General features: G+C 68.9%; 35 protein-coding genes and 1 pseudogene (2 of these 36 only partly in view). 20 read left to right on the top strand and 16 right to left on the bottom strand.

The window, feature by feature from the left end:
- A protein-coding gene (locus tag ACFVT1_RS17205) for a CehA/McbA family metallohydrolase (protein WP_389796208.1) crosses the window boundary here: on the bottom strand, window positions 1-863 show its 5' portion. Its footprint begins 628 nt before the window's first position; the window shows 863 of its 1,491 coding nt (coding positions 1-863); the start codon lies at window positions 861-863; its stop codon lies beyond the left edge, outside the window.
- A 214-nt stretch (window positions 864-1,077) separates the two neighbouring features.
- Between ACFVT1_RS17205 and ACFVT1_RS17200 the strand changes: the two genes are divergently transcribed.
- The 4 genes from ACFVT1_RS17200 (at window position 1,078) to ACFVT1_RS17185 (ending at window position 12,147) form a co-directional block, all read left to right on the top strand.
- On the top strand, window positions 1,078-1,923 hold the full coding sequence (locus ACFVT1_RS17200; RefSeq protein ID WP_389795949.1) for an LLM class F420-dependent oxidoreductase: 846 nt from the start codon (window positions 1,078-1,080) through the stop codon (window positions 1,921-1,923).
- Window positions 1,924-2,097: 174 nt separating this feature from the next.
- Window positions 2,098-4,494, top strand: coding sequence for a LamG domain-containing protein (locus ACFVT1_RS17195; protein ID WP_389795947.1), 2,397 nt, complete (start codon window positions 2,098-2,100; stop codon window positions 4,492-4,494).
- A 143-nt stretch (window positions 4,495-4,637) separates the two neighbouring features.
- A complete protein-coding gene (locus ACFVT1_RS17190; protein WP_389795945.1) occupies window positions 4,638-11,579 on the top strand; it encodes a polymorphic toxin-type HINT domain-containing protein in 6,942 nt (2,313 codons plus the stop codon).
- Window positions 11,580-11,589: 10 nt separating this feature from the next.
- Entirely contained in the window at window positions 11,590-12,147 is a 558-nt protein-coding gene (locus tag ACFVT1_RS17185; protein ID WP_389795943.1) for a hypothetical protein, read from the top strand.
- An 83-nt stretch (window positions 12,148-12,230) separates the two neighbouring features.
- On the opposite strand, the pseudogene ACFVT1_RS17180 reads toward ACFVT1_RS17185, so the two are convergent.
- A pseudogene (locus ACFVT1_RS17180) lies at window positions 12,231-12,608 on the bottom strand (tyrosine-type recombinase/integrase); the annotation flags it as partial.
- A gap of 525 nt (window positions 12,609-13,133) precedes the next feature.
- On the opposite strand from ACFVT1_RS17180, the gene ACFVT1_RS17175 reads away from it, so the two are divergent.
- From ACFVT1_RS17175 to ACFVT1_RS17160, 4 genes are all read left to right on the top strand, one after another.
- Complete coding sequence (locus ACFVT1_RS17175) at window positions 13,134-14,381, top strand: helix-turn-helix domain-containing protein (protein WP_389795941.1); 1,248 nt, start codon at window positions 13,134-13,136, stop codon at window positions 14,379-14,381.
- A gap of 126 nt (window positions 14,382-14,507) precedes the next feature.
- A complete protein-coding gene (locus ACFVT1_RS17170; RefSeq protein WP_389795939.1) occupies window positions 14,508-14,894 on the top strand; it encodes a hypothetical protein in 387 nt (128 codons plus the stop codon).
- Window positions 14,887-15,174 (top strand): hypothetical protein, encoded by a 288-nt coding sequence (locus ACFVT1_RS17165; RefSeq protein WP_389795937.1) that lies wholly within the window; start codon window positions 14,887-14,889, stop codon window positions 15,172-15,174. Before ACFVT1_RS17170 ends, ACFVT1_RS17165 begins: the two co-directional genes overlap by 8 nt.
- 567 nt (window positions 15,175-15,741) lie before the next feature.
- On the top strand, window positions 15,742-16,149 hold the full coding sequence (locus tag ACFVT1_RS17160) for a hypothetical protein (protein WP_389795935.1): 408 nt from the start codon (window positions 15,742-15,744) through the stop codon (window positions 16,147-16,149).
- Between the two features lie 725 nt (window positions 16,150-16,874).
- Here the strand turns inward: ACFVT1_RS17160 and ACFVT1_RS17155 are convergent.
- Window positions 16,875-17,546 carry an HAD family hydrolase gene (locus tag ACFVT1_RS17155; protein WP_389795934.1) on the bottom strand — a complete coding sequence of 224 codons (672 nt, stop codon included), beginning with the start codon at window positions 17,544-17,546 and terminating at the stop codon, window positions 16,875-16,877.
- A gap of 252 nt (window positions 17,547-17,798) precedes the next feature.
- Between ACFVT1_RS17155 and ACFVT1_RS17150 the strand changes: the two genes are divergently transcribed.
- Window positions 17,799-19,280, top strand: coding sequence for a peptidoglycan D,D-transpeptidase FtsI family protein (locus tag ACFVT1_RS17150; RefSeq protein ID WP_389795932.1), 1,482 nt, complete (start codon window positions 17,799-17,801; stop codon window positions 19,278-19,280).
- A 222-nt stretch (window positions 19,281-19,502) separates the two neighbouring features.
- A complete protein-coding gene (locus ACFVT1_RS17145; protein ID WP_389795931.1) occupies window positions 19,503-22,439 on the top strand; it encodes a hypothetical protein in 2,937 nt (978 codons plus the stop codon).
- 104 nt (window positions 22,440-22,543) lie between these two features.
- Here ACFVT1_RS17145 and ACFVT1_RS17140 read toward each other — a convergent pair whose 3' ends face one another.
- The 3 genes from ACFVT1_RS17140 to ACFVT1_RS17130 all read right to left on the bottom strand — a co-directional run bounded on the left by ACFVT1_RS17140 (window position 22,544) and on the right by ACFVT1_RS17130 (window position 24,921).
- Window positions 22,544-23,485, bottom strand: coding sequence for a helix-turn-helix domain-containing protein (locus ACFVT1_RS17140; protein WP_389795929.1), 942 nt, complete (start codon window positions 23,483-23,485; stop codon window positions 22,544-22,546).
- A 336-nt stretch (window positions 23,486-23,821) separates the two neighbouring features.
- Window positions 23,822-24,067, bottom strand: a complete 246-nt coding sequence (locus tag ACFVT1_RS17135) for a DUF397 domain-containing protein (RefSeq protein WP_389795927.1) — start codon at window positions 24,065-24,067, stop codon at window positions 23,822-23,824.
- Window positions 24,064-24,921, bottom strand: a complete 858-nt coding sequence (locus ACFVT1_RS17130; RefSeq protein WP_389795926.1) for a helix-turn-helix transcriptional regulator — start codon at window positions 24,919-24,921, stop codon at window positions 24,064-24,066. The genes ACFVT1_RS17135 and ACFVT1_RS17130 overlap by 4 nt, the downstream gene beginning before the upstream one ends.
- Window positions 24,922-25,055: 134 nt before the next feature.
- On the opposite strand from ACFVT1_RS17130, the gene ACFVT1_RS17125 reads away from it, so the two are divergent.
- Both ACFVT1_RS17125 and ACFVT1_RS17120 read left to right on the top strand, forming a co-directional pair.
- A complete protein-coding gene (locus ACFVT1_RS17125) occupies window positions 25,056-25,478 on the top strand; it encodes an ATP-binding protein (RefSeq protein ID WP_389795924.1) in 423 nt (140 codons plus the stop codon).
- Window positions 25,479-25,584: 106 nt separating this feature from the next.
- Window positions 25,585-26,439, top strand: coding sequence for an NmrA/HSCARG family protein (locus ACFVT1_RS17120; protein WP_389795922.1), 855 nt, complete (start codon window positions 25,585-25,587; stop codon window positions 26,437-26,439).
- A gap of 409 nt (window positions 26,440-26,848) precedes the next feature.
- On the opposite strand, the gene ACFVT1_RS17115 is transcribed toward ACFVT1_RS17120, so the two are convergent.
- From ACFVT1_RS17115 to ACFVT1_RS17105, 3 genes are all read right to left on the bottom strand, one after another.
- On the bottom strand, window positions 26,849-27,265 hold the full coding sequence (locus ACFVT1_RS17115) for an RNHCP domain-containing protein (RefSeq protein WP_389795920.1): 417 nt from the start codon (window positions 27,263-27,265) through the stop codon (window positions 26,849-26,851).
- A 39-nt stretch (window positions 27,266-27,304) separates the two neighbouring features.
- Window positions 27,305-27,706: an RNHCP domain-containing protein gene (locus ACFVT1_RS17110; protein ID WP_389795919.1), complete on the bottom strand. Its 402-nt coding sequence runs from the start codon at window positions 27,704-27,706 to the stop codon at window positions 27,305-27,307.
- Between the two features lie 523 nt (window positions 27,707-28,229).
- Window positions 28,230-28,895: an HAD family hydrolase gene (locus tag ACFVT1_RS17105; protein ID WP_389796206.1), complete on the bottom strand. Its 666-nt coding sequence runs from the start codon at window positions 28,893-28,895 to the stop codon at window positions 28,230-28,232.
- Window positions 28,896-29,179: 284 nt separating this feature from the next.
- Here ACFVT1_RS17105 and ACFVT1_RS17100 point away from each other — a divergent pair, with 284 nt between their 5' ends.
- Window positions 29,180-31,762, top strand: a complete 2,583-nt coding sequence (locus tag ACFVT1_RS17100; RefSeq protein WP_389795917.1) for a bifunctional FO biosynthesis protein CofGH — start codon at window positions 29,180-29,182, stop codon at window positions 31,760-31,762.
- Window positions 31,763-32,011: 249 nt separating this feature from the next.
- Here ACFVT1_RS17100 and ACFVT1_RS17095 read toward each other — a convergent pair whose 3' ends face one another.
- On the bottom strand, window positions 32,012-32,413 hold the full coding sequence (locus ACFVT1_RS17095; protein ID WP_389795916.1) for a winged helix-turn-helix domain-containing protein: 402 nt from the start codon (window positions 32,411-32,413) through the stop codon (window positions 32,012-32,014).
- Complete coding sequence (locus ACFVT1_RS17090) at window positions 32,388-32,930, bottom strand: hypothetical protein (protein WP_389795915.1); 543 nt, start codon at window positions 32,928-32,930, stop codon at window positions 32,388-32,390. Before ACFVT1_RS17090 ends, ACFVT1_RS17095 begins: the two co-directional genes overlap by 26 nt.
- Window positions 32,931-33,630: 700 nt before the next feature.
- Here ACFVT1_RS17090 and ACFVT1_RS17085 point away from each other — a divergent pair.
- From ACFVT1_RS17085 to ACFVT1_RS17065, 5 genes are all read left to right on the top strand, one after another.
- The gene (locus tag ACFVT1_RS17085) at window positions 33,631-35,178 is read left to right on the top strand and encodes an FG-GAP repeat protein (RefSeq protein ID WP_389795913.1); all 1,548 of its coding nucleotides are present in this window, start codon (window positions 33,631-33,633) and stop codon (window positions 35,176-35,178) included.
- 107 nt (window positions 35,179-35,285) lie between these two features.
- Window positions 35,286-38,864 (top strand): LamG-like jellyroll fold domain-containing protein, encoded by a 3,579-nt coding sequence (locus ACFVT1_RS17080; RefSeq protein WP_389795911.1) that lies wholly within the window; start codon window positions 35,286-35,288, stop codon window positions 38,862-38,864.
- 96 nt (window positions 38,865-38,960) lie between these two features.
- A complete protein-coding gene (locus ACFVT1_RS17075; protein WP_389795910.1) occupies window positions 38,961-45,893 on the top strand; it encodes an RHS repeat-associated core domain-containing protein in 6,933 nt (2,310 codons plus the stop codon).
- 11 nt (window positions 45,894-45,904) lie between these two features.
- A complete protein-coding gene (locus tag ACFVT1_RS17070) occupies window positions 45,905-47,161 on the top strand; it encodes a hypothetical protein (RefSeq protein ID WP_389795909.1) in 1,257 nt (418 codons plus the stop codon).
- 496 nt (window positions 47,162-47,657) lie between these two features.
- Complete coding sequence (locus tag ACFVT1_RS17065; RefSeq protein WP_389795908.1) at window positions 47,658-48,773, top strand: ADP-ribosylglycohydrolase family protein; 1,116 nt, start codon at window positions 47,658-47,660, stop codon at window positions 48,771-48,773.
- A 108-nt stretch (window positions 48,774-48,881) separates the two neighbouring features.
- On the opposite strand, the gene ACFVT1_RS17060 is transcribed toward ACFVT1_RS17065, so the two are convergent.
- Both ACFVT1_RS17060 and ACFVT1_RS17055 read right to left on the bottom strand, forming a co-directional pair.
- Entirely contained in the window at window positions 48,882-50,465 is a 1,584-nt protein-coding gene (locus tag ACFVT1_RS17060) for a sodium:solute symporter family protein (protein ID WP_389795907.1), read from the bottom strand.
- A gap of 464 nt (window positions 50,466-50,929) precedes the next feature.
- Window positions 50,930-51,712, bottom strand: coding sequence for an SDR family oxidoreductase (locus ACFVT1_RS17055; RefSeq protein ID WP_389795905.1), 783 nt, complete (start codon window positions 51,710-51,712; stop codon window positions 50,930-50,932).
- 80 nt (window positions 51,713-51,792) lie between these two features.
- Between ACFVT1_RS17055 and ACFVT1_RS17050 the strand changes: the two genes are divergently transcribed.
- The gene (locus ACFVT1_RS17050; RefSeq protein ID WP_389795903.1) at window positions 51,793-52,737 is read left to right on the top strand and encodes a hypothetical protein; all 945 of its coding nucleotides are present in this window, start codon (window positions 51,793-51,795) and stop codon (window positions 52,735-52,737) included.
- Between the two features lie 240 nt (window positions 52,738-52,977).
- Here ACFVT1_RS17050 and ACFVT1_RS17045 read toward each other — a convergent pair whose 3' ends face one another.
- The 3 genes from ACFVT1_RS17045 to ACFVT1_RS17035 form a co-directional block, all read right to left on the bottom strand.
- The gene (locus ACFVT1_RS17045) at window positions 52,978-53,184 is read right to left on the bottom strand and encodes a DUF397 domain-containing protein (protein WP_389795902.1); all 207 of its coding nucleotides are present in this window, start codon (window positions 53,182-53,184) and stop codon (window positions 52,978-52,980) included.
- Window positions 53,185-53,407: 223 nt separating this feature from the next.
- The gene (locus ACFVT1_RS17040) at window positions 53,408-54,277 is read right to left on the bottom strand and encodes a helix-turn-helix domain-containing protein (protein WP_389795900.1); all 870 of its coding nucleotides are present in this window, start codon (window positions 54,275-54,277) and stop codon (window positions 53,408-53,410) included.
- Between the two features lie 266 nt (window positions 54,278-54,543).
- Entirely contained in the window at window positions 54,544-55,266 is a 723-nt protein-coding gene (locus ACFVT1_RS17035; RefSeq protein WP_389795899.1) for a GPP34 family phosphoprotein, read from the bottom strand.
- A gap of 179 nt (window positions 55,267-55,445) precedes the next feature.
- Here ACFVT1_RS17035 and ACFVT1_RS17030 point away from each other — a divergent pair, with 179 nt between their 5' ends.
- Window positions 55,446-57,671 carry the 5' portion of a D-alanyl-D-alanine carboxypeptidase family protein gene (locus ACFVT1_RS17030; RefSeq protein WP_389795897.1) on the top strand. Its footprint extends 501 nt past the window's final position, so 2,226 of the gene's 2,727 nt are visible here — the first part of the coding sequence; it begins with the start codon at window positions 55,446-55,448; the stop codon falls past the right edge of the window.

Genomic DNA, 57,671 nt, shown 5'->3' with positions numbered 1-57,671 from the left:
GCGGGCACGACCAGGCCGCCGGCCCGGCGCACGGCCTTCGCGTAGTGCCCGAACCGGTTGTCGCGGGCCCGGTAGCGCCAGTCGATCCAGGTGCCCGGGTCGGTCGCGAGCGCGATCACATGCCCGTTGCGGGTGGTGATCTCCTCGCCCGTGAGGACCAGCAGGTCGTCACCCCACAGTCCGCCCCACGCGCCGTGCGCGGAGTACGTGTTGTGCTCACTGCTGTTGATGAAGTCGAGCCCGGCCGCGCGTGCGGCGGCGGCGATCTCGGCCGGGGTGCGCCTGCCGTCCGAGTGGACGGAGTGGAGATGGCAGTCCCCGCGGTACCAGGCCCGCCCGCGCCCCTTCGCGCGCTCCGGCGGGTACACGGGCCTCGGCGCGGACCCGGTGGGCCCGAAGCGCAGGGTGACCGTCACCTCGTACGGGAGCCCTTCCGGGGCGACGGTGTACGGCCCGAGGACGATGTTCCAGGTCCCTGCCCGCACCGGCCCCGCGATGTAGCCGGGCGTCGCCTCGTCCGCCCGGACGAAGAAGGCGGTGCGCGCCCCGCCGGACCATCCGCGGAACCCGCGCCCGCCCAGCTGCGTGCCGCGCTCGTCGAAGATGCCGATGTCGAGGGCGTTGCCCTGCGTCCCGGCCGGGACGGGCGTCTTCCCGTACGTATACGAGACGGCGATCTCCCGTACCCCGCGCGGGACTTCGACCGGCAGGTAGACATAGTCGGGCGACCCGGCCGGCAGGGTGCCGCGCACGGTCCTGGTCCGGTCCGGGGCGCCGTCCCCGGTCGCGGCGTCGGCGAAGCTCACAGTTCCCAACGTTAGAGCGGTGGCGGCCGTTCCGACGAGAAGGCCGCGCCTGGCCATCGGACGGCCGTGGGCGGATTGCGGTACGGGCATACGGGGCTCCCCGGGGGTGTCGTGGCGGTCGAGGGGTGACCTACCCGACCCTGGCCGCGAGCCGTGAACTCCGGGGAAACGGCGGGAGGAATGGCCGGGACCGCACTTCCGGACGCTCGGCTTTCCGCACCGCACCGCATACGTTGGGGCCGTCACCGGACCACGACGGAGGTGTCCTCCCATGCGGATCGCCACGACGATCTTCCTCACCGATGAGACGATCACGCCGCTGCGGCTCGCCCGCGAGCTCGAACAGCGCGGGTTCGCCGGGCTCTGGCTGCCCGAGCACACCCACATTCCGGTGAGCCGGGACACGCCCTACCCGGCGGGCGGCGAACTCCCGCCGGAGTACGGCCGCACCCTGGACCCCTTCGTCGCCCTCGCCCAGGCCGCCGCGGTCACCGAACGCCTCGTCCTCGGCACCGGCATCACCCTCGTCGCCCAGCACGACCCGATCGACCTGGCGAAGCAGATCGCCACCCTCGACCATCTCTCCGGCGGCCGGTTCACGCTCGGCCTCGGCTACGGCTGGAACACCGAGGAAGCCGCGGACCACGGGGTGAACTGGTCGACGCGCCGTGAACTCGTCCGCGACCGCATGGCCCTGATGCGCTCCCTGTGGGCGGACGAACCAACGGCGTACGACGGCGAGTTCGGCTCCGTCCGGGCCAGCCACGCGTACCCGAAGCCGCTCCGGAAGCCCCGCGGCCCGGTGAACGGCCCCCGCACCCTGATCGGCGGCGCGGCGGGCCCGAAGCTGTTCACGCACATCGCGCAGTACGCGGACGGCTGGCTCCCGATCGGCGGCCGCGGCCTGACGGAGTCCGTACCGAAGCTGCGCGAGACCTGGGAGTCGGCCGGCCGGGACCCGAAGCAGCTCCAGGTGGTCCCCTACGCGGTACTCCCGAGCCCGGGAAAGCTGACGCACTACGCGGACCTGGGCATCGAGGAGGTCGTCCTGCAACTGCCCCCGGCCGGAGAGGCGGAGGCGCTGAGGGCGCTGGACGCGTACGCGGAGTATCTGTAGCGACCGGGGGGCGGTTCTGAGACCCCCGCTCCTCTCCGGCCAGGATTCCGAGTTCCCAACCATCTGTCATCTACGCCTTGGTTATGGGGATTTCAGGGATTTGTGGACGGGCCAGCTTCCTGCACATGTAAGTTCCTGTGGATTGGCTGTGCCTCTTCGCGTAAAGCCGCCCGGGTGGAACACGTGTACTGGGCCGACGCGCGGGCCGAACCTGTGGATCTCTACCGCATCGGCGGCAAGGACCGCACGATCACCTCGGGAAGCAACTGGTCGAACACGAAGAACGACTGGAGTTCCCTCCTCCTCACCCTGGACAAGAAGATCTCCCCGGCCGGCTGCTCCAGCGGAGCCAACCTGAACTTCAGCGGCGGCAAACTCCTGACCGAGGTGCAGTCAGCCGCTTCCGGTTCCTGGAAGAGCATGTCGCTCGGGCTGCGGGCGAAGGACGAGTCCGGCTACGGAGGCTGGAAGAGGGTCTGCGGCAACAGCTATCTGAAGATCGAATACAACACGCCGCCCAGCCAGGTCGACTACAAGCTCATGTCGTCCAATCCGGGCGGCAAGTGCGCCTGGGGAACCGGACGCCGCTACACGAACGTACTGCCGCTGCTACGGGCCGAAGCGCGGGACCCGGACCACACCACGACGCAGACGGACCAGGTGAAGATGCAGTTCGAGGTGCGCTGGAAGGAAGGCACCGAAGACAAGTTCTTCACCTACGACACCGGCTACAAGTCGCCCAACAAGGGAACGCTGTTCAGCTACCAGGTGACGCAGCGGCCGGCCGGTCAGCCGCAGATTCCACGGGACAAGGTCGTCTACTGGGCCGCCAGGGCCTATGACGGCGATGCCTGGGGCCCCTGGAGCTCGTCCGGCGACCCGGTTCAGCGATGCGAATTCATCTGGGACAGCACCGCGCCGGCTCCGCCCGTGGTCACCTCAGACGACTACCCGGCGGACGAACAGTGGCACCACGGGGTGGACACGCCGGGCAAGTTCACGTTCAAGGCCGCGGACAAGGACGTGAAGGAGTATCGCTACGCCTTCGACGACGACGCCATCAAGGCGGTCGGCACCACGGCGGGCGCCCCGGTCACGCTGGAATGGACACCCACCTGGGCGGGCCAGCACTCGGTGACGGTCGAGGCATTCGACGGGGCCAACAACTCCAACATGGTCCCCGCCATTTACGTATTCCTTGTGACGGACGGCAAACAGGCGACCGGACAATGGAATCTGGCCGATGAGGCCGGAAGCACCCAGGCACATGACGAGACCGGTCGCCATCCGGCTGTGCCCGGTACCGGAGTGACGTTCGAGGCACCGGGGCCGGGCGGAGTGGTGGACAGCGCGGCTCGCTTCGACGGCACCGCGAACGCCTATCTCGACACCGGGGCCACCGTCACCGACACCGGGCAGAACTTCACCGTGAGCGCCTGGGTCAAGCCCGCCGCGCTGGACCGGAACACGGCGGTGCTCAGCCAGGACGGCACCGGCGGATCAGGGTTTGTCCTCGGTTACGACGCGGTCGACCAGGCATGGGTGTTCTCCACGCCGGACAAGGACGGGGCATCCACGACCCAATGGCGTGCCGTGGCCAAGGGCGTAGAAGTGAAGAAGGACGAGTGGGTGCTGCTCACGGGCGTCTTCGACGCCAACGTGTCCACCGGCCCCGAACTGCGCATCTACGTCAACAAGCAGCGGGCCGGAACGGCCCGCCGAAGCACCACCTGGTCGTCCCGGGGCAGTCTCCAGATCGGTCGGGTCCTGGCCGGGAGCGGATACCGCGATCACTTCCAGGGCGACCTCGCCGAGGTCAGGGTCTTCGACCGGGTGCTGCCCGACGACGAGATCGCCAAGATGATGACGGTCAAGCCGCAGCGCAAGGCGTACTGGCCGCTGGAGAGCGCGACGGATGGCAGATCGGCCAACGTGCAGGCGGATGGACAACCGCTCACCCTGTACGGCAACGCGGGCATCTACAACCCTGTGTCCGTCGAGGACGACGCCGCCCTCACCGACAACGGGAACCTGACGCTCGACGGCACGGACGACTGGGCGGCAACGGCCGGCCCCGTGGTGACGGCGGCGGACAGTTACACCGTGGCCGTGCGGGCCAGGCTCACCACGCTCGACGCGCGGAAGACCCAGACGTTGCTGTCCCTCCCTGGGCAGAACGCCGACCGGCTCGCAGTGCGCTACCAAGCCGTCACCGGAAACTGGGAGTTGGCCGTCACCGACGCCGACACCAAGGCCGCGAAGGTGACGATCGTCACCGATGAAGAGGTCCTGCCCAGTACTGAAGCCGGAGGTCAGCATCTGGCCGTGGTCTTCGATGCCTCCACGCACGAGGTGCGCCTCTTCGTGGACGGTCAGATGACATCGACGGCCAAGGGCTTCGACTACACGACGTGGCCGTCCAGCGGCGGGCTCCAAGTCGGCCGCTCGGCACAGGCGGGCGGCAGCGACTACTTCGCGGGAGCGATCGACGAGGTTCGCGTCTACGCCGGGGCGGCGGATCCGATCTCCGTCAGCCGGATGGGTGCGCCGACGGGCGACCCGGCCATGTAGCACCGAGGCCACGGGCGGCCGGGTCCAGGACTGCTGACCCGGCCGCCGGTGCCGCCCCACGTCCCACCTGACCTCTGAACGATTCAAGTCTGCCCTTGCGGAGCTATGTGATGTCTATGCGTGGTCGTCTTCTCGTCCCTCGTATGCCCCGGCATACCGTGGGCGCGCTCATGCTCGGCCTGGCCCTCGCGCTGACCGCGGGCAGCGCCCAGGCCCTGCCTCCCAGGCAGGAGAGCATCGGCCTTCCAGGTCTTCCGAAGGACCCCGATCCGGCCGAGGTCAAGGACGCCAGAGCGGCATTACGGCCCGCCGACCCGGCGAAGAAGGCTGCCGCCACGGGGCTGGACCGGGTCGTCTGGCCGAAGGCCGGAAGCGCGGAGGTCGCTGTCTCCGCGTCCCCCTCACTCCTCACCACCCGCGCGGCAGGGCCTTCTCCGGCCGTCAGGACCCGGCCCGGTGGGATCCCGGTCACCGCGGCCCCGGTGAAGCACAGGACCACAGCCGCAGCGGATGCGGCACCGTCGAAGATCAAGATCTCCTCGCTCGGACACGAGGCCGCGCGGAAATGGGGAAGCGCCGCGCTTCTCACAGTGCAGCGCGCGGACGTCGGCGAGAAGACCGCTGACGTCGAACTCTCCCTGAATTACAAAGAGTTCGCCGACGGTGCCGGTGGCGCGTACGGCTCGCGGCTTCAGCTGATGCAACTACCCGCGTGTGCGGCGACCGCCTCCGGGCCCGACTCCTCGTGCACCGCCGCGCCCAAGCCGATCCGCTTCGAGAACGACTCGGCACGGCAGACCCTGACCGCGCGAGTGGCCGCAGCCCCGTCCGCGGCCGGGAGCGCCGGGGCGGTGTACGCGGTCACCGCAGGTGATTCGTCCGCCAAGGGCGACTACAAGGCGACCAGCCTCGCCCCGTCCGCGAGCTGGTCGGTCGCCGCGTCCTCGGGAGGCTTCTCCTGGGACTATCCGATCCGCACGATTCCCACTCCGGGCGGCCTCACCCCCACAGTGGGGTTCGGCTATTCCTCCCAGTCGGCGGACGGCCGCACCGCGGCCACCAACAACCAGGGGTCGTGGATCGGCGAGGGCTTCAGCTACGAACCCGGCTACATCGAGCGCTCGTACAAACCGTGCTCCGAGGACGGGCAGAAGACTTCGGCGGAACAGTGCTGGGCCTTCGACAACGCCACGATCATGCTCAACGGCATGTCCGGTGAACTGATCCAGGACGACACGTCGAAGAAATGGCACCTCTCCTCGGACAACGGCGCCAAGATCGAAAAGCTCGACGCGACCACCGCCAAGTACCCCGTGGACAACGGTGACAACGACGGAGAGCACTGGAAGCTCACCACCACGGACGGCACCGAGTACTCCTTCGGACGCAACAAACTGCCGGGCTGGGCCGCCGGCAAGGAGGAGACCTCCTCCACATGGACGGCGCCCGTATTCGGCAACGACCCGAAGGATCCCTGCTACAACGCCACGTTCGCCAAGGCGTACTGCAAGCAGGCATGGCGGTGGAACCTCGACTACGTCAAGGACATCCACGGCAACGTCATGTCGTACTACTACGGGGCGGAGAAGAACCGCTACGCCCTGAACGCCAAGACCGACGTCAACGGCACCGAGTACGACCGCGGCGGCTACCTCAAGCGCATCGACTACGGCCAGCGCGACGGTTTGGTCTACACGGCGAAGGCTCCGGCCAGCATCGTCTTCGACGTCAAGGAGCGCTGCATAAAGGACGAGAATTTCGACTGTGCCGAGTCGAAATTCACCACCGCCAACGCCGCCCACTGGCCCGACACCCCCGTCGACCGGTACTGCAAGGCCGACACCAAATGCACCATCGCCCAGTCCAGTCAGACGTTCTTCACGACCAAGCGGCTGGTCGGCGTCACCACCAGGATGAGCACAGGCCCCGGCGCGGCCGACTACGCGGACGTGGACGCCTGGACCTTTACGCACTTCTTCACCGACAACGGCGACCAGACCGAGACGCTCTGGCTGTCCAAGATCGACCACGAAGGCCGGGTCGACCACGCCGGACAGGGCGGCACTCCGGCCAAACTGCCGTCCGTCCTGCTCCAGGGCATCCATTTGAAGAACCGGGTCGACAGCACCACGGACAACACGGACGCCATCCACCGCTACCGCCTCGCCACAGTGATGAGCGAGACGGGCGCGCAACTGGACATCAAGTACGCCGAACCCGACTGCACACCCAGCGCCCTGCCCGCGCCGGGCAAGTCCGTCAAGCGCTGCTATCCGGTCGTGTGGGCGCCGCCCGGAACCATTGAGCCCCGTACGGACTGGTTCCACAAGTACGTGGTCGAGGAGGTCGTGGAGACCGACCGCACCGGCGGCGCCGATGACCGGACCACCCGGTACACCTACCAGGGCGATGCGGGCTGGCGTCACGCCGACCCGGACGGCATGACCGACGCCAAGTTCCTGACCTGGGGCCAGTGGCAGGGATACGGCAAGGTCTCCGTCACCAGCGGCAGCTCCCAGGCCATGAAGTCACGGATCGACTACACCTACCTTCAGGGCCTGGACGGCGACGAGGTCCCCGGCAGCGGTACCCGGTCGGAGAAGGTCAAGGACTCCACCGGTGTCGAGTACACCGGCCACAAGGAGTTCACCGGCTTCGAGATCGAGGCGGCGACCTACGACAAGGGCAAAGTCGTCTCCAAGGTCCTCAACGAACCATGGAAGTACGACACGGCCACCCAGACGCGGACCTGGCTGACCAGTCACGCGACGGCCGTCAAGACGAAGTCCACCAGGGGCTACACGGCCATGCCGGGCGGCACCTGGCGCACCACCAGATCGGTCTCGAACTACGACACGGGCAGCCCCAACGTCCGGCTGGACCGGACCGAGGACCTCGGCGACCTCGCCACCGACGAGGACGACACCTGTACGCGGCTCTGGTACGCGGACAACGCGGGCCTGAACCTGTACGAGCTGCCCTCACGCAGCGAGGCCGTCACCGTCGACTGCTCGGCAACCCCGAACCGGAAGACCGACGTCCTCGCCGACGAACGCACGCTCTACGACGACAAGGCATTCGGCGCGGCACCGGTCCGTGGCCTCCCCACCTCGACGGAGCGCCTCACCTCCCACAACGGCACCACTGCCACGTACCAGGTGACCGGCAGCACGGCCTACGACGCGTTCGGACGCCCCACCTCCCAGCAGGACGCCAAGAAGTCGGGGACGACGACAAAATACGTAGATGTCAACGGTCTGATCTCGAAGACCACGGTCACCAATGCGGAAGAACAGACCACCACCACGGACTTCGCGCCGGCGTGGGGAGCGTCGACCGGTCAGACCGACCCCAACGGCAAGCGGACCGACCTCGCCTATGACGCGCTGGGACGTCTCACTTCCGTATGGCTGGCGGATCGACCGAAGCCGAAGAGCCCGAGCATCAAGTACTCGTACATCGTCCGCCAGGACGACGCGGTCGCGGTCAAGACGGAGAAGATCGACAACAGCGGGGGCTACGGGGCCGAGTACCAGTTCTACGACTCCCTGCTGAGGCCGCGGCAGCTGCAGACCGAGGGGCACGACGGCACCCGGATGATCGGTGACGTCTTCTACGACGGATCCGGCAACGTCAAGAAGACGAACGCCACGTACAACGCGGCCGGCGTGCCCACCGACAAGTTGCAGACCGTCGCCGACGGCGAGGTCGGCGGCCAGACGCTCTACGAGTACGACGGCCTGGGCCGCGCCACGGCCCAGATATTCCAGGTCGCCGGCTACGAGCAGTGGCGTACCACCACCGTGTACGAGGGCGACCGCACCCACGTCGACCCGCCCGTCGGCCAGACCCCGACCACATCGATCACCGATGCGGCGGGCCGGGTGACCGAGCTGCGCAAGTACCACGGGCCGTCGCCGGTGCCGTCCGGGCCGGGTGACCAGTACGACTCGACGAAGTACACGTACACCAAGGGCGGACTCCTGGAGACCGTCACGGACCCGAAGAACAACACCTGGCGGTACGAGTACAACCAGCTCGGACTACGAACGAAGAGCGTCGATCCGGACGCGGGCGTCACGGAGACGGCATACGACGAGCTCGACCGCCCGATCACGAGCACCGTCAACTCCGTCGACAAGACCTCCACGGTCTACGACAAACTCAGCCGCCCCCTCACCACATGGTCCGGAGAACCGGAGTCCGGCACCAAGCTGACCGAGACCAAGTACGACAAGCCCGGCTGGGTGGGGTACGCCTGGGCCTCGTACCGGTACGTCAACGGCAACGAGTCCTACGCCTCGGTCATCCAGGACATGGACTCGCTGTACCGCCCGGAGAAGACGGCCTACACCGTCCCGGCATCCGAAGGCGCGCTCGCCGGCATCTACACCTTCACCACCGCATACAACCCCGACGGCACCGTCAGAGCGCAGGGAATGCCCGGGGCGGGCGCGCTCACGGGTGAGGCCATCGCCTACACGTACGACAAGATGCAGCGCCCGGTCTCGATGACGGGAAAGACCTCCTATGTCACCAACACCCTGTACGGGCCCACCAGCCTGCTCAAGGCCCTCCACCTGTCCACCGGGCAGGGCAAGGCGGTCCAGGAGTCGTTCGAGTACGAGCGCGGCACCGACCGCATGACCAACTCCACGCTGCGCGTGGTCGATTCGGCCGGCCCGGCCCAGTCGTCCAACTACAGCTACGACGAGGCCGGGAACGTCCTCGTCATCACCGACACGGCCGGTGCCGTGCCCGACGTCCAGTGCTTCGCCTATGACGGCGGACAACGGCTCACGGACGCCTGGACCCCGGCGGCGACCGCGGCCGAGGCGGCCGGTTCCGGGACGAAGGACAGCGACCTCACCAACGGCACCCCGACCGCGTGTGCGCCCGCCCCCGGCGTGAAGAGCCTCGGCGGCCCGGCACCGTACCGCACGTCGTACGAGACCGACTCCATCGGCAACCGTACGAAGGACGTCTCCTACGACGTGGGCGGTGACGCGTCGAAGAACGTCACGCGCAACTTCACCTACGGAGAGAACGGCGCGGGCCCGCACGCGGTGACCACGGTCGTGGAGACCACCCCCACCGGTGACAAGAAGTCCACCTACGGCTATGACGACGCGGGCAACACCACCACGCGCACCCTCGGCGGCGACACGCAGAAGCTGGACTGGGACGCGAGCGGCGACCTCACCAGGACGACGGAGGCCAACGGGGACGAGACCAGCTACGTCTACGGTGCCGACGGCGGCCGGGTCCTGAGACGGGACGCCAAGGCGACCACGGTCTATCTCCCCGGTATGGAACTGCGCCTCGCGAAGGGCGCGACGGCGGTCGAGGCCACCCGTTACTACAGCTACGCGGGCCAGACCGTCGCGGTCCGGCAGAACGACAACAAGCTGACGTTCCTCGCCGCGGACCATCACGGAACCGCCGAACTGGCCATCGACGGGACCACGCAAGCGGTGACCCAGCGGCGCTTTGACCCCTACGGGGTAGCCCGTGCCGAGCCGACCGGCCAGTGGCCCGGAGAGAAGGGCTTCGTCGGCGGCACGATCGACGAGCAGAGCGGGCTGACGCATCTGGGGGCGCGCGAATACGACCCCGGGCTGGGGAAGTTCATCTCGGTCGACCCCGTCATCGACTACACCGTCCCGGAGCAGATGAACGCGTACGCCTACGCGCACAACAGCCCCGTCACCCTCTCCGACCCGAGCGGCCTGCTGCCCTGCGCGCCGGGGGTGTCCGAACACGGCAACAGCTGTGGCGGCGGTGGATGCAGCCTCTACTGCTCCGGCGATGTGGCCGATACGGAAGCGCAGGTGACGAAGGCCACGGGTGACAGGAATGCCGCTCAGGCCCAGCAGGGTCAGGCGAAGCAGCGCATCAAGCAGACCGCCAAGGCGCTCGTCAAGATCGTCAGGGACCTCATAGGTGTCGATGCCGCACTGGACTGCTTCTCCAGCGGCGACCTGGGGGCCTGCGGCGAGACGCTGCTGAACGTCGCGGGCAGCTTCGCGGGCGGCCTGGCCGGCAAGGTCTTGGCGAAGTACGGCCTTCCCTGGAAATGGGCCAAGGGCGTCAAGCTCGCCAAGCGAGTGGCCGGCCTGGTCAGTGACCTCATCAGTGGTGTCAAGGGCCTGATGAAGTCATCGAAGGCGCTGAGCAAGGCAGAGGACGCGCTGGCTGTGGCGCGCGCCAAGGCAAAGGCCGCTCTTAGCAAGTTGAAGAAGGACTCAGGGTCCTGCCCGATCCCGAACCACAGCTTCCTGCCAGGTACGAAGGTGCTCCTGGCCGACGGCTCGAAGAAGCTGATCGAAAAGGTCAAGCTCGGCGACAAGGTCGTCGTGACCGATCCGGAGACCGGACGGACGACGACTCGTGAAGTCGTAGCCACCATTGTCACCGAGGACGACAAGCACTTCGTCGACCTGAAGGTCGCACCGAAGAAGGGTGCCCCGGCCCGCCTGGTCTCGACGACGACCCACCCGTTCTGGGTGGCTTCCGAGAACGCCTGGGTCGATGCCGGTGAGCTGCGGCCGGGCATGCAACTCAGGACGGCGACCGGCGAGTCCGTCACTGTCGAAGGCATTCGGTACTTCGATCAGCGTCAGCGCACACATGACCTGACGGTCAGTGATGTGCACACGTACTATGTGCTGGCAGGGGCCACTTCGGTCCTGGTCCATAACTGCAACACCACGGTTTATCGGAAGCAGGATACGTCGATTCCCGAAACTCAGAGACTGTCTGCTGACGCGGACGGAAATGTCTCACACTCGGGATCTGGATCGCTGTACCTCAACATGACTGGCGACATCAGCCATTCGACCGGATTTAAGGGCGATCAGCTAGTTGCCTTCGACGTGCCGACCTCCTTCGTTCGGCAGCTTTCGGCAGCCTCCCTGCCTCAACGCAAGCCGCCCGGCTGGCCGGGAACGAAGCGCGAATGGAATCGTGCCTTTAAAATGGCGCCAGATCAGTCTGATGGGCCTGGACTATTCGGCCTCCGTGATCACCACATCCCTGGGCTAATGGAGGCCATCATCCCGGGATCAGGTCGGATCATTGGATAGGATGGATTTGATGAGTCGTTACGATTCTGCAAGTGAAGGGCGCCGCTTGAGGAAGCGCCCCTCAGAGGACCCGATCAGTCTCCTGGGGCTGTTTGTGGTCACGCCTGTGGCGGATAGTGTGAAGTATGCCCAGCGCCTCAGGGACTTGATTGCCGGAGCCGTAGAGATCTCCAGGTCGGCCGACTTTGAGAGCGATGACGTTTCGGAGGACACGCTGCCGTCCTGGTTCCTGGAGCTTTCTAGCGGTGAAGCCGGGGATGTTCCGGGAGACCCAATTGGAAGTGAAGGTAAGCGTGGATATCAGGACGCGAGGGATGATCGCCCCTGGAATTCAGGGGATTGGATCTATTGCTTCGACCCGGATCTTCGGGCGTGGTCCTGGTGGGATGTAACCGTCGATGAAAATGGGAGAGTTTGCGTTTGGGTAGACACGAAGGGGGAGGCCCATATTCCCTGCGAAGAGCTCCGGTGGGCGATTTTCGTGTCAGGAGCAGTGGACGCTGATCCGTTGACGCTGGAATTTTCTTCCGCGTGGAGTGGTCAGCGGAGCATTGGTCTCGCAAAGTAGACTCGCCGTAGTTCGAGGAGCCCCGCCGGAATTGTTTCCGACGGGGCTCCTTGGGTGTCTGACGGCAGTAGTTGACGGCAACGTCAGCGGACAGGTGACGCGCAGAGTGGCGGGTCATCGCCATCGTCTGGCTGGCCAGCGGTGTCGGCGGGGTCGCGGAGGGCGTTGCCGAGGAGGTCGATGGCGTCGCGCTGAAGGCGGAGTCGGACGTGGGCGTAGACAGTAGGGGGCACGCCGATGTGGGCGTGACCGAGGAGTTCTTTGATCACCACGAGTTCAACGCCCTGCTCCAGGAGCAGAGTGGCGGTGGAGTGCCGTAGGTCGTGGAAGCGAATGCGGCGGATCCCTGCCCGATGGAGGAGGGTGCGGAAGCTGCGATTGAGGTTCGCAGGATCGATCGGTCCTCCCGCCGGCGTGCTGAAGACGAGGCCGTTGTCCTTCCAGCCCTCCGCTGCCGCCTCGGCAGCAGCGCCCTTGACCGTCAGCCCGGCAGCTTGACCAGTGGGTGAGCTGTTCAGAGTTTCTTTACTTGATCAAGGCGGCCCGCTGGCGCGGCCCGCGCGCGCTCCGGCCCTGCGGGGCCGCCGCCCGCTCCTGTCTCCGCCCCGCTCGCCGACGACCCCGCCGGTCCGGGCGCGCAACAACCAGCACAGCCAACCCTTTCCGGGGCTCCGCCCCAGACCCCGGCCCTCCCTCCGAGGGGCAGGGGGCCGTGTGCGAGTGCGGCTGCGTCGTGGTGTGGGGTTCGCGGTCGCGGTAGGCGATCCCTCGTCGCCCGGGCACCGGAGGCGTACCAGGAACCCCCGGGGGCCGCCAAGGCCGAGCGCACGCGTCACGAAGTGAGCCTTGGCGGCCCCCGGAGAACCCTGGCACGGCGAAGCTGCCCGACCGACGAGGGACCCCCTCCCACTCAGGCGGTGATCGTGCCGGAGACTGACCCACCGCCTGTCGGCCCGGCGTACCGTGGGGTGGGAGGTGGTGAGTTGATGACTACGGAGCTGGCCGACAACGTCCGCAAGTATCGGCGCCGAGCAGGAATGAGCCAGGAAGAACTGGCCCACACCGCAGGCGTCTCGCCGGGCACCGTACGCAAAGTCGAGCAGGGCGGCACCGTCCGCATGGAGACCCTGCACACCCTGGCCCGCGCATTGGGCGTGACCACGGCGACCCTGCTGGCCCCGGACGCCCCCCAACCCGTCGGGCGAGGAGAAGACCCGAACCGGGTCAACCTGATCCAGCTCCGCGCCGCCCTCACCCCACCCGTCGGCCTTGCCGACCCGGACGGCGAGCGGGCCGAGGAAGAGCCGAACCTGCGGCGCTTCCGTCGCACTGTCCACGACGGAGCGGTGCTTTACCACTCCGACAGCTACAAGAGCGTCGCCTCCCAGCTGCCCGCCCTCCTGCGTGACGCCGACGCGGCGGTGGCCCACTTCGACCACGGTGAAGAACACCAACAGGCGCTCCTGGCCCGCGCCGAGGCGATGCAGTTGGCCGGCCGCTACCTGACCCAGGTGCGGCAGTACGACCTCGCCTACACCGCCCTGTCCCAGGCGATCACCGACGCCCGCCGCGCCGGGGACACTCTCACCGCGGCCTCCGGCGTCATTGGCATGTGCTGGCTGCTGCTGCGCCAGGGCCGCCTGGACGAGGCCGAACAACTCGCCGCCCAGACCGCCGACGTCATCGAACCCCGACTCTCGCGCGCCACTCCGGACGAGTGCGCGGCGTGGGGATGGCTCGCCCTGCGCGCCGCCGCAGCCGCAGGCCGCAACAACCGTCCCCAGGAAGCCCGTCATTATCACCGGGTGGCCACCACCGCAGCAGCCGCCGTGGGCCGGGAGCACACCGGATCGTTCTTCCGCCACTGGACCACCTTCGGGCCGCTCACCGTCGGCATGAAGGGCGTCGAGGACGCCATGGTCGTGGGCGACGCTCGCACCGTTGTCCGTAAGTCCAGCGAGGATGCCATGTCCCCCAAGGCGTGGAAGCACACCGGCAGGCCCAGTGACGACAACTGGAACCGTCACCGCCTCGATGTGGCCCGCGCCCACGCCCGCACCGGAGACCTGACCACGGCCATGGACGAACTGGCAGGCGTCCGCCATGCCTCCCCTGAATGGCTGCGGCACCAGCGGATGGCCGCCGAGACTATGCAGGAGATCCTCAAGAAGCGCAAGCGCACCCTCACCGCCGACATGCGTGAGATGGCCGACCACTTGGGCGTCGTCGGCTAACTGCCACGCAACGCACCACTTTCCGCACCATGCGTCACCAACTGACGTGATGCATACGTGGAGTGACGGCTCATCAGTACCTACGGTCTTCGTGTCCCAACCAGCGACCAGGCCCGGGGGTACACGGTGAACCAGCCCAGGAGCGACGCGGACCGCATGCGCCGCAGGGATCTCCACGACGTGGCAGCAGGACTGACAGGACCGCGCCTGCTGCCGTGGACCACCCCCGAGGGAAAGCCCTGCTACCTCAGCACCGACGGGCGCGGCTACCTCGCCAACCTCGCCGACGGCATCGAGTCGGTGCAGATCGGTATGGGCAAGGAGCTGTTGGAGTACGCCCGAGACGCCACGGCCCCCGGTGCGAAGATCCTGACGGCCACCGAATACCGCTGGCTGGCCTGCCGGTTGACCGAAGCCCTGACCGACGCGATCCGGGTCGCCGACTCGCGGGGGCAGCGCCTCCCGCACCCGGAGGATGAAGCAGAGGAGGAAGGCGGGGACGGTGATGCCTGACGCCACGAACGCGGACGCACCGGCACGCGGCATCACCCGCGGCCGCTACCGATATCGCGAGTACCACGTGACCACCGTCCCCGACCCTCTGGCTCTGCCGGCCTACACGGCGCTCTGCGTCACCGGCGAGGAACGCAACTGCGGCGCCGAATCCGGCACCCTGCACACCCCGGACGAGCTCACCCGCTGGATCGCCGAACACTGCGCCGCCACCGGCCACCAGGACTACGAGCAGACCGTCCGCGCCATGCTCCGTGCCGAGACCGGAGCATGGCAGTAAAGTCTCTCTGCGCCGACATTCCGCCAGCGGCAGCACCACCGTACGCGCCGCGCCCCTGACGGCAGTAGCGACGGCAACACCCACGGATTCCCCCGCACAACCACGGACACCAGCGGAACCCGAAACCTCCGCTGATCTGCGAATACGCAGATAGAGAGGGGCCGCGTAGCACACGTACTATGTGCTGGCGGGCGCCACGCCGGTCCTGGTTCACAACATTGGTGGATCGAAGGGGGGATACGGTGATGCTTGTTCTCTCTTTGCTCCCGGCCCGCACGCGAATGAATCCATCCCTGCTCGAGGCCCTGAGCGAGATTGGAAAAATCAGGAGATTCGTGATGTGAACACGATCGGAGATAAGTACGGATGTCATAGCTGTGGAGCCACGACGTCGGGCTATAAGAGCGGAACGTGGGTCAAGGATCACCAGCCTGTCTCCACCTTCATCAACAAAGGTGACCCTCAGATTCTGCTGCCGCATTGTCGATCGTGTAGTTCACGCCAGGGCACGGCAGCGGCACAAATGATTCGAGACGGAATCAATCCGTACAGAGATGGGGTCGGATAGTGACACATGTCAACAAGCTGGCCAAGGACGACCGTTTCTCCGCAGGTGTGCCGTGGGGGGTTATGCGGATCGAGTCGCCTGGATCTGACTGGGGAATCCCCGAGATCGACCCGTTGGTTTCGCCGGCCGAAAGCAACCCGGGATGCATCGTCGTGGCGGTCGTTCATGACGATATCGGGCCTGTTGAAGTAACGGTCGGAGTCGGCGACCGTGACGCTCCTGGCGAACTCATTTTCGACGGAAGTCTCGAGGTCCGGAACGGGGTTGTGGAAATCGCCGACCTTGTCGGCACCACCTTCTGTCATCAGTACCAGGTCGGCCCCGATAGATTCCAACGGATCAGGGTCTTCGCGGACGATCCAGAGGAAGCTCAAAAGCTATCGGTAAGGTTCGTCGAAGAATCCTGACCCAGCTTTTCCGCTTCGGCCGTCGGCGCTGTCGGGTCCGTCGGCCGAAGAAAAGTACGATGCCCCGCCAGGCAGGTTCTGGCGGGGCATCTGTCGCTCTCGGCGGCAGCAGTTGGCGGCAACGTCAGCGGATGTGTGTCGCACAGTGCTTCGGTGGTGCGTCGCCGCCGCGGGCCAGCCAGCGGCCAGGTCGCCGCAAGGAACAGCGCTGCGTAATGGACAGCTTGGGGGTGGATTACTAAGGGCTGTCCCGCTAATCCCTGGTGGAACAGCGTGCGGCGTCGGATGCGGTGCGCAAGGCGGAGGGGAGCCCGAATACTGGATCTATTCGGGCGTTCCCCAAACGCGGCGAGGCGCCGTAGCTGTCGTCGCACGCCCGCCAGGGAATACGGGACAGCCCTTAGCTAAGAGATCGCACGGAACGAAATGGGGCTCGCGTGTCGTCAGGCTGGAAAGTGGAGATTTCGGAGTGTGGCGATCCGGACGTTCGGGTCTCAGTTCGTGAACTTGTGGAGTTCCATGAATCCGAAGAGTGGCTCTCTGAAGGTGGCGCTCAGAACGCTCTTCTGATGCCACGGGCATAGCCTGGAAGCGTGGGTTTGAAAGCCCCACCGGCAGTGGTGCCGGTGGGGCTTTCGGGTGCCTTGATGGCAACGGTGACGGCAACGTCAGCGGGCGACTGCTGTGGCGGGCGGGCGTAGCGACCTTCCGTTCGGCGGAGTCGCTCAGTGGGAGAGGGAGAGTTCGGACAGCAGCACCGGCAGCTTGCGCATGTCGTCGAAGACCACGGTGTCAGGGCCCTCCAGCCAGTGCGCCGGGGTCAGCCCGCCCGCGTAGCCCAGGGACCGCATGCCGGCCGAACGGGCGGCCTGCACGCCGTACTTGCTGTCCTCGACGACCACGCAGGCGGCCGGGTCGACGCCCATCCGCCGGGCCGCGTGGAGGAAGAGGTCGGGGGCGGGCTTGCCGTGGGCGACCTCGTCGGCGCTGAAGATGCGTCCCTCGAAGTGGGCGTGGAGCCCGGTGTGGCCGAGGGTGTGGCGCATCTTCTCGTGGCTGCCGCTCGATGCCACACAGGTGGGGAGCGTGAGGGCGGCCAGTGCTTCGTGGATGCCGTCCACCGCGACGAGTTCGGCGTCGACGGCATCGCGGTGGAGTTGCTCGAAGCGCTGCTGCCAGGCTGCGGACCGGCCCGGCAGGCGGGCGTCGATCAGCTCGCCGACGGATGCGTTCGACCGGCCCACGAACTTCTCGACGACCTCGTCCGCCGTCAGCGGCCACCCCAGCTCGGCGCCCACCTGGACCTGGACACGCACGGCGATTCGTTCGCTGTCGACGAGTACGCCGTCGCAGTCGAATATGACGAGTTCAAGGGGAGACGCAGCTGTCGTGGTCATGCGGACAGGATAAGGACGGCGGACCGGGGGCGGCGGGCGGTCGGCGCAGGCGCGAGGAAGGCAGGATGGACCTCTGAACGGTCACGACCAGGCCCACGCCCACGGCCTGCGCACCCGGCCGCGTCCAGGACGGCCCGCGCCTCCCGGCCGGGAGGGCCCCACAGGGATGGTTGCCGGTGCAACCATCCGAGCGTAACCGTCATCCTTATTCATTAAGGATCAAATGGGTTATGAGAACGGGAGTGGATCGCGATGAACAGGCCGTTGCGGCGCATAGCCATATTCTGCGGGCTGCTGGTGATGGCGCTGCTGCTGCGGGCGAACTGGCTCCAGTACTTCCAGAGCGAGCCCCTGGCCACTCACGAGAAGAACCGCCGGGTGAAGATCGCCCAGTTCGCCACCCCGCGCGGCGACATCATCGTGGGCAGCGAGGCGATCACCGGTTCCAAGGCGGTCGACGGAACGGACTTCAAGTACCAGCGGACCTTCAAGCAGGGCCCGATGTACGCCCCCGTCACCGGATACGCCTCCCAGGCGCAGGGCATGTCCCTCCTGGAGAAGACGTACGACAGCATCCTCAGCGGCCAGGACGACCGCTTCGCGTTCCGGCACGCCAAGGACATCATCACCGGCGAGCAGCGGCGCGGCGGTGATGTGATCACCACGATCGACCCGAAGGCGCAGAAGGCCGGTTACAAGGGACTGACCGACCTCGGCGCGCGGGGCGCGGTCGTCGCGCTGGAACCGAACACGGGGAAGGTCCTGGCGCTCGTCTCCACTCCCTCGTACGACCCGTCCGTCTTCGCCGGGAACTCGTTCAAGGAGGGGGACAAGTTCCAGGCGCTCGTCAAGGACAAGAGCAAGCCGCTGGCCAACCGCCCGCTGCGTGAGACCTTCCCGCCCGGCTCGACGTTCAAGATCCTCACGGCGGCCGCGGCCCTGGAGAACGGGGTCGTCACCGATGTCGACGCGCGGTCCGACGCCGTCTCCCCGTACCCCCTGCCGCTCTCCACGAACAAGATCGGCAGCGAGGCCGGCGACGCGGTGTGCAACAAGGCGTCCATGAAGACCGCGATGCAGTACTCCTGCAACAACGTCTTCCTCGACGCGGCCTCCAAGGTCGGCGCCGAGAAGATGCGGGAGACCGCCGAGAAGTTCGGCTTCAACGCCGACGTCTACTCCGACGAGTTCGGCGACATGCTCGCCAGCAAGAGCCTCTACCCGAACAAACTGGACAAGCCCGGAACCGCGCTGACGGGCATGGGGCAGGGCAGCCTCACCAGCACACCGATGCAGATGGCGATGGTGACGGCCGCCCTCGCCAACGACGGCAAGCTGATGCAGCCGTACATCGTCGACGAGCTGCGCGGCCCCGACGTGTCGGTCCTGGAGAAGAACGAGCCGAAGCTCAAGAGCCAGGCCGTCTCCGAGGAGACGGCGAAGAAGGTGCGGGAAATGATGGAGTTCACGGCCAAGGAGGGCAGCGCCAAGCGTGCCCTGATCGACGGCGTCACGGTCGGCGGCAAGACCGGCACGGCGCAGCGCGGCGTCAACGTGAACGACGAGGTGCCGTACGGCTGGTTCGTCTCGTACGGCAAGACCGGCGGCAAGTCGGTGGCGGTCGCGGTGTTCATCGACCCGACGGACATGGACATCTCCCGATCGGACATCTCCGGTGGCCGGCTGGGTGCGCCGATCGCGAAGAGCGTGATGAAGGCGGTCCTGGGCAAGTAGCCTCCTGGGACGCGTGTGCGATCATCGTGTGCACTCTTCTTTACGAGTCGCGCACATCTCGCTTGTGTCCCGGGCCGTCCCGCGTTCGCGCGTCGTTCGTGAAGCCCCCCGGCAGAAGCGCACACTTCACCGGTCCGGGGGAACGGAATGCCCAGCTACCCACGCACGGCGGCGAGATCCGAGAGATCGGCGGGGTCGGCGGCGTACGCCACGCTGTTGCTCGTGCTGTCGGTCCTGTTCGCGCTGCTGATACCCGCGGGCGCCGCGCAGGCGTACGCCCCCACGGCGGCGGCCGACACCACGGCCGACGAGGACTGTGCCGCCCTGCCGCTCTCCGGCCTCAGCGAGGGCGGCAGCGAGGGCTGCGTACTGCCCGGCGACGGCCCCTACCGGGCCCTCTCGCAGATCGGCGAGGCCGAGCACGGCTTCCCCGCCGAGCACACCCTCGCAGCCGGCCGCATCTCCGACCCGGCCGACTGCGCCCACCCGGCGCTGAACGGATACAACTCCGGCCCCACGGCCGCCGACCCGGCCCACGGATGCCGGACCTTCACCGCCCCCGCCGCCGGACGCTACGACGCGTACGCAGTCCACGACGGCGTACGCTCCCTGCTCGCCGTGTACGACCGAGGCGGCAGGACCGTCTGCGAGACCTGGGACGTCTGCTCCCTCCCCGCCGCCGGTGACTACACCGTCTTCACCGACGCCCCCACCCTTGTCATCGACCACTCCGCCACCACCGGCTGCGAGCCGGTCGAGCTGGGTGTGCACCGCTCCGAGTTCACCGTCGGCGGCGAGATCGACTGCCTGTCCCTGCCGCTCCCCGAGGGCGCCCGGCTGGCGGCGCTGGAGGCCGTCTACGGGCCCGCGCCGCACCCGGACGTGACCCTCGTCGACGCCGACGGCATCCAGCGCTGCGACCCGTCCCGCCTCGCCGACGGGACCTGCGGACTCACCGGCAAGGCCCCGTTCCGGGCCCTGGTCTCCACCGCCGGCGAGTCGAAGCCGACCGGCCCGTACACCCTCGCCCTGCACCGCACCGACGCGGCGGGCGACTGCCCGGCCGTCCCGGCGGGCGACTTCACCGCGACCGGCCCCACCGCCCGCGTCGCCACCGGCGGCGGCGTCTTCTCGCGCTGCCTGAGCATTCCGGCGAACGACCACAGCACCCAGGAGAACATCCAGCTCCAGGCGGCACCCGGCACCGCGGCCCTCGCCCAGTTCACCGTCCTGGACGTCCAGGGCAAGCAGATCTGCTCGGTCCGCCCCTCCGTCTCCAGCTGGACGACCTGCGCGCTGACCCCGGGCGTCGCCCACACCGTGCTGGTCACCGGCCGCGACACCCCCGCCGAGTACATCCTGACCCGCCGCGACATCACCGCGACCGCCAAGGGCTGCACCGCGAACCCGGCGACGAAGCCCGGCGGCCCGTCCACCGGGGGCACCCTCGGGGCCCCCGGCGAGCTGCACTGCCGCCAGGTCACCACCGCCGACGCCAAGGACACCCTGCACATCGATGTCCGCGACCCGCTCGGCACCGCCAACGTGGTGGTGCACGGCGACGACGGCACCCCCCTCTGCAACAAGAACCAGGCGTGCGCCGTCACCGGCTCCACCCACTACCAGGTCCTGGTCACCGTCCCCGCGACGCTGAAGGCCCCCGGCTCGTACCGTTTCGACGCCCTGCGCATCGCGGGCCCGGACGGACCGGCCGCCGAGTGCGACAAGTCGCAGAGCATCGCGTACGGCTACGGCCCGGTCACCGGCACCCTCGACGAGGAGCACACCGCGTTCTGCGCCGCGCTGCCCACCGTGTACAGCGACCGGTTCAAGATGGAGATCAGCGACACGACGGGCGCCACCGATACGGCGGTACCCGCGCTGTACGACCCGAGCCTCGACAACGGCTGCACGTACTCCACCTCCAGCGGCTACTCGTGCAGGGTGATCGAGAGCTACTCCAGGGAGCTCACCCCGAGCATCCTGGTCCTCTCCCTGCCGGAGAGGGCCTCGCAGACCTCCTACAGGGCCGAGGCGGTCTGCCCGGGGCTCTGCGGCATGGAGCGGGTGACCGTCACGAAGCTCACCCCGGCCACCGGCGTCTCCAGTACGAGGACGGCGGTCGCGGTCACTGGCACCGCCCTGCACAAGGACCACCGCCTCGTGCTGCGGAACTCCGGCCGGGAGATCACCGGGACCACCGTCTCCGTCTCGCCCGACCGCCGCACCCTGACCGCCGAGCTGGACCTGACCGGCGCGGCCGAGGGCGCCTGGAGCGCGAGCGTCATCACCCACAACGGCGCGGAGTACCCGCGGGGCAACTTCACCGTCACCTCGGCCCCGCTCCGCAACAGCGCCCTCCCGACGATCGGCACCACCGCCCGCGTCGGCGACCGCCTCACCGTGTCCCCCGGCACCTGGACCCCCGCCCCGGCCTCGTACGCCTACCAGTGGCACGCCGACGGCCTGCCGATCACCGGCGCGACCGCCGCCACGTACACCGTCCCGGTCTCGCTGCTCGGCAAGAAGATCGGCGTCACCGTCACGGCCCGCCGCGCCGGCACTCCGGACGTCCCGGCCACCTCGGCGGCGCTCACGGTCGCCAAGGGCGCGGCGCTCAGGGTGACGACCACCCCGAATGTCACCGGCACCCTGAAGGTCGGCGCCAAGCTGACCACCACGGGCGGCAGTTGGTTGCCGTCCGCCACCTCCTACGGCTACCAGTGGATGGCCGACGGCAAGGCCATCAAGGGCGCGACGGCGTCGACGTACACCATCCCGGCGTCGCTGCTCGGCAAGTACGTGACCGTCACCGTCACGGCCCACCGCACCGGTCACGCCGACGGCTTTGCGATGCCCGCCTCGGCGAACGTCGCCAAGGGCAGCGCGCCCAAGGCCACCAAGCAGCCCACGATTTCCGGCACCGCGAAGGTGGGCCGCACCCTCAAGGCCGCCCACGGCACCTGGACGCCCGCCCCGACCTCGTACGGCTACCAGTGGTACGCGAACGGCAAGGCGATCTCCGGCGCGACCAAGTCCTCGCTGACGCTCAAGTCCACCCAGCGCGGCAAGAAGATCACCGTGAAGGTGACCGCCCGCCGCACCGGCCACGCCAGTGGTTCCGCCACCAGCAAGGCGACCAAGGCGGTCGCCCGCTGACGGTTGGTGAGGTGAACGCAAGGGCCGGGCGATCCGCACCAGATGGTGCGACGCCCGGCCCTTGCGCGTACGGGCGCCCGGCGTTCCCGGCCTGTTGCCGAACGTCAGGGGGGCGTCAGCGGAGCATCAGCAGGACTGATCATCAAGGCGAACGTCTCGACGACCTCCTCCTCTCGGCAGTCGCGGCAGTTGCCCGGGGTGGGGGAGCGGAAGGCCCGGTCGCAGCGGTCGCAGTTCTGGAGCAGGACCGTGGGTTGCTCCGGTGTCGGTGGGGGCGGCAGAAGAGCGGTGAGGCGGTGCCGGAGGAGTTTGGCGGGGTGCTTGAGGGGCTGGGGCAGATCGTGGGTGAGGGCGTGCCGGAGGGCGGTGGGCGTGGTGCCGCGCTCGAACCAGGTGGCGGCGGCGGGGGCGAGCAGGACGACGTCCTTCTCGGTGAGGGTGATCAGGGCCGAGTGGCGGGGGAGATCGGTGAGCAGCGCGGTGGCGGCGTGGAGGTACTGGGGGAGCGGGTTGCGCGGCTGGGGGAGCGGCGGGGGTGGGGGCGGAGGCGTGGGAGCGGGTGGAGGCGTCGCCGGGGGCGTTGCGGCCACGGGGACGGGTGCGACCACGGGTGCGGGTGCCTGGCGGCGTGGCTTGGGTGCCGGGGCCGCGACCGGGACCGGGTGCCGTTGTGCGATGCCGGACGGCTGGTTGTAGGAACAAGTCCGCGTGACGACACGGCCGTTGGACAGTCGCTCGCGGGTACGGCTCAGGTAGCCGTGAGCCTCCAGTTCGCGCAGCGCGGCGGCGATGCGGGCTTCGCTGTCGGGGAAGCGTTCGGCGAGCGTCTTGATGCCGATTCGCGCCCCGGCGGGAAGCGACTGGATGTACGTCGAGAGCCCGATCGCAAGCAGGGAGAGCTCGCGGTGCTGGGCGAGGTGGTTGCCGATGACGGTGAAGCGGCTGGTGTGCCGGGTGTTGATGTGCATGACACCGGACGTCGGCGTGGCGCCCCCGCGAACGGGAGACGGGGTGCGCGAGGGCGCGCTAATCTGCTGGGTATCCATCGGGAAGCTCCGAACTTCCTCGGTGGTCAGGCCCTCGGTATGGGATTGCACTCCCGGCCGGGGGCCGACGCATGTCTGGGGGTTGTCGCGGTGAGCATATGCCAGCGAACCCCTGCGAAATCCAGCTCAGTTGGCGAACCTCACTCGTGTGAGTGACGGGCCTCTGTGCGTTGCTGGGGGAGGGGTTGGGTTGGGGAAGTTTCTTCTTCCCAAAGCCTTTAAAAGCCTTTTTACGTCGGGGCCCGCCGCGTCGCGGTCCCCCAGGTCGCGGCGCACCGGGTCGCGGCTGTCGCGATCCGGTGCGGGACCGGGCGAACGTGGGCTGACCTGGTGCGATCAGCCCTGACGCGCGTACGTGACGAACGCGGACCAGGCGCCGGGGGCGACGTCGAGATGAGGACCCTGGGTGTTCTTGGAGTCGCGGATGTGGATGGTGGTGGGGCAGGTCGCGACCTCGACGCAGGTGCCGCCCTCGCCGCCGCTGTAGCTGCTCTTGCGCCAGTCGTAGGCGACCTCGATGCAGTTGCCACCCTCGCCACTGCTGTAGCTGCTCTTGAACCAGTTCAGTTGCCCGATGCTCATTGCTCTCCCAGCATCTTCTCGATCGCGGCCAAGGACTCCCCCGGAGCGAGAGCCACCGACTGCATAATTCCATAGCGGATGGCCAGCACCCGGACTTCTTCCGGCTCGGTGATGAGCCTCGGATATCCATGAATCTCCAGGTAGGCGAGCTGCTGTTTCCCCTTCGGTGTGATCATGGTGAACGGGCCGTCGAGGCTGGGCTGTTCGGTGCGGTCGAGCGGCACCATCTGAAGCTGCACCGTCCTGAGACGGCCGATGCGTAGGAGTGTCTGCAACTGCTCCCGATGCACATCCCGGCCCCCGATGGGGCGCATCAACACGCTCTCATCCAGGATGAAGTGGAACGTCGGAGGTGGCCAGCGCTCGAAGACCTGCTGCCGGTCCATCCGGTCGGCCACGCGCTTCTCGATGGTCTCCTCGCTGAGCAGTGGGCGTCGCTGGGTGAAGATCGCCCGGGCGTACGCCTCGGTCTGGAGCAGCCCGGGCACGGCCTGGTTGTTGTAGTCGTAGAGCTGCGAAGCGGCGGCCTCCAGATTCGCGTAGCCGCGATACCACTCCGGATGCCGTGTTCGTGCCTTCGTCAGCGCCTCCCGCACTTCCCCGATCGTCGCCCGGAGCAGGCCACCCGCACTGAGCGCGTCGTCTGCGAGTTCGAGGAACTCCGGCTGAGGAGTCCGCACCCCTCGCTCCATCGCGGAAATCAGGTCCTCCCCGCAGTGCGTCGCGAGGCCCAGTTCCTTCTGGCTCACGCTCGCGCGCTCGCGCAGAACCTTGATCATTTTGCCGAGCGCCCTGAAGAGGTGCGCCGTTCCGTCCGATTCGACCGGCCGCTCGGGCCGCACTTCCTTCTCCATGTATCCCGCACCGCTCTCTGTCCACCCGGTCACGGCCGACGCCCCGTACGGCCGACAGGGCGTGCCCGTACAGCTACTCGGCGTCGAGGTGTCACTGCTGGTCAGCGTACGAGCAACCGGACACGCTGAGTCACATGAACGCCGAAATCACCCTTGTGGGCGCCGAGTTCGTCCAACGCTTCAGCGCCACCCGTCGGGGCGCCCGGCTCGCCCGTCGGCTCGCTGTGCATCAACTCGACGGGTGGGGTGCGCCGTACGGGAGCGAGCTCTCCGAGGACGCCGCAGTGATCGTGTCCGAACTGGCGGCCAACGCGGTACTGCACGGGCACGTACAGGGACGGGACTTCGAACTGAGGCTCGTCTGCCTCGCGGACACGCTCCGTATCGAGGTGTCGGACGCGCGGGGTGAGCGAGGACCGGAGCAACGTGGCCTCCGGCCCGGCGCGGAGTCCGGGTTCGGCCTGCACCTGGTCGAGGCGCTGGCCACGTCCTGGGGGGTCGCCGACCGGGTCGTGGGCAAGACGGTCTGGGCGGAGTTGCCTGTCGGGCATCATTGACGCAGAGACGAAGCGGGGCCGAGGCCCACCGTCCGGGGCCCTCCCGGTGGCAGGTCCGGCCGCTGCTGGTCAGCATGGACCCATGCCCCTCGATCAGGGAGAACCCATGTCCATCGCGGTACTCGGAGCAACCGGCGGCCAGGGCGGCGCGGTGGTCGCCGCCCTGCTGGAGGCGGGGCACGGTGTGCGCGCCGTGGTGCGCGATCCCGGCAGCAGGCGGGCCAAGGCGCTGGCGGCGGCCGGGGCGGAGGTGGTCGCGGGGGATCTGTTCGACGCGGCCTCGCTCGCCGAGGCGTTCCGGGGCACGACGGCCGCGTTCGCCGTCACCACACCGTTCCAGGACGGTCTGGACGCGGAGGTCGCGCAGGGCGCGGCGATCGTACGGGCCGCGGAGGAGGCCGTGCTGCCGCATCTGGTGCTGGCCTCGGTCGCCAGTGCGGACCGCGGCACGGGGGTCCCGCACTTCGAGACCAAGGCCAGGACCGAAGAACTGCTCGCCGGCTCCGGGCTTCCGGCGACGGTGGTGGCGCCGACCTACTTCTACGACAACGCGCTGGGCGCCCTGGACGAGGTCGCCGCCGGTGTCCTGACCATGCCGATTCCCGGGGACACGCCTCTCCAGCAGGTGGCGCGGCAGGATCTCGGCCGGGTCGTGGCCGCCATTGTGGCCGATCCGGGCCGCTGGACCGGGCAGCGGATCGAGGTGGCGGGCGACGACCCCACGCCGTTCCGGATGGCCGAGGAGATCGGTCGGGCCGCGGGCGGCAAGGTGGCGTTCCGGCAGACGCCACTGGAGGACCTGCGCACGGCCAACCCCGACATGTACGCCATGTACAGGTTCCTCGCAGGCACCGGTTACCAGGTGGATCTGGGGGCGTTGCGGAGCCGGTTTCCCACGGTCCCGTGGACCTCGTACGCCGCCTGGGCCGACACCCAGGAATGGCCGACGCCACGCGGGTGATCCCTGCCTCTACCCGGGCGAGGAGGTCGGAGGCGTGGTTCTGGCAGGAACCGGACCCCGCCGGTGGTGGTGTGGGGGTGGCGCGTGTCCGCCTGTCGCGGTCGTTCCCTGGTGGGTTGGCGCCGGCTGTGTGCCCCGTCGGAGGAACGTGACACATGGGGTCGTGGGTGTCACGTTATTTGTCTGCCTCTACCCGGGCGAGGAGGCTGGAGGCGTGGTTCTGGCGGGAACCGGACCCCGCCGGTGGTGGTGTGGGGGTGGTGTGTGTCCGCCTGTCGCGGTCGTTCCCTGGTGGGTTGGCGCCGGCTGTGTGCCCCCGTCGGAGGAACGTGACACATGGGGTCGTGGGTGTCACGTTGGTTCGTCGACCCCTGCCCGAGCCGGGCGGCTCGGGCAGAGGTCGCGCGCGTCACAGCATGAGCAGCGCCCGTACCGGGACGAGGGTGTCCGACAGGGGGCGTACGGCCATGCGCATCAGCGCCAGGGTGTTGTCGTCTCCCGCGATGCGGTTGGCACTGAGCTCACCGCAGGTCAGGCACTCGTGGATGAGCGTCCATTCTCCGTCCTGCCGGACGGACAGGCTGAGCGCCGTCATCCGCCCGCGGCAGTCGGCGGCCCGGTCGCCCGGTATCCGCAGATCGACGTGCAGGCTGGTCAGGCAGTGCGGGCAGTGGTTGCGATGGGCGGTGCCCGGTGCGGTCAGCGGTACGTCGAGCCGACAGCCGACGCAGCGGAACGCGTCGCCGTGAGCGCCGCCCGGTCCGTGCAGGACGTCCTTCCGTCTCTGCGGGCGGTGCGACGGCCGCCGGGGTCCACGTCGTGGCATGGGGGTCCTCCGTCCGTTTCCTCGGTCGCTTCCGGTGGCTCACAGATCGCCGAACGCTTCGAGCGGGAAGGGCGGTTGGGCCAGCGGGCGGACGGCCATCCGCATCAGGATCAGTTGGTTGTCGTCCCCGCAGACCGGGTTCGAGGTCAGCTCGTCGCAGCGGGTGCAGCGGTGGATGACCATCCAGTCACCGGTGCGGAGCACCGCGATGGAGATCGGGGTCATACGCGCCCCGCAGTCGGACGGGCCGCCCTCGACGTGGTCGAGGCAGTGCTTCGAGTGCAGGCAGCTGGGGCAGTGGTTGCGACGGCTGCCGCCGGGCGCGAGCGTGGCGATGGTCAGCCCGCACCACAGGCAGGTGAAGGTATCGGTCCTCAGGTAGGCGCTGGCGCCGTGGTGGGAGGAATTGGTCGTACGGGGCTGGGGGTTGTCGGTGGACACCCGGGTTTCTCCTTGCCGAAGAGGATGAGCAATGCAGCAGGGGAGTACCGAGCAGCCCTCAAGGCGGAGGCCGGAGAGGCATGAGACGTCGGCCGGGGATCACGTACTGACGGGAAGGACGCGCGTATGGGTCAGGGCGCGTGGGTCAGCGCGATGCCGCGGGCGTGCACATGCACGCAGCTCCGATCGCCCCGGCGCGGATGAAGACGCGAAGAGGGAGGCTCGGAACTACTGGCCGGGGCATACATCAACTACTTTCCAGGGCGAATGCCCCCAGGGTGCGTTTTGAAAGTCCCGCCTGTGCCGCCCGTCGGGCGAACGGCGCTCATTTCAAAACGCGCCCTGGGGCACCGACGGTCGACACCGTGGTCGAGGTGCGAGCACCGTAGCAACGCACCCCCACCGGATCCAGCGATTATCGGGCGCGCACGTGTGCGACGCCCCGGTCTGGCCTCATGTGCCGCGCGGGCAGGATGCCCCGGTCTCGCCTACGCGCCGACGGGTCAGGTCTTCCGGTCTGGTTCTATGCGCCGGAAGGGCCGGATTCCCTGGCCTCGCTGATCAGTGCCGGCAGGTCCGTCAGTGCGTCGATGCGCCAGTCCGCCGTCTCCACCACGTCCGGATGGTCCGCCCACCAGTGCCCGTACGCGCCACGGCGGACATGCGCCGCGCGCAGGCCGAAGGACTTGGCCGGGAACAGGTCGTTGGCCGGGTGGTCGCCCACGTACAGGGTGCGCTCCGGGGCCGCCCCCGACGCCCCCAGGACCCGTGCGAAGAACTCCGGATCCGGCTTGGCCACGCCCCACTCGTCCGAGGTGACGACCAGGTCCGCGGGCAGATCCAGCGCCCGCAGCAGTTCCCCGGCCCGCACCGTCTGGTTGCCCGCGACCACTACCCGTACTCCCAGCGCGCGCAGCTCCGCGAGGGCGGGGCGGACATCGGGGTAGAGGTCCGTCTCGTCGAGGTGCTCACCGCGCCCGGCCGCCGCGCGCGCCAGGTACGCCTCCTTGACGTTCATGCCGGGGCGCAGGAGGCGCAGTGCGTCCGCACTGTCGCGGCCCTGGGTGACCGCCGCGCCGACCAACGCGCTGAGCGTGTGCGGGGGGACTCCGAGCCAGTTCGCCCAGGACGCCCAGTAGCGGTCGTCGCGCACGAGTGTTTCGCCGATGTCGAAGACGATCGTTTCCATCACCGTCCCGACCCTACGGCCCGGAAGGGCACCGACGGCCCAGGCGCCAGGGCCGGACCCGCGTGCGTCGGCCGTGCCTCCGCCGCCCCGCGGCAGTCCGCGTCCGTGCTTGCGCCGCTCCCCGGCCGATCCTCTGCCGCACTCCACGCCGCCGCGCCCCACGCCGCCGTGTCCGCTTCCGCGTCCGCCTCCGCACCGTGTCCGCCTCCGCGCCGCGTCCCTGGCCGGAGTCCCTGGTCGGAGTCCCTGGTCCGGGGCGTGTGCCCCGCTCGTATGCTCGCTTCATGACCGATCCTCAGCGCGGACGCCCGACCACCAATTCCATGCGGCGCGCCCTCAAGCGGGCCCGCGACGGTGTCGCCCTCGATGTGACCGAGGCCGCCGTTCTGCTCCAGGCGCGGGGCGACGACCTGACGGATCTCGCCGCCTCGGCCGCCCGGGTCCGCGACGCCGGCCTCGAAGCCGCGGGCCGGCCGGGTGTCATCACGTACTCCCGCAAGGTCTTCATCCCGCTGACCCGGCTCTGCCGCGACAAGTGCCACTACTGCACCTTCGTCACCGTCCCCGGCAAGCTCCGGCGTGCGGGACACGGGATGTTCCTGTCACCGGACGAGGTGCTGGCCATCGCGCGCGACGGCGCGGCCATGGGCTGCAAGGAAGCGCTGTTCACGCTGGGCGACCGGCCCGAGGACCGCTGGCCCGAGGCGCGCGAATGGCTGGAGGCCGAGGGGTACGACGACACCCTCGCGTACGTACGCGCCATGGCGATCCGCGTCCTGGAGGAGACCGGCCTGCTCCCGCACCTCAACCCCGGCGTCCTGACCTGGACCGACCTCCAGCGGCTCAAGCCCGTCGCACCCTCCATGGGCATGATGCTGGAGACGACGGCCACCCGCCTGTGGTCCGAGCCGGGCGGCCCGCACCACGGCTCCCCGGACAAGGAACCGGCCGTACGCCTCCGCGTCCTCGAAGACGCGGGCCGCTCCAACGTCCCGTTCACCACCGGCATTCTGATCGGGATCGGCGAGTCGTACGAGGAGCGCGCCGACTCCCTGTTCGAGCTGCGGAAGACCGCCCGCGCCTACCACGGCATCCAGGAAGTCATCGTCCAGAACTTCCGCGCCAAGCCGGACACCGCGATGCGCGGCATGCCGGACGCCGAACTGGAGGAGCTGGCCGCGGCCATCGCCGTCGCCCGGCACATCCTCGGCCCGTCCGCCCGCATCCAGGCGCCGCCGAACCTCGCCGACGCCGAGTACGCGCTGCTCATCGGCGCGGGCATCGACGACTGGGGCGGCGTCTCCCCGCTCACCCCCGACCACGTGAACCCCGAACGCCCCTGGCCCCACATCGACGAACTGGCCGCCAGGACCGCCGAGTCCGGCTTCACACTCCGGGAACGCCTCACCATCTACCCCGAGTTCGTCCGGCGCGGCGAGCCCTGGCTCGACCCCCGCCTCCTCCCGCACGTCCGCGCCCTCGCCGACCCGGAAACAGGGCTGGCCCGCGAAGGAGCGACCCCCTCCGGCCTGCCCTGGCAGGAACCCGACGAGGAGTTCGGCGCCACCGGCCGCACCGACCTGCACCGCACCATCGACACGGAAGGCCGTACCGGCGACCGCCGCGAGGACTTCGACGAGGTGTACGGCGACTGGGAGGCGCTGCGCGAGGCCGCCGCCCCCGGCATGGTCCCGTCCCGCATCGACACCGACGTGCGCCAGGCGCTGAGCCGGGCCGCCGACGACCCGACGAAGCTCACCGACAACCAGGCCCTCGCCCTGCTCCACGCGGACGGCCCGGCCCTCGACGAACTGTGCCGGATCGCGGACACCCTGCGGCGCGACGTGGTCGGTGACGACGTCACGTACGTCGTCACCAGGAACATCAACTTCACCAACGTCTGCTACACGGGCTGCCGCTTCTGCGCCTTCGCCCAGCGGCGTACCGACGCCGACGCGTACACCCTGTCCCTGGACCAGGTCGCGGACCGGGCCGAGCAGGCGTGGGACGTCGGCGCGGTCGAGGTCTGCATGCAGGGCGGCATCCACCCCGACCTGCCCGGCACCGCGTACTTCGACATCGCGCGGGCGGTGCGGGAACGCGTCCCCGGCATGCACGTCCACGCCTTCTCGCCGATGGAGGTCGTCAACGGAGCGACCCGCACCGGCATGTCGATCCGCGACTGGCTGATCGCCGCGAAGGAGGCCGGGCTCGGCTCGGTCCCCGGCACGGCGGCCGAGATCCTGGACGACGAGGTCCGCTGGGTCCTCACCAAGGGCAAGCTGCCGACGGCGACCTGGCTGGAGGTCATCAGGACCGCCCACGAGGTGGGCCTGCGCTCCTCCTCCACGATGATGTACGGCCACGTGGACCAGCCCCGCCACTGGCTGGGCCACCTGCGGACCCTGGCCGGCCTCCAGCAGGAGACCGGCGGCTTCACGGAGTTCGTCACCCTTCCCTTCATCCACACCAACGCCCCGGTCTACCTGGCGGGCATCGCCCGCCCCGGCCCGACCGACCGCGACAACCGGGCCGTCACCGCCATGGCCCGGCTGCTGCTCCACCCGCACATCACCAACATCCAGACCAGCTGGGTGAAGCTCGGCACCGAGGGGGCGGCGGAGATGCTGCGCTCGGGCGCCAACGACCTGGGCGGCACGCTGATGGAGGAGACCATCTCCCGTATGGCCGGGTCGAGTTACGGCTCGTACCGGTCGATCCAGGACCTCGTCGCGATCGCGGAACTCGCGGGCCGCCCGGCGAAGCCGCGCACGACGCTCTACGGAGAGGTGTCGCAGGAGCGGGTGGCGGCGGCCGCCGCGTCCGACGGACAGCTTCCGGAGCTGCTTCCCGTCCTGCCGAACTGAGCCGCATGGCCCCAGCCAGGCCGCGACGCCGCTCGATGCAGCAGATCGACGAGGCCGCAGACGGGCCTCGTCCATCGGCCGGACGGCGGAAGTGGCCGGACTACCGCTGGGCCCTGGTCCGCCGGGCCCACGTCCGGCGCTTCCTCTGCGACAGCGCTGAGGCACTGGCGGACCTGGACCGGGCGCTGGAGACCGACCCGGCTCAGGCGTGGGTGCGGGCGCGGCGGAACCGGCTGGACGGGCCGGACCTCACCCGACGCTGCCCTGCCGGCCGATCGCGTCGTCGCCGCGCGGCGAGTCCGTCCCGTGCGCCGGGCCGGCCTGGGCTCTGGAGCCCGCCGTTCGGGCTGTGGCGGCGATGTCCTGGAGCGCCGCGATGTGCCGGGCCAGCGCGAGCCGGCCGGCAGGGGTGAGCGACAGCCAGGTGCGGGGACGCTTGCCGACGTAGCCTTTGCGGACGGTGAGGTATCCGATCTCCTCCAGGGCGGAGGCGATCTTGCTGAGCACCGAATCGGACACCTCGCAACTACCGCGCACGGTAGCGAAATCCGCCTCGTCGCACGCGGAGAGAAAGGCGACGACCGTCAGCCGGGTGGGATGGTGGATCGCCGCGTCGATCAGTGGCCTACCCGACTCGGACGCGCTGGTCATCCGACCTCCAGGAGTCTTGCCGGAGCTTCTTCCGGATCGACCTGTTCCGGTTGGCGAACACGGCCCAGGCGCCGAGTCCCAGCACGGCGAACACAACGATCCCGGTGAGCGCGGGATCGGCGCCGAACTGCCGGCACAGTCCGTACGCCGCGACCGCGGCGGCCGGCAGGAGCAGGAGAGGAGCCGCCGCCCGGCGCAGATGCGCGGACAGTGCCACCCTGACTCCCGCCCTTCGCCTGGCGGCCTGGACGAGCAGGAGCACCACGGCCAGACCCACGAGCGAGATCAGAAGAGAGAGCAGCTCCGCCCAGCCGCCTCGTCCCTCCGTCCAGGCTTTTCCGAGGGCCGGAACGATCAGCGCCGCAGCCACCGCGGGGCCGTACCAGGCGGGAGTCAGCCCGGCCTTGAGGCGGGCCAGCTCCCGGGCCGCGTCGATGTCCCGCAGGGCATCGGCCGCGAGATCGCCCGACAGGGGGACTTCGCCCGCGTGTGCGGGGGTGGATTCGGGTGAGGGCATCGCGTATCTCGGGCCTTCTCGTTGCTGTGTGACCTGCCTACCTGCCTTCGCATACTGGCATGTACTTTCCTCAAAGGAAAGTGCCTGATCGCGGCTCTCCTGCCCGCCCTCGTCTTCTCCTGGGCCCCGTCCGGGTCCCGCCCGGACGGGGCGGAAAGTCGGAGGCGTGCGGGGTGGCGCCGTGCGGGGCGTCGACCCGGCCGCGGAGGCAGCCGCCGGTCATCGGGCGGCCGAGGGCGTTGTGCGCCGGGCGGCGAACCCCGCGAACGCGGCGCACCGATGCCCCGGTGCGGGCGCCGGCGTTCCGCCCCCCTTCGCGCGGACGGCTCAACTCGGCGTGCGACGGGTCGACTTCGGCGTACCCCGGCAGCAATCGGGCTGCCAGGGGAGTGGCTCTCCGCTCCGTATCAGGCAGGTGGGCGCATGGAGTCTCCCCTTTCCTCTTGTGCAGATTTGGTAATGCTTCAAGGGATTGGTCATGTCTATCTGGCGTACCTCCCATAAGGCTTCGATGTCGTCTTTTTCGAAACTTGTCACTGTTCGGCATCCACTTAACAGCATGTAACGGACATGTTCTTGACAGGTTCAGGAGGCCGTTATTGCATTCGCTTTGCTGTGCGCTGCCAAATGTCTGCGAATCGGGGGGATGGGCGGTGTGCAGTTTTCTCTCAAGGGGTGGGATGTGAATAGAAAATCCGGCATGTCCGGAATCATGGCCGCAATCGGCCTGTTCGTCGCGACCGCGGGTGCGACGGCCGTGGGGGCCGTACCCGCTGCCGCGGCGGCCTCCTGCGCGGGCGCGAGCACGGACTTCAACGGTGACGGCGTTGTCGACAACGTGGTCACGGACCCGCAGGCGACCGTCAACGGAGTCCCGCAGGCCGGTCTGGTCCGGGTGCTCTACGGCGGAGGCAAGGGCGTCAGCGAGATTTCGCAGGCGACCCCCGGGATGGGCGCCGCCCCGGAGCGGGGCGACCAGTTCGGGACGGCGGTCGCCTGGACGGACTTCAACGGCGACGGGTGTACCGACCTCGTCGTCGGGACCCCGTACGAGGACACCGGCGGCTCCGGGGCGGACGTCAAGGACACCGGCTGCCTGCACATCATCTACGGCTCGCCCACCGGGATCGGCGCGGGCTCGGCCATCGAGGGCTACACCCAGTCGGCGTTCACCCCGGGGGCCAACAACGAGGCGGGCGACCGCTTCGGCTACGCACTCCAGGCGGGTACGACCGACACGGGCCAGCCGTATCTCGTCGTCGGCGTTCCGGGCGAGGGGGTGATCGTGAACGGCGTGAATCAGGCCGATGCCGGTGTCATCGTCTACCAGCAGGGCACCAAGCGGACCACGGTCACCCAGGACAGCCCGGGTGTGCCCGGCGTGGTCGAGGCCGGCGATCAGTTCGGGGCCTCGCTCACCGGCACCAATCGCTACTTCGCCGTCGGGGCGCCGGGCGAGACCATCGGCGCCGACGCGGTGGGAGCGGGAGGCGTGGCCGTCTTCAACCACACACTCACCGACGGGATACCGACCGCGATCGCCGGTATGGACCAGGCGGGCGAAGGCGAGGCCCTCACGGGCATCGCCGAGACCGGTGACAGGTTCGGCGCCGCGCTGTCGATGACCGGCTACCGTCCGGCAGGCCAGACCTACAACTCCGATGCCCTCCTCGCCATCGGCACGCCGGGCGAGGACATAGGCAACGTGCCCGACGCGGGCGGCGTCGCCGTGGTGCGGATCGAACCCTCCGGCCGGGTCACCGAGATCAAGGCATTCGATGCCGGGACCGCGAACGTCGAAGGCGATCCCGGAGCAGGCGACTTCTTCGGGCAGCGCGTGGCCATCACGAACACGGACACCGGCGTCGTCACCGGCACCGCCACCGTCCGGCTGGCCGTGGGCATCCCCGGCCGGGACGTCGACGGGGTGAAGGACGCCGGGGCGATCCAGGTGTTCAAGCCGCTGGACAGCGACATCGGAGCCGCCGACAGGATCACCAAGCGCGGCTCGGACGTCCTGCCGGGCAAGCCGAACACCCGTGACTTCACCGGGATCTCACTGCGCTCCGGCGCCGTGACCCTCTACGTCGGTATCCCGTACAGCAAGGACCCCGCCACTTCCCAGGGCGTCCTCCACACGATGCCGTGGACCGACATCGACGGCACCACGACCGGGGGGACCAAGACCTTCCGGCCCGGTAGCGGCGGGCTCTCGGACATCGGTACCTCTTTCGCGGCAGTCGGGTGACCGGCGTGGAACCTCAGGAGCCGACCAGCGATGAGAACGGCAGAGAGCAGACCGCGATCGTGAACAGACGTGCTGCACACGGGCGTCGGCGCAGCCGAGGCCCCCTCGTGGCGGTGACACTGACGGCCCTGCTGGCCACGGGGCTGGGATTCCCGGCCCTGTCCGGCGAGCTTCCGGAGGCTGCCGCGGCACCCGCCGGGGGCGCCACGGCAGCCGGGACCGAGGCAGCTCAGGAGGCTGCCGCGCAGACCGATGCCCCGGTCGAGGTACTGAGCCTGCGCGACGAGCGCAGCACCACGGTGGCCAACCCGGACGGCACCTTCACCACCACCACGGCCGTCCAGCCCGTACGGACCCGCAAGGACGGACGGTGGGTGGACATCGACACCACTCTCGTCCGGCAGCCGGACGGTTCGTACGCGCCGAAGGCGGCCGTATCGGCGATGTCCTTCTCCGGGGGCGGTGCCACGACGTTCGCCACGATCGAGAAGGACGGGCGCGCCCTCTCCCTGGACTGGCCCGACACGCTGCCCGCGCCCGCGGTCGACGGACCGACCGCGACCTACCCGGACGTCCTGCCCGGGGTCGACCTGAAGGTGACCGCGAACGCGGAGGGCTTCTCGCACCTGATCGTCGTCAAGGACGCCGAGGCGGCCGGCAATCCGAAGCTGGCCGAACTGCACCTGCCGGTGGACACGACGGCGGTCGATCTCAAGAAGTCCGACGACGGCGGTCTCACCGCGACCGACGCGGCCGGCGGCACCGTCTTCGAGGCTCCCGCACCGCTGATGTGGGACAGCAGGCAGGGCGTGGGGGAGGCCGGGACGGGGCCCGCACCCACACCGTCCGAGCCGGCCGGTGAGGAGGTCGCCGTGACACCCCCGGACGGCACCCGCGTCGCCGACGTCGACGTGCGGGTCGGCCGCGACACGATGACGCTGACTCCGGACAGCTCACTGCTCACGGGCGGCGACACGGTGTATCCGGTCTACATCGACCCGGTGGTCAAGACCGCCAGCCGCACCGGCTGGACGATGGTGTCGTCGTACTACTCGTCGGCCGAGTTCTGGAAGTTCGACGATCACGAGGGCGTCGGGAAGTGCCCTGCCGACGTGTCGTACCAGTGCGCCAGCTCCAACGACAAGAAGCGCCAGTTCTTCGCCATCCCGACCGCGTCCTTCGAGGGCAAGGACATCATCAAGGCCGAGTTCGCCGTGACGATGGTCCACACGTACAGCACCACCGCCAAGGCCGTGCAGCTGGGACGGGTCAACTCCACCGGCGCGAGCGCGATCAACTCCGCCACCAACTGGGGCAATCAGCCCTCGCTGAAGGAGACCATCACCAGTAAGTCCCCCACCAACCCGGCCGGGTCGTGCACGTCGACCAACCAGAACGTCCGGTTCGACGTGAAGGGCACCGTCCAGAAGGCCGCCGACAGCGGCTGGGACACCACGACGTTCCGGCTGCGTGCGGACAACGAGGACGACTACTCGTACTGGAAGCGGTTCTGCGGAAACGCCCACCTCGAAGTGACGTACAACCGCCCGCCGCTGGCGCCCGCCATGAGCGACCTCAGCATGTCGCCCGGCGGCTCGTGCCAGTACGGGCATGCGGATGAGCACTATGTCTCCGAGGCTCCGGTCCTCAGCGCCGTCATCAAGGACTACGACCACAACGACGTGGCCGGGAAGTCCGAGAGCCTGAAGGCCCGGTTCCACGTCTTCTGGACCAAGAACGGCGTGCAGGTCGACCATTACGCCACCACCGGAGCCCGTACGACGACCGGTACGGGCCAGACGGGCTCGGCATCGTTCAAGTACACGGCCGGCTCGGACCTCAGCACGGATTCGGACGCCGGGTTCACCATCCCTTCCAACGTCACGATCGGCTGGGAGGTGCAGGGGACGGACGGGACCGCCTGGGGCCCGTGGAGCAGCGCGGGCGACGCCACCCGCTGCGAGTTCATCTACGACGCCACCACGCCCGCCGCGCCCGTGATCAGCTCTGTCCAGTACCCGGACGACGGCGCCTGGCACGCGGGCGTCGGTGACTACGGAACCTTTACCTTCGACTCGCCGTCCACCGATGTGGCCCACTACCAGTACCGGTTCAAGGGCAGCAGCGGCTGGTCCACGGTCGCCACGGCGACACCGGGCGGACCCGCGACGGTGAAGTTCATGCCGACCTCCGAAGGCGACTGGTCCGTGGAGGCCAAGGCCGTCGACGGGGCCGGAAACGCCCAGAAGACACCGATGGGGTACGTGTTCCTCGTCTCCGACGGGCGGGCCCCCGTCGGCGGCTGGACCCTCGGCGACGTCAAGGGGTCCGGTTCCGCGGCCGGTACGGGCACCTCGCCCAGCGCCGCACCGGGTACGGGAGTCGCCTTCGGCGCCAAGCCCGGACCGCTCGGCGCGGCCGACACGTACGCGGCCCTGGACGGCACCGAGAACGCCTATCTGGACGCGGGGCGGCACATGGTGGACACCGACACCGGGTTCTCGGTCAGTGCCTGGGTCAATCTCCCCGAGGAGCCGAAGCAGGACCAGACCGTGGTCAGCCAGGACGGCACGGGCCTGCCCGGCTTCGACCTGGGTTACGACGCCGACAGCCGCAGCTGGGTGTTCCGCGCCCCGTACAACGACCTGGAGTCCATCGGCGACTGGCAGGTCACCGGCGGCAAGGTGGTTCCCGGTGCCTGGACGCACCTCATCGGCTCCTACGACGGCGTCACCGGAGTGATGAGGCTGTACGTGGACGGCACGGCGGTCACCGCCACCGCGAAGCGGCAGGCCGCGTGGAACGCGGCCGGAACCCTGCAGATCGGCCGCAGACTCGCTCTGGAGGGATACACCGCCCACCTCAAGGGCGGGGTCGCCGATGTCCAGGTCTACGACCGGGTCGTGACCGGCCCCGAGAGCGCCGACCTGGGCGGCATCGTGGCCCAGCAGCTCGCGTACTGGGACGTCGACACCGCACCCGACGGAGTGGCGCCGGAGGCGGGCGGCGGAACCGGGCTCACCCTCGGCGGCGGCGCGTCCATCTACGTACCGGCACCGGGCTGCGACCCGGAGGCAGACCCGGAGTGCGTCGAGACGGCGCCCGAGGAGCCCATGTGGGGCGATGGCCATCTGCTGCTGAACGGCACCGACGCCTACGCCGCACGGGCGGCCGGACTGCTCTCGAAGCGGGACAGCTTCACCCTGACCGGACGGGCCCGGCTCTCCTCGGTGTCTCCCACCAAGGACCAGACGGTCATGGCGCTGTCCGGCGCCCAGGGCAGCGCGGTCACCGTGGGCTACTCGGCCGCCGACAGCCGCTGGACCCTCACGGTCACCGACGCGGACTCGGCCACGGCCGTGACCACGACCGCGAAGGCGACGGGCTTCCTGCCCAGCACGGGTGTCAAGGGAGACCACCTCGCCCTCGTCTACTCGGCGGTCTTCGGCGACGTGGTGCTCTACGTCAACGGCGTCGAGAGCGCCCGGGTGCCCTGGGACAACACCTGGGACTTCACCACCACCGCGTTCCAGGTCGGCCGCAAGCTCACCGGCAGCACCTCCGGAACCTTCCTCTCCGGTGCCGTCGACGAACTGCGCCTGTTCCAGGGCGCACTGGACGCGAGCCTCGTGAACATCGTCAGCGGTCTCGCGGACGACACGAGTGTCGAGGCGACCGTGTCCTGATCCGACCACCGCGGCCGGGGGTGGGACATCCGTGTCCCGCCCCCGGCCGCCTGCTCTGCCGCACAGTCCTGACCGACATCCCCTGACGGAGCTTTCATGCGCTCATCACCCTATGGAAGATCACGCTTCCCCATACCGGCACGCACGGTGCGCAACTGCGTACTCGCCGTAGCCGTCGCCCTTTCCGTCGGCATGCTGCCGCAGTACGCGCCGCAGGCCGCCGCGCGTGACGGAGTGACCCGGCCCGACACCCAGACCAACCTCGACGACCCGGTCTCCGGCAAGAACGGCACGGCCCGCAAGTACACCGGGACCGACGAGGCCGCCCGTGCCGAGGTCACCGAAGCCGCCGTCGCGCACTGGCCCGAGGCGGCCTCCGACGAGGTCGAGGTCGGCGCCAAGGGTTCCAAGGGGGTGCAGGCCGACGGCCTCCCCCTGAAGGTCGCGGCGACCGGTACCACCAGCCCGGACACCGTCCGGCTCGCGGTCCTGGACCGGAAGAAGGCCGAGGCGGCGGGTGTCGACGGGCCGCTGATGACGGTGTCGCGTGCCGATGGCGCGGCGAAGAGCGGGCCGGTCCAGGTCTCGCTCGACTACCGGGACTTCGCGGGCGCGTACGGCGGCGGCTACGGCTCACGACTGCACCTGGTGACCTATCCGGAGTGTGTGCTCACCACGCCGGAACGCCCGGAGTGCTCTGTGGCAACCCCGTTGCCCACCACCAATGACACGGCCCGCGCCACGCTGACCGCGAAGGTCCCGGCCGCACCGGCCGCGACGACGGACGCGGCAGCCTCGACGGACGCAACGGCCTCGAAGGGCGCGGCAGCCTCGACGGGCACAGCCGCCCCGAAGGCCGCGGTGGGCACGGCCTCCCCGGCCACCGTACTGGCCGCCACCGCCGGATCCGGCGGCGACCAGGGCAACTTCGGCGCCACCTCGCTCAAGCCCTCGTCGCAGTGGAGCGTCTCCAACTCCTCCGGTGTCTTCAACTGGTCCTATCCGATCAGCGCCCCACCGGTGCCCGGCGGCCAGTCCCCGGGGGTCTCCCTCACCTACAGTTCCCAGGCGGTGGACGGACAGACCGCCGCCACGAACAACCAGGGCTCCTGGGTCGGTGAGGGCTTCGGCTACGAACCCGGCTTCATCGAGCGCCGCTACAAGCCGTGTGCCGACGACGGCCACGCCGACACCAACGGCGACCAGTGCTGGGGCCACGACAACGCCACCATCTCCCTGGCCGGCGGCACCTCGGGCGAGCTGATCAAGGACGACACCACCGGCGAGTGGCACGTCAGCTCCGACGACTTCTCCAAGGTCGAGAAGCTCACCGGCACCACCAACGGCGACAACGACGGTGAGCACTGGAAGGTCACCTCGGCGGACGGGACCCAGTACTTCTTCGGTCTCAATCAACTGCCCGGCTTCACGTCCGGCAAGGAGACCACCGACTCCACCTGGACCGTTCCCGTCTACGGCGACGACAGCGGCGAGCCCTGCTACAAGTCCACCCTCGCGGACGCCTACTGCGACCAGGCGTGGCGCTGGAACCTCGACTACGTCGTGGACCCGCACGGCAACACCATGTCGTACTTCTACGGCACGGAGGTGAACTACTACACGCAGGGGCTGAAGACCGGGGAGAACGGCAAGCCGTACATCCGCGGCGGCTACCTGAAGCGCATCGACTACGGACAGCGCGAGGGCAAGACCTATTCCACCAAGGCCGCCGCACGCGTGGTGTTCACCACCGTGGAGCGCTGCGTGGGCGACCTCACCGACTGCTCGGTCGCGGCGCTGAAGGACACCACGGCCGCCGACTGGCCGGACGTGCCGTGGGACCGCAACTGCAAGGTCGACACGAAATGCCCGGGGCAGAACTCGCCCACCTTCTGGACCCGCAAGAAGCTCACCCAGATCACCACGCAGATCCGCAACGGTGACACCACGTACGAGGACGTCGACACCTGGAAGCTGGGGCACAAGTTCACCGACAACGGTGACGGCTCCAGGTCGCTCTGGCTCGACACCATCGACCACACGGGCCTGGTCGGGACCGACAAGTCCGTTCCCACGGTGCGTCTGCACGGCATCCAGCTCGCCAACCGCATCGACATTCCCAACGACAACATCCAGCCGTTCTACCGCTTCCGCCTGAGCGGGGTGGAGAGCGAGTCGGGCAGCGCCCTGACGGCCAACTACTCCAAGCCCGAGTGCACCCCCACCACCCTGCCCGCGCCGGGCAAGTCGACGGTGCGCTGCTACCCGGTCAAGTGGAACCCGCCGGGCGTCAAGGACCCCGTCACCGACTGGTTCAACAAGTACGTCGTCACCTCGGTGGCCGACCAGGACCTGGTCGGCGGCGCCCCCGACCAGGTGACCACGTACACGTACCGGGGGGACGCGGGCTGGCGCAAGGCCAAGCCCGACGGCCTGTCCAAGACCGAGTACCTGACGTGGAGCGACTGGCGCGGCTACGGCAAGGTCCAGGTCGAGACCTCGGACGGCAGCGTCAAACCCTCCAACACCAAGACCGAGCACGTCTTCTTCCAGGGGCTGGACGGGGACACCGACCCCGACGGCGGCACCCGCTCGGTCAAGGTGACCGACTCCAACGGGACCGCGTACGACGACTCCGACTGGAAGTCCGGCACCGAACTGGAGACCACCACCTACAACGGCGGCAAGGTCGTCTCCAAGTCGGTCAACACCCCCTGGACCCAGGTCACCGGAACCCGCGTCAAGGACTGGGGCACCTCCACCTCCCGCTTCGTCAGGGCCGGCCGCTCCGACACCTACGAGTCACTGGAGGCGGGAGGCTGGCGGCAGACCTCCTCCACCACGTCGTACGACGACAAGGGCCGCGCCGTCCAGGTCGCTGACGTCGGAGAGGTGAACGTCGCCGACAACCAGTGCACCCGCACCGAGTACGCGGACAACCCCGGCAAGCACCTGTACAGCTACGTCTCGCGGGTCGAGACCGTAGCGGTGGACTGCGGCGCCACACCGGACCGCTCCAAGCAGGTCATCTCCGACGACCTGACCTTCTACGACAGCACGACCACGCTCGGTGCCGCCCCGACCAAGGGCGAACCGACCCTGGTGAAGCGGCTGGCCTCGCACAACGGCAAGACCGCCACGTACCAGGAGGTCTCCACCTCCACCTACGACACCTACGGCCGCCCGCTCGTCGTGACCGACGCGGCGAAGACGGCCACGACGGCCACCTACAAGGACAACGCCTACGGGCTGGCCCTGTCCAAGACCGAGACGAACGTCTTCGGCTGGGCCTCGACCACCGAGTACGCCCCCCAGTGGGGCACGCTCTCGGCGCAGACCGACATGAACGGCAAGCGCACGGACCTGGCGTACGACGGGCTCGGCCGCCTCGTCTCGGTGTGGATGCCCGACCGGGCGAAAGCGGACTTCACTCCGTCGATCACCTACGAATACGGCATCCGGACCACGGGCGCGAACTACCTGCACACCCAGAAGATCAAGAAGGACGGCGCGTCCTACAGCCACGAGTACACCCTGTACGACGGGCTGCTGAGACCGCGTCAGATCCAGTCCGAGGCCCAGGGCGGCGGACGCCTCCTCGCGGACACGTACTACGACGGCTCCGGCCGCACGGTGAAGACCAACGACACCTACTACACCAAGGGCGCCCCGTCGGCCACGCTGTTCGTCCCGCGCAACGAGGACATCGACGCGCAGACGGTGACCGACTTCGACGGCGCCGGCCGCACCTCGGCCACGATCCTGAACGTCGCGGGCGTGGAGAAGAACCGCACCAGCTACACCTACGGTGGTGACCGGGTCCACGTGGACCCGCCGAACGGCCAGACCCCGACCACGACGATCACGGACGCCCAGGACCGCACGGTCGAACTGCGCCAGTACAAGGGCGACAAGCCGCTCCCGGCGGGAACCCCGGCCGACTACGTCGCCACCCGGTACGGCTACGACCCGGCCGGTCACCTCGCCAAGGTCACCGACGACAAGGGCAACATCTGGTCGTACACATACGACCAGCGCGGCCGCAAGCACCTCGCGACCGACCCCGACACCGGCACCACCACGTACGAGTACGACGACCTGGACCGCCTGCTGTCGACCACGGACTCGCGGCTGAACACCGTCACGTCGGTCTACGACAAGATCGGCCGCGTCACCGAGACCTGGCAGGGCGCGGCGGCCACCGGCACCAAGCTGTCCGTCTCGAAGTACGACACGGTGGCCAAGGGAGAGCTGTACGGCACGTACACCTACAAGAACGGTGCGGTGCTGTCGTCGGTGACCTATACGGCACTGTCCGACGACCTCGAACCGACCACGACCAAGTACTACCTGTCGAAGACGGCCGAGCCGGAACTGGGCGGTACGTACCAGGTCGACACCGAGTACAACCAGGACGGCACGGTCCGGACGCAGGCGCTCCCGGCCGGGGGCGGTCTGACCGCGGAGACCGTCTCGTACGAGTACGACGGCCTGCAGCGCCCGGTCGCGCTGGGGACCTCGCTGGGCGGGATGAGTTACGTATCCAACGTCTCGTACTCGCCGACGAACAAGCTGGAGCAGCTGGAGCTGACCACGGGCGGCGCGGCGGCCAAGAAGACGTGGCTGTCCTACGCCTACGAGCAGGGCACCTCGCGGCTCATCAACGCCAGGGTCTCCGTGGAGGGCGCCGCCTCGGTGTCCTACGACGCCCGGTACACCTACGACGCGGGCGGCAACGTCCAGTCCATCGCGGACACCCCGGGCAGCGGCACCTCCGACGTCCAGTGCTTCCGGTACGACGGTCTGCGGCAGATGACCGACGCGTGGACGTCGAACGTGGCGCCGAACAAGGCGGTGGGCACCGGTCCGACCGACGCCGCCTGTGCTCCGGCGGCGTCCGCCGCGACGGTCGGCGGGACGGCTCCGTACTGGTCCTCCTACGAGTTCGACACCCTGGGCAACCGGAAGTCGGAGACCACCCACGGCATCAACGGCTCCGCCACCTCCACCAAGTCGTACGCCTACGGGGAGAACGGCGAGGGCCCGCACCAGCTCACCACCGAAGTGGTGGACACCACCGCCACCTCGTCCACGCCCGCCGTCAAACTGACCAACACCTACACCTACGACGACACGGGCAACACCGACCATCGCGTACTCAACGGCGACACCCAGACGCTCGACTGGGACAAGCAGGGTGACCTGACCAAGGTCACCAACGCCGACGGCACCACCACGGACTACGTCTACGACGCGGCCGGCAGCCGCCTGCTGAGCAAGACCGCGTCGGAGTCGACGTTCTACCTGCCGGGCATGGAACTGCACCTCAAGAAGGCCACCGGTGCGGTGACGGGAACCCGTTACTACAGCCTGGCCGGCCAGACCGTCGCGGTCCGGGACAACAACGGCGTGACCTTCCTGGCCTCCGACCACCACGGCACCGCGCAGTTCGCCGTGGACGCGGCCACCGGTGCCACCCAGCGGCGCCGGATGGATCCGTTCGGAGCGGAGCGCGAGCGCTCGTCGTCGGACTGGGCGGACGACAAGGGCTTCGTCGGCGGCACCGTGCAGGAGTCCACGGGGCTCACCACGCTCGGGGCACGTGAGTACGACACCGGGACGGGACGGTTCATATCCGCCGACCCGATCATCGACTACGCCGACCCGCAGCAGATCAACGGCTACGCGTACGGCCTGAACAACCCGGTCACCTTCTCCGACCCGGACGGCCTGAAGCCCGACGACTGCATCATGGTCGGGATCAGCTGCAACCTGACCGACAAGGGCTGGAACGTCCAGGCCACACAGCAGTACTACACGTACTACGGCGTCCAGGCTCCCAAGGAGACCAAGACGCAGTACAAGGCCCGCAAGGCCCAGGGCGACGCCGACGTGGCCAAGCAGCGCGCGATCGCCGTAGCCAAGGAACTCGCGAAGATCGCCGCGGACGAACTCGGCATCACCGACGCCCTCGACTGCTTCACCACCGGCGCCCTGGGTGCCTGCGGTGCCACTGTCGTCAATATCGTCTCCAGCGCGGTCGGCGGCATCATCGGCAAAATGGCCAAGAAATATGGCCTGCCGTGGCAGTGGAAGAAGGGCGGCGAACTCCTCAACCGCCTGTGGAATCTGGGCGACGAGCTGGTCAGCGGAATCAAGACCTGGTACAGCCAGTCGAAGCTGGCCCGGAAGCTGGGTAAATGCAACAGCTTTGCACCGGGCACCCGCGTCCTGATGGCCGACGGAACATCAAAACCGATCGAGAAAGTCAGAATCGGTGACGAAGTCGTCGCCACCGACCCCGAGACAGGCGAGACCAAGCCCCGCAAGGTCACAGCCGAGATCAAGGGCCACGGCCTGAAGAACCTCGTCGAGGTCACCATCGACATCGACGGCCCCAAGGGCGACAAGACCGCCTCGGTCACCGCGACGGACGGCCACCCGTTCTGGGTTCCGGAACTGGGCGCCTGGGTCGGTGCCACCGACCTGGAGCCGGGCGAGCAGCTCCGTACGAGCACGGGTACGCAGGTAGAGATCGAAGCGGTGAAGCGCTGGACGGCTGCTTCGGCCACGGTCTTCAACCTGACCGTCGGAGTCGTGCATACGTACTATGTGCTGGCTGGGGCTACGCCCGTCCTCGTTCACAACTGTGGGACCGAACTCCAGGCCCATGCCGAGAGTGTGCAGAAGACCCTTGGCGACGACGAAACGCGAGTGGCGACCATCATGCGACTCCGCGATGGCACGGTGTACAAGGACCGTAGCGGTCCCCGCGATGTGTGGGACCTGGAACCGGACCTGAGCGAGGCGATGCTGGACCACCGTGGTGCTGATGGGATGCATCACGGCGGCTGCGGAGAGATCGGCTGCATCAACCAGGCATTGGAGGACGGTCGCAGTATGGAGGATCTCAGCGGAGCCCGATTCGAGTCGGCGACGATTCGCGGTCGACGAGGAGCCATTACACCTGTGGCACCGTGTGACGCCTACTGTCGGCCGCTCCTGGACGGACTAGGGATGAGCGGTTAGGCGAGGGAAGAATGAACCACGGCGGATTCCAGGCTGTCGACCCGCTGCTTCAGGGGCTGCTGGCGAACCGGGCGCTGCCGCCGAGTCTGCTCCGCGTGGTCATCACGCGGGGCGGACGCGGAGTGTGGACCACAGCGCTGCGCCGTAACACCCTGGACAGTCTGTCGCAGCGTCTGCTCCGCGACCGGCTTGGGGCGGAGACGGTGGATCCCGTCTCCGCCGCAAGCGGCATGCTTCCCGGGTGGCGGGTCGCGGTGCTGGCTCGGAGTCCCCGCCCCGAGGTAAGGGCTGCGGTGGCACGACGACCCGAGATCGACTCCGATGTGCTGCGGATGCTCTGTGAAGACACCGACGACGAGGTGCGCCGGGCAGGCGCGGGTAACACCGCGCTGTCGTTCGGCATGCTCGACAGGGCTCTTGTGGCCGGCGATACGGCCGTGCTGCTCGGGATGAGCGTCAACGGAGCGCTTCCGGAGACCGTTGCAGAGCGCTTGGCGGAGAGCACTTCGGCGGAGATCCGCGCCCGCCTTGCCCGGAATGCGGCTCTGCCAGCGGTTCTGGCCAGGCGTTTGGCCGGGGACACGTCCCGCGAGGTCAGGCTCGCTCTACTCGCCAATGCTTCCGCGCCCAGCGACGTCATCGACCGCGTGTACGAGGAAGGGCTTCCGGCAGCGGATATCGCGGCAACTGCGGTCCACCCGCAGGTACTCGACCATCTGGCCGATGCTCGGTGGAGTGACGCAGCCGTGCTCCTGCCGATGGCGAGGAACCCGGCGTGCGACACGGGAACCCTCGACCGTATGGCCTTCCACAACGACTTGGAAGTCCGCCGGGCAGCACTGAGTACCTTGCGCGTGGGCGCTGCAACCCTGCAGGCGTACGCGGCCTCCTCGGATCCGTGGGTGCGGTCGCAGGTGGCACGCTCCCCGCGCTGCCCTCCCCATCTCCTGGAAAGGTTCCGAGACGACTCAGCCGGACATGTCCGGGCGGCCATGGCCCGGAACCACCACTGTCCACCTTCGTTGCTCGCCGCCTTGTGCCGGGACGACAACAGGAATGTCCGCTACCGATGCGCGCGCAACCCCGGCACTGCGGTGCAGTACGTCGTCGCGCTTGTGCACGACTCCGATCCGTTGGTGGCAGCCGCCGCGGCCACCAACCCTGCCTTGCCTGTGAGAGAGATGCACCTGATCGTCGGTGCCTGGAAATCCAGGGCAGAGAGCGCCTCCAGGTCAATCGATTCGGCTTCGCCCAACACGAAGACCTGATCGAACTGCTCCGCGGAGTAGACGCCTCGCGGCGACCTCGCTGAGTGAGGGCGACAGCAAACCAGAGGCCCGCCAGGTGCGTCCTGGCGGGCCTCTGAGGTGGGTGACGGAAATGTATGGCGCATGGTGGCACCGCAGAGCGGTGGGTCGTTGCCGCCGTTGCGGGCCGGCTCGCGGCCGGCCGGACCGTCGAGGACTGTGCCGAGTGTGCCGATGACGTCTCGTTGGAGTCGGACGCGGTCGTAGACGCCGACGGTGACGCCGATGTGGGTGTGTTGCCCCAGGGGCACCATGGAGCGCCTAGGAAATGCGGAGTGTCGTCAGATGTCTCCGGCTTGTCCCCGACCGGTCAAAAACGACCTGCGGGACGTCCGTCCACATACCCACGCGTACTCGATTCCGCACCCTCAACCGACGGTCCCTGTTCGATTACAGTGCTGCGCAGTCGCAGTCGCAGGCGGGCAGGCGGGCGGGCGGTCGACGGGGGAGGGGCACGGTGGGTACAGGGACCACAGCTGTCTGGGGCCGTGCCGAGCAGCAGGACTTCCGTAGCCGGGTGCGTGGCGCTCTGCTGGGCGGGGCCATCGGTGACGCGCTCGGGGCGGGGGTCGACGGACTCACGCTCGAAGAGATCCGGGCGGCCCACGGCGCCGACGCCGTCACCGACTTCGTGCCCGCGCACGGCGGGCGCGGCACCGTCACCGCCGTCACCCAGCTCGGGATGTTCACCGTCGACGGGCTGATCCGCGCACAGGTCCGGCGCGACACCGGCGCCTGGCATCCGCCCACCGATGTGCACCGGGCCCACCTGCGCTGGGCGGCCACCCAGCACGACTGGGGGCCCGACGAGCGACGCAAGGACAACGGCTGGCTCGCTCAGCAGGAGTGGCTCTACGCCCGCCGTGCCCCCACCCGCGAATGCCTCACCGGGCTCGGGGACGCCACCATGGGCACCCTCGACCAGCCGAAGAACCCCACCGCACGGGACTCGGCGGCCCTCACCCGGTCCGCGCCGTTCGGGCTGCTCGTCGGCTGGGAGCCGCAGCTCGTCCTCCAACTCGCCGTCGAATGCGCCGCCCAGACCCACGGCCACCCCGCCGCGCTGCTCTCCGCGGGCGCCCTGGCCGTCATCGTGCACGGGCTGGCCCGCAGCGAGACCCTGGACGGTTCCGTCCAGCACGCCCTGGACCTGCTCGCCGAGCGCCCGGGGCACGAACCGGTCACCGAGGCGCTGAAGCAGGCCCTCGGCACCGTGCGCCAGGGCATCCCGGGACCGGCTCTGATCGAGTCGCTGGGCGCCACGGACGCGGCCGAGGAGGTCCTGGCCGTCGCCGTGTACTGCGCCCTCGTCGGCGAGGACATACGGCACGGGCTGCGGCTGGCCGTGAATCACGGCGGGCCCTCCGCGGCCACCGGGGCCCTGTGCGGGGCGCTGCTCGGCGCGCTGCACGGCGAGACCGCGCTGCCACCGGCCTGGCTCGCGGAGTTGGAGGGCCGGGCCACTCTCCTCGAACTCGCCGACGACTTCGCGATGGAGATGACCCAGGGCCCCGCTCTGCACAGCCCGTCGGCCGTCGCGCCGGGCTGGCTGGCCCGCTATCCGCGCGGCTGAGACCGCGCACAGGAGACAGCAGGGGACAGCAGGGGGAGCGGGGGTTTGGACGCCGCCGTGTCCGTACCCCCGCCCCCCACCCCACCCCACCCTGTACGACCGGGACCGTCAGTCCTTCACGCCCCCCGCGACCGGGGTGTCCCCGGGGCCGGCCTGGGCCGGAAGCGTCGCCCCGGCATCCGAGCCGTCGCCATCGCCGTCGCCGTCCGTATTGATCATCTCGATGATCGCGTCGCGCTCCGGGGTGTCCTCGGGCTTGACGAAGCCGATCACGATGTAGAGGACCAGCGAGATCGCCAGCGGCAGCGCCACCTGGTACTGGAGCGCGACGTCCGTCTTCACCGAACCGTCGAGGTTGTAGTTGGTGAAGTAGAACGCCAGCAGCCCCGCCGCCCAGCTGGTGAGCGCCGCCGTCGGTCCCGAGCGGTGGAATCTGCGCAGCAGACCCAGCATGAACGGGATCGCGATCGGGCCCATCAGCCCGGCGACCCACTTGATGACGACGGAGATGATGTCCTTGAACGTCGGCGAGTTGATCTGGGTGGCCAGTGCCATCGACAGACCGAGGAAGCCGAGCGTGGACAACCGCGCCGCCAGCAGCCCGGCCCGGCTGCTCCAGTCGCGCGCCGCCTTGGAGAAGACCGGGGCGATGTCCCGGGTGAAGACCGCGGAGATGGCGTTGGCGTCCGAGGAGCACATGGCCATCGTGTGCGAGAAGAAGCCGACGACGACCAGGCCCAGCAGGCCGTGCGGCAGCAGCTGTTCGGTCATCAGGGCGTAGCTGTCCGAGGCGTCCGGCTTCTGCGCGTGGACCAGCAGCGGGGCGCACCACATCGGGAAGAACAAGACGGTGGGCCAGACCAGCCACAGAACGGCGGAGAGCCGGGCCGAACGCTTCGCCGCGGCGGCGGACTCCGTGGCCATGTAGCGCTGGGCCTGGTTCCACATGCCGCCGTTGTACTCGAAGGTCTTGATGAAGAGGTACGCCAGCAGGAAGGTCACGGTGTACGGGCCGGCCGTCGGATCGGTGTGGCCCTCGGGCAGCTTGTCCCAGACCGTCCACAGGGTGCTGAAACCGTCGAGCTTCGCCATCGCGGTGACGAGCATCGCCACCCCGGCGAAGAGCTGGATGACGAACTGCCCCAGCTCTGTGAGCGCGTCCGCCCAGAGTCCGCCGACCGTGCAGTAGACGGCCGTGATGCAGCCGGTGATGAAGATGCCCTGGGTGATCGAGATACCGGTGAAGACGGAGAGGAGGGTGGCGATGGCCGCCCACTTGGCACCGACGTCAACGATCTTCAGCAGCAGACCGGACCAGGCGAGCGCCTGCTGGGTCTGGATGTTGTAGCGGTTCTTCAGGTATTCGAGCGGGGACGCGACGTGCAGCCGTGAACGCAGCCGGTTGAGCCGGGGTGCGAAGAGCTGGGCACCGATGCCGATGCCGATGGCGATCGGCAGCGACCAGGTGACGAAGGAGGTGACGCCGTACTGGTACGCGATACCGGCGTAACCGGTGAACATCACCGCGCTGTAGCCGGACATGTGGTGCGAGATGCCGGACAGCCACCACGGCATCTTGCCGCCGGCCGTGAAGAAGTCGCTGACGTTGTCCACACGCTTGTGGGACCAGAGCCCGATCGCGATCATCACGCCGAAGTAGCCGATGAGCACGACCCAGTCGAGACTGTTCATGTGCCCCCTCCTGGGGTCCGCCTTGTGAACGGGTACGCACTTCGTCGGTACGGCCGCTCAGCGGTTCCCCGTGCGGGAGCGGGGACTTCGGGGATTGAACCGCCTGTCCAGCTCCTCGGTCAAGGTTTTTCGCGATCAGGGATGTGAACATCGATCAGTAAGTAGAACGAATTTACTTGTTCTTGACTCACGTGAGCGTTGTCGCGAACATGACGGCAGCCACACGATGGGCGGGCACTTCGTCAGGCCGTGCAGGGCACCGGAAGGACCCGAGGGGCGCGAAAGCACCCGAGGAGCACGAAAGCACCCGAGGAGCACGAAAGCACCCGAGGGGCGCGGAAGGGCCCGAGGGGCACGGAAGGACCGCACGGGATGCGGGTCCCGCGCGGCCGTTGAGGAGAGGGCGAGGAGGGGGAGGCGAGGCGGGGACGGGGCGGGAGGAGGAGTGGTGCCGCGAGGCGGTCCTACCGCATCAGCTCGCCGGCGTTCACCAGGAGGGACTGTCCGGTGATCGCCCGCGCCCGGTCCGAGGCCAGGAACACGACGGCCTCGGCCACATCGCCGTCCGTGGCGAGGTCCGGAAGCGCCATGCGCTCGGTGAGCCTGCCGAGCACCTCGGCCTCGGGCACGCTCTCGGAGCCCGCCGTGAACTGCACGTACGCCTGCACCGGAGGCCCCCACATCCAGCCGGGCAGCACCGTGTTCACCCGGATCCGGTACGGGCCGAACTCCCGCGCCATGGAGTACATCGCCGAGGTGAGCGCTCCCTTCGACGCCGCGTACGCCGCCTGCCGCACCTGGGACGGCGCGGCCACCGCGGACTGCGTACCGATGACGACCACCGAGCCGCCCCGCTCCTTGAGGCCGGGCAGGCAGGCGCGGGTCATCCGCAGGGTGCCGAGCAGATTGACATCGACGACCGACTGCCAGGTGGTGAAGTCGGCTTCCTCGATCCCGCCGAAGTAGCTGTCCCAGGCGGCGACATGGACCACCGCGTCGATCCGTCCGAACCGCTCCAGCGCCAGCGCGGCGAGCGCCTCGCACTGAACCTCGTCCGTGATGTCGGTGGCCAGATGGGCGGTGTGCCGGCCCTCCGGGTCGATCTCCGCGGCCGACTTGGCGAGATTCGCCGCGGTACGCGCCCCGAGCACCGCGTTGCCGCCGTCCCGTACGACCGTCGCCGCGACCTGATGCCCGAGCCCGGCCCCCACCCCGGACACGATGACGGTCTTCCCCGCGAGCAACATCGGCGGCCTCCCGGCTCTGGCAGTTCTCCTGACGGGGCGTCAGAGTAGGACGCCGCTGCGGAGTACGGAAGGGGAACGGCATGAGCGACGAGGCACGGGGCGACGAGACGCGGGGCGACGGGGCGCGGGGCGACGGGGCAAGGAGTGGCGGGACCCGGAACGACGGGACCGGGAACGGCGGGGCGCGGGGTGGCGGGACGCGGAGCGACACCTACGCCGAACTGGCCGCGCTGGGACCGTACGGGGTCCACCCCGGCCACGCGCTGATCACCATGGTCGAACCGCACCCGGGTCATGAGTACGCGTACAACCGCTGGTACGAGGACGACCACTACTACGCGGGCGCGATGGCGATGCCCTGGATGTTCGCGGGACGCCGCTGGGTCGCGACCCGGGAGTTGCGGGAACTGCGCTACCCGGAGAAGTCCGCGGTGGCGCAGCCGGTCGGCGCCGGCTGCTACCTGTCGACGTACTGGGTGACGGAGGGGCGCTACGACGACCACATGAAGTGGACCGTCGGGATCAACAAGCGGCTGAACCGGGACGGCCGGGTCTACCAGGACCGCACCCATGTGTTCACGTCGTTCCAGGACCATGAGGCGACGGTCTACCGGGACGGTGCCGCGGGGCCCCGGGACTTCCACGCGCTCGACCATCCGTACCGCGGGCTGGTCCTTCAGGTGATCGACACCGAAGGGGCGGCGCAGCGAGCCGAGTTGCTGGAGTGGCTGCGCTCGCGGCACCTGCCGAAGCGGCTGGGCGGCTCACCGGCGGCGATGGTGACCGTCTTCCGTCCCACGCCGCTGCCGGGCGACCGGATGAGCTATGTGAAGCAGGTCGAGGGTGTCGACACCCGGCTGACCCTGCTGTGGTTCCTCCAGGAGGACCCGAGGGACTGCTGGGCCGGGCACTTCACCGGGCTCGACGCGGAGGTCGCGGAATCTGGGCTGGGACGGGTGGAGTTGGTCGCGCCGTTCATCCCGACCGTGCCCGGCACCGACCTCCACGTCGACCGGTTGCGCTGAGCGCTCGGTTGCGCGTCGGGCCCCCCGGGGTGCGCTTCGGGCCCCCGGGTCGCGCGTCGGCCCCCGGACGAGCATCGGGTTCCCGGACAGGCGCCGGGCCCCGACGGGCATCGAGCCCCGGACAGGCGCCGGGCCCCGGACGGGCATCGAGCCCCCTCGGCCAGGACGGCGGACCAGTCGAGAGGGCTACCGGCAGCACGGGAACATCGGTGCTGCGATGCGAGCGGTGGAGAGCGCCGATCAGGCGCCGACGGCGCCCGTGCCGACGTCACGCACGAAAGCGTTCCACGCGGCGGGGACGAACGTGATCGAAGGGCCCTCGGGGGCCTTCGAGTCGCGTACGGCGATTGCCCGTGCGAGAGGGGACTTGACTTCGACGCAGGCGCCGTTGCCCCCGGAATACGAGGACTTCGTCCACTTGTCCGTAGCACCCTGACGAATGGCCATGTTCACTCCGGTTCAGAGAGTCGTGTAAGGACACCAACAGCTTTCTGGTTGGCGTGATCGACGCTACTCGCCAAGTCCCGTGAGCGAAGGGGGCGTTCACTCGACCGGATGGTATATACCACCAGGTCCTTCCCCTGTGTGTGAAGAACGGTGTATCTTACCGCCGCCTCTCCCGTAACACTGCCTGATCTCCCACGTACCGGACTTTGCGGGCCGTCCGGATTTACGCGCCCGAGTGCGCGGCATAGTCCTTCGCGATCTCGCCGATGAAGTGCCGGGTCTGCTCCACATTCAACGCCTGTGCCCGCAGATGTTCGTACATGACGCTGTACCGCTGCACGTCAATCGCCTTCTCCAGATAGAGGTCGCTGGTGACGCCCTCGATATAGACGACGCTGGAGTCCGCGGCGTCCGGGAATTCCAGAATGGCGTACTGCCCATTGATGCCGGGGTGGGCACCCATGTCGAACGGCAGCACCTGCACCGTCACATGAGGCAGGTGCGACAGCTCGACCAGTTGCTCCAACTGCTCGATCATCACCTGCTTGCCGCCGACCGCCCGACGCAGCGCCGACTCGTCGATCACCGCCCACAGCCGCAGCGGATTCTCCTGGGCGGTGATGCGGTCCTGGCGGCGGGCCCGGACGCTGACGCGCTTGTCGATGTCGCTCGGCGGGGCCTCCGGGAGCGCGCCGTTGATCAGCGCCTCGGCGTAACCGCGGGTCTGCAGCAGGCCCGGGACCACCTGGGGTTCGTACACCCGCAGCGACTCGGCATCGGTCTCCAGACCGATGTAGACGCTGTACGGGATGTCGCCGAAGGCATGCCACCAGCCCTGCTGGCGCGAGTCCTTGGCCATCTGCATGAGTGAGTCGACGATCCGGTGGTCCTCGACCTCGTACACTCCGCAGAGGTCGCGTACATCGCGCTGGCTGATGGAGCGGCGGCCGTTTTCGAGGCGGCTGATCTTCGACTGCGAGACCAGCAGTCGCTCCGCGACCTCCTCGGCCGTCATGCCCTTGAGCTCGCGCAGTCGGCGCAATTCCTGGCCCAACCGGCGTCGCCTGACGGTGGGATTGACGTTGGACGGCACGGAAACGGCACCTCCGGCTATGTAGCTGTGCGTATCTACTGCTGAGCAGATTGCCACCCCTGACCCCGGCTGCGCTGGGAAATGGCCACACGCAGGCGCGCGGGGCAGCCGTGATTCCGGCTGCCCCGCGCTTGGTGCGGCTCCCGAACCGGGTCTTGGGGACGACGGTGCGGTGGTATTCGGTTGGTGCTGCGGTGCTGCGGTGCTGCGGTGCTGCGGTGCTGCGGTGCTGCGGTGCTGCGGTGCGTGTGGCGGCGGGTGCGGTCCTAGTGGGCCGCGCTCTGCGCCATGCTGCCGCGGCGCGACTGCGACTGCACTTGCGGTTGCAACGGCACTCCGGCCGCCTGATTGCGGCGCGGCTGTGCGACCGCGCCGTTCTGGACGTCCATCACGGCGTGCGCCACGAGTCCGCCCATCGGGTCGTGTCTGATCAGGTCCCGGAGCCTGGAGCGCGATGAACGCCCCTCGTTCCCGGGATACAGGTGCTTGCCGAGTCCGACCGCGTGGGCCAGCGCGGCGAGCGCCGCGGTCCGCGGGTCCGGCGGTACGCCGGTGCGGATCGCACTGTCCAGCCTGGCTCTGATGTCCCGGCTGATTGCCGTGTCCGTCGCCTGGTAGCGAGTTGTCGGCAGCACACCGCACATCTGGCCCGCCACGGCATGCACCATGCCGCACCGCTCCAGATGGGCGAGATAGATCTGACGCAGCCCCAGCCGGGGTCCGCCGATCCAGTGGACCGCCCGAACCGGGCTGCCGCGTCGGCGCAGCAGTTCCAGTGCGGAGTCCAGAGTCGGATCTCCTGTCGGCCGTGGCATCACCACGGCGATACGATCCCCGTCAGGGGCTATCCGTCCTGCCAGAGCCAGCTCCACTAGCTGAGCTCCGGCGAGGCCGAGGTCGAGCGACTGCGGCTGCGCTGTGGTACCCGTGGCCGGGTCCAGAGCGAGCAGCAGAAGCTCCTCCGGAATTGTTCTGCGGCTCCTGCCCATCCATGCCTCCCCGCGTGGATGAATGACAGGGTGACCCCTCTCACATTGGTCTGTCGAGGGCGCCTGGGTGCTTTGTATGGGAACCAGTAGGTATGTCGTTCTCGTCTAGCAGCCCGGCCGGTGATTCACACAGGACACTGGTAGATGGTTCGGACAGCGCGGGGATGTCCCCGCGCCGCATGGAGGAGGCACCGGTGGCGGGCGAGTCCCCCGACAAGTCGAAGCAGCAGAAGCCGTCGGGGACGGCTCGGAGTGAGAGCGATCCGCGGCTCGCCGTCTTCCGTGAACCGGCCGCCGGGGCCGGGACCGGCGGCGGGACGGACACGGCGACGGCCGTCTTCCGTACGGAGCCGGGGCTGACCGGCGCAGGCGAGAGCGGCGGGAACGGCGAGGCCGACAGGGCGACCGCCGTTTTCCGTGCGCGGCCGTCCGAGGACGGCAAGGGCGGCATGGACGGCGTCGACGCCGTCGAGAACACCGACGGCAAGGGCAGTGAGCGCGGCGAGGGCTCCGGTGAATCCGGCGCCCGGGAGGGTTCCTCGGTCTCCTCGGCCGCTGGGGGCTCCGAGGGCGCGGCGAAGGCCGCCGAGGGCGCGGAGGGGGCGTCTGAGGCCACTGAGCCCGCTACCGAGCCCGCCGAGGGACGCGCCGGGGAGTCCGTCGAGTCCTCCGGCGTCTCCGGGGGCTCCGAGGTTCCCTCCAAGGGCTCCAAGGGCTCCAAGGGCTCCGAGGGTGCGGACGGCGCCGAGTCCGTCGATGCCGGAGCGCCCGGGGAGGGCGACGCGCGGCTGCGTGCGGCGGTCGCCGCATGGGCGTCGAAGGACGACGACGAGGGCGGCGAGGGCGGCGCGAGCCCAAAGGGTGACGACGTGAAGGCCGAGGCGTCCGGGAGCGCGGCTGCGTCCGAGGCGGACACCGACGCCACGGCGGAGGCCGGCGCGTCCGAGGCGGTCGCGTCGGGCGATGCCGATGCCGATGCCGACAGCGATGACAGCGGCGGCAGCGCGGCCGAGGTGTCCGACGGCGCCTCCGACAAGGTCTCCGACGAAGCCCAGGTCTCGGGGGCGCACGAGAAGACCTCTGCTGCCGAGGACGCGAAAGACGCCGAAGCCGACGCCAAGAAGTCTGCCGATGCCGATGCCGATGCCGATGCGGGCGATGCGGACGGGGCCGGCAAGGAAGGCAAGGCGGGCAGGCCGGACGGTGCAGACGAGGCGAGCGAGGCAGACGAGGCGGACGAGGCCGTCGCTGCCGAGGACAAGCGCGGAGTCGACCAGCCGACCGCTGTTTTCAGGGCGCCCGCAGCGGACAAGATCGACCAGCCGACGACCGCGCTGAAGATCACTCCGCCCGTACCGAAGTCCGATTCGGGGTCGAAGCCCGAGTCCGCAGCCGAGCGGACCAGCAAGTTCGTGCCCCTGCGCGGCGACGACGTACGACCGGCACCGGCACCGGCACCGGCACCGGCACCGGCTTCGGCTTCGGCTTCGGCGTCCGCACCGGAGCCCGCACCGCGCAAGCCCGAGACGCCGGCAGCCGCCGCCTCGACACCCGGCGTGCGGCCCCCCGCTCCCACGCCCTCCGGTGCCGAGCGGACCACGCAGCAGCCGATGCCGCCCAAGCCGCCGCTCGACCTGCTGGCCGAGCTGACGAACACGCCCCCGCCGCCCCAGACGCCGGTCCGCACCGCCGTCCGCCGGGTCAAGATCTGGACCCCGCTGGTCCTGCTTCTGCTGATCGTCTTTGCGATCGTGCAGATGGTGCGCCCGCTCCCGGACCCCCGGCTGGGCTTGTCGGCGCAGTCGACGTACACCTTCAAGGGCGACAAGCTGGACCTCGCCTGGCCGGCGCAGGGGCAGTCGGCGGTGAGTGTGGACGGTGTCGGTTCGATGGGTAGCGCAGGGGCGCAGAAGCCCGCGCCCATCGCCAGCGTCGCCAAGGTCATGACGGCGTACGTGGTCCTCAAGGGCCACCCCCTCACCGGCAAGGAGCAGGGCGAGAAGATCACCGTCGACCAGCGGGCGGAGGACGAGTCCAAGCGTGAGGACGAGTCGACGGCGCCGATCACGAAGGGCCAGCAGTTCACCCAGAAGCAGCTGCTTCAGCTGCTGATGATCCCGTCGGGGAACAACGCCGCGCGCCTGTTCGCCCGCTGGGACGCCCCGTCCGAGGCTGAGTTCGTCACGAAGATGAACGACGCCGCCAAGGACCTCGGTATGAACGACACCACGTACACGGACCCGAGCGGCCTGGAGAAGACGACCGTCTCCACCGCCGAGGACCAGCTCAAGCTGGCCAGGGCGGTCATGCAGAACGACGTGTTCCGGGAGATCGTCGACACTCCTCAGATCCAGATTCCGGGGATCGACCAGACGATCTACAACAACAACACCATCCTGCTGGAG

The sequence above is a fragment of the Streptomyces sp. NPDC057963 genome, assembly GCF_042887155.1.
Taxonomy (GTDB): Bacteria; Actinomycetota; Actinomycetes; order Streptomycetales; family Streptomycetaceae; genus Streptomyces.
Note: the sequence above shows the minus strand (reverse complement) of the source record. Positions and strands in the feature narration are given on the sequence as shown.

Excerpts from the sequence above, each read along its gene's own strand:
- ACFVT1_RS17200 (WP_389795949.1), top strand. The coding sequence starts at position 1,078 with ATGCGGATCGCCACGACGATCTTCCTCACCGATGAGACGATCACGCCG.
- ACFVT1_RS17190 (WP_389795945.1), top strand. The coding sequence starts at position 4,638 with ATGCCCCGGCATACCGTGGGCGCGCTCATGCTCGGCCTGGCCCTCGCG.
- ACFVT1_RS17185 (WP_389795943.1), top strand. The coding sequence starts at position 11,590 with ATGAGTCGTTACGATTCTGCAAGTGAAGGGCGCCGCTTGAGGAAGCGC.
- ACFVT1_RS17175 (WP_389795941.1), top strand. The coding sequence starts at position 13,134 with ATGACTACGGAGCTGGCCGACAACGTCCGCAAGTATCGGCGCCGAGCA.
- ACFVT1_RS17165 (WP_389795937.1), top strand. The coding sequence starts at position 14,887 with ATGCCTGACGCCACGAACGCGGACGCACCGGCACGCGGCATCACCCGC.
- ACFVT1_RS17155 (WP_389795934.1), bottom strand. The coding sequence starts at position 17,546 with ATGACCACGACAGCTGCGTCTCCCCTTGAACTCGTCATATTCGACTGC.
- ACFVT1_RS17150 (WP_389795932.1), top strand. The coding sequence starts at position 17,799 with ATGAACAGGCCGTTGCGGCGCATAGCCATATTCTGCGGGCTGCTGGTG.
- ACFVT1_RS17140 (WP_389795929.1), bottom strand. The coding sequence starts at position 23,485 with ATGGATACCCAGCAGATTAGCGCGCCCTCGCGCACCCCGTCTCCCGTT.
- ACFVT1_RS17135 (WP_389795927.1), bottom strand. The coding sequence starts at position 24,067 with ATGAGCATCGGGCAACTGAACTGGTTCAAGAGCAGCTACAGCAGTGGC.
- ACFVT1_RS17130 (WP_389795926.1), bottom strand. The coding sequence starts at position 24,921 with ATGGAGAAGGAAGTGCGGCCCGAGCGGCCGGTCGAATCGGACGGAACG.
- ACFVT1_RS17125 (WP_389795924.1), top strand. The coding sequence starts at position 25,056 with ATGAACGCCGAAATCACCCTTGTGGGCGCCGAGTTCGTCCAACGCTTC.
- ACFVT1_RS17120 (WP_389795922.1), top strand. The coding sequence starts at position 25,585 with ATGTCCATCGCGGTACTCGGAGCAACCGGCGGCCAGGGCGGCGCGGTG.
- ACFVT1_RS17115 (WP_389795920.1), bottom strand. The coding sequence starts at position 27,265 with ATGCCACGACGTGGACCCCGGCGGCCGTCGCACCGCCCGCAGAGACGG.
- ACFVT1_RS17105 (WP_389796206.1), bottom strand. The coding sequence starts at position 28,895 with ATGGAAACGATCGTCTTCGACATCGGCGAAACACTCGTGCGCGACGAC.
- ACFVT1_RS17100 (WP_389795917.1), top strand. The coding sequence starts at position 29,180 with ATGACCGATCCTCAGCGCGGACGCCCGACCACCAATTCCATGCGGCGC.
- ACFVT1_RS17095 (WP_389795916.1), bottom strand. The coding sequence starts at position 32,413 with ATGACCAGCGCGTCCGAGTCGGGTAGGCCACTGATCGACGCGGCGATC.
- ACFVT1_RS17090 (WP_389795915.1), bottom strand. The coding sequence starts at position 32,930 with ATGCCCTCACCCGAATCCACCCCCGCACACGCGGGCGAAGTCCCCCTG.
- ACFVT1_RS17085 (WP_389795913.1), top strand. The coding sequence starts at position 33,631 with ATGTCCGGAATCATGGCCGCAATCGGCCTGTTCGTCGCGACCGCGGGT.
- ACFVT1_RS17075 (WP_389795910.1), top strand. The coding sequence starts at position 38,961 with ATGCGCTCATCACCCTATGGAAGATCACGCTTCCCCATACCGGCACGC.
- ACFVT1_RS17070 (WP_389795909.1), top strand. The coding sequence starts at position 45,905 with ATGAACCACGGCGGATTCCAGGCTGTCGACCCGCTGCTTCAGGGGCTG.
- ACFVT1_RS17060 (WP_389795907.1), bottom strand. The coding sequence starts at position 50,465 with ATGAACAGTCTCGACTGGGTCGTGCTCATCGGCTACTTCGGCGTGATG.
- ACFVT1_RS17055 (WP_389795905.1), bottom strand. The coding sequence starts at position 51,712 with ATGTTGCTCGCGGGGAAGACCGTCATCGTGTCCGGGGTGGGGGCCGGG.
- ACFVT1_RS17050 (WP_389795903.1), top strand. The coding sequence starts at position 51,793 with ATGAGCGACGAGGCACGGGGCGACGAGACGCGGGGCGACGGGGCGCGG.
- ACFVT1_RS17045 (WP_389795902.1), bottom strand. The coding sequence starts at position 53,184 with ATGGCCATTCGTCAGGGTGCTACGGACAAGTGGACGAAGTCCTCGTAT.
- ACFVT1_RS17035 (WP_389795899.1), bottom strand. The coding sequence starts at position 55,266 with ATGGGCAGGAGCCGCAGAACAATTCCGGAGGAGCTTCTGCTGCTCGCT.